Annotated in this window: 42 protein-coding genes and 2 tRNA genes; 28 read left to right on the top strand and 16 right to left on the bottom strand. The window is 63.8% G+C overall.

The window, feature by feature from the left end:
• Nucleotides 1–902: ATP-binding protein (locus CCR82_RS09405; protein WP_201245516.1), on the bottom strand; the 902-nt coding region annotated here is incomplete at its 3' end.
• A gap of 176 nt (nucleotides 903–1,078) precedes the next feature.
• Between CCR82_RS09405 and CCR82_RS09400 the strand changes: the two genes are divergently transcribed.
• Both CCR82_RS09400 and rlmKL read left to right on the top strand, forming a co-directional pair.
• On the top strand, nucleotides 1,079–2,320 hold the full coding sequence (locus tag CCR82_RS09400) for a LysR substrate-binding domain-containing protein (protein WP_420827320.1): 1,242 nt from the start codon (nucleotides 1,079–1,081) through the stop codon (nucleotides 2,318–2,320).
• Nucleotides 2,317–4,665, top strand: coding sequence for a bifunctional 23S rRNA (guanine(2069)-N(7))-methyltransferase RlmK/23S rRNA (guanine(2445)-N(2))-methyltransferase RlmL (gene rlmKL, locus CCR82_RS18660; RefSeq protein ID WP_242513376.1), 2,349 nt, complete (start codon nucleotides 2,317–2,319; stop codon nucleotides 4,663–4,665). The genes CCR82_RS09400 and rlmKL overlap by 4 nt, the downstream gene beginning before the upstream one ends.
• A 234-nt stretch (nucleotides 4,666–4,899) precedes the next feature.
• Here rlmKL and pufA read toward each other — a convergent pair whose 3' ends face one another.
• The 4 genes from pufA to pufB (CCR82_RS09370) all read right to left on the bottom strand — a co-directional run bounded on the left by pufA (nucleotide 4,900) and on the right by pufB (CCR82_RS09370) (nucleotide 5,764).
• Nucleotides 4,900–5,076 carry a light-harvesting antenna LH1, alpha subunit gene (pufA, locus tag CCR82_RS09385; RefSeq protein WP_201245389.1) on the bottom strand — a complete coding sequence of 59 codons (177 nt, stop codon included), beginning with the start codon at nucleotides 5,074–5,076 and terminating at the stop codon, nucleotides 4,900–4,902.
• Nucleotides 5,077–5,132: 56 nt separating this feature from the next.
• Nucleotides 5,133–5,258, bottom strand: coding sequence for a light-harvesting antenna LH1, beta subunit (gene pufB / locus CCR82_RS09380; protein ID WP_201245387.1), 126 nt, complete (start codon nucleotides 5,256–5,258; stop codon nucleotides 5,133–5,135).
• A gap of 93 nt (nucleotides 5,259–5,351) precedes the next feature.
• Nucleotides 5,352–5,600, bottom strand: coding sequence for a light-harvesting protein (locus CCR82_RS09375; RefSeq protein ID WP_201245385.1), 249 nt, complete (start codon nucleotides 5,598–5,600; stop codon nucleotides 5,352–5,354).
• Nucleotides 5,601–5,620: 20 nt separating this feature from the next.
• Complete coding sequence (gene pufB / locus CCR82_RS09370; protein ID WP_201245372.1) at nucleotides 5,621–5,764, bottom strand: light-harvesting antenna LH1, beta subunit; 144 nt, start codon at nucleotides 5,762–5,764, stop codon at nucleotides 5,621–5,623.
• A 398-nt stretch (nucleotides 5,765–6,162) separates the two neighbouring features.
• On the opposite strand from pufB (CCR82_RS09370), the gene CCR82_RS09365 reads away from it, so the two are divergent.
• The 3 genes from CCR82_RS09365 (at nucleotide 6,163) to CCR82_RS09355 (ending at nucleotide 9,725) form a co-directional block, all read left to right on the top strand.
• Nucleotides 6,163–6,564 carry a circadian clock KaiB family protein gene (locus CCR82_RS09365; RefSeq protein ID WP_242513375.1) on the top strand — a complete coding sequence of 134 codons (402 nt, stop codon included), beginning with the start codon at nucleotides 6,163–6,165 and terminating at the stop codon, nucleotides 6,562–6,564.
• Nucleotides 6,565–6,574: 10 nt separating this feature from the next.
• Nucleotides 6,575–8,809, top strand: a complete 2,235-nt coding sequence (locus CCR82_RS09360; RefSeq protein WP_201245369.1) for a hybrid sensor histidine kinase/response regulator — start codon at nucleotides 6,575–6,577, stop codon at nucleotides 8,807–8,809.
• Between the two features lie 217 nt (nucleotides 8,810–9,026).
• The gene (locus CCR82_RS09355; RefSeq protein ID WP_201245367.1) at nucleotides 9,027–9,725 is read left to right on the top strand and encodes a response regulator transcription factor; all 699 of its coding nucleotides are present in this window, start codon (nucleotides 9,027–9,029) and stop codon (nucleotides 9,723–9,725) included.
• Here the strand turns inward: CCR82_RS09355 and CCR82_RS09350 are convergent.
• A complete protein-coding gene (locus CCR82_RS09350) occupies nucleotides 9,706–11,349 on the bottom strand; it encodes a tetratricopeptide repeat protein (protein ID WP_201245364.1) in 1,644 nt (547 codons plus the stop codon). The two genes, CCR82_RS09355 and CCR82_RS09350, sit on opposite strands and share 20 nt — an antisense overlap.
• Before the next feature lie 104 nt (nucleotides 11,350–11,453).
• Here CCR82_RS09350 and CCR82_RS09345 point away from each other — a divergent pair, with 104 nt between their 5' ends.
• The 7 genes from CCR82_RS09345 to purU all read left to right on the top strand — a co-directional run bounded on the left by CCR82_RS09345 (nucleotide 11,454) and on the right by purU (nucleotide 21,402).
• Entirely contained in the window at nucleotides 11,454–12,878 is a 1,425-nt protein-coding gene (locus tag CCR82_RS09345; protein WP_201245361.1) for a GGDEF domain-containing protein, read from the top strand.
• 24 nt (nucleotides 12,879–12,902) lie between these two features.
• Nucleotides 12,903–13,568, top strand: a complete 666-nt coding sequence (locus CCR82_RS09340) for a hydrogenase subunit MbhD domain-containing protein (protein ID WP_201245359.1) — start codon at nucleotides 12,903–12,905, stop codon at nucleotides 13,566–13,568.
• Nucleotides 13,565–15,010 carry a complex I subunit 5 family protein gene (locus tag CCR82_RS09335; RefSeq protein WP_201245356.1) on the top strand — a complete coding sequence of 482 codons (1,446 nt, stop codon included), beginning with the start codon at nucleotides 13,565–13,567 and terminating at the stop codon, nucleotides 15,008–15,010. Before CCR82_RS09340 ends, CCR82_RS09335 begins: the two co-directional genes overlap by 4 nt.
• Complete coding sequence (locus CCR82_RS09330) at nucleotides 15,007–16,512, top strand: complex I subunit 5 family protein (protein WP_201245354.1); 1,506 nt, start codon at nucleotides 15,007–15,009, stop codon at nucleotides 16,510–16,512. Before CCR82_RS09335 ends, CCR82_RS09330 begins: the two co-directional genes overlap by 4 nt.
• Complete coding sequence (locus CCR82_RS09325) at nucleotides 16,509–18,602, top strand: complex I subunit 5 family protein (protein WP_201245349.1); 2,094 nt, start codon at nucleotides 16,509–16,511, stop codon at nucleotides 18,600–18,602. The genes CCR82_RS09330 and CCR82_RS09325 overlap by 4 nt, the downstream gene beginning before the upstream one ends.
• 1,161 nt (nucleotides 18,603–19,763) lie before the next feature.
• Nucleotides 19,764–20,480, top strand: a complete 717-nt coding sequence (locus CCR82_RS09320; protein WP_201245347.1) for a lipocalin family protein — start codon at nucleotides 19,764–19,766, stop codon at nucleotides 20,478–20,480.
• A 67-nt stretch (nucleotides 20,481–20,547) separates the two neighbouring features.
• Nucleotides 20,548–21,402, top strand: coding sequence for a formyltetrahydrofolate deformylase (gene purU, locus CCR82_RS09315; protein ID WP_201245344.1), 855 nt, complete (start codon nucleotides 20,548–20,550; stop codon nucleotides 21,400–21,402).
• Between the two features lie 23 nt (nucleotides 21,403–21,425).
• Here purU and CCR82_RS09310 read toward each other — a convergent pair whose 3' ends face one another.
• From CCR82_RS09310 to CCR82_RS09285, 6 genes are all read right to left on the bottom strand, one after another.
• Nucleotides 21,426–21,698 carry an oxidative damage protection protein gene (locus CCR82_RS09310; RefSeq protein WP_201245342.1) on the bottom strand — a complete coding sequence of 91 codons (273 nt, stop codon included), beginning with the start codon at nucleotides 21,696–21,698 and terminating at the stop codon, nucleotides 21,426–21,428.
• A complete protein-coding gene (mutY, locus tag CCR82_RS09305) occupies nucleotides 21,695–22,777 on the bottom strand; it encodes an A/G-specific adenine glycosylase (protein WP_201245340.1) in 1,083 nt (360 codons plus the stop codon). The genes CCR82_RS09310 and mutY overlap by 4 nt, the downstream gene beginning before the upstream one ends.
• 101 nt (nucleotides 22,778–22,878) lie before the next feature.
• A complete protein-coding gene (locus CCR82_RS09300) occupies nucleotides 22,879–24,915 on the bottom strand; it encodes an AsmA family protein (RefSeq protein WP_201245338.1) in 2,037 nt (678 codons plus the stop codon).
• 14 nt (nucleotides 24,916–24,929) lie between these two features.
• Nucleotides 24,930–25,241: a putative signal transducing protein gene (locus tag CCR82_RS09295; RefSeq protein WP_201245337.1), complete on the bottom strand. Its 312-nt coding sequence runs from the start codon at nucleotides 25,239–25,241 to the stop codon at nucleotides 24,930–24,932.
• A gap of 14 nt (nucleotides 25,242–25,255) precedes the next feature.
• Nucleotides 25,256–25,329 (bottom strand) — tRNA-Gly (locus CCR82_RS09290).
• A 56-nt stretch (nucleotides 25,330–25,385) separates the two neighbouring features.
• Nucleotides 25,386–27,206: an AMP-binding protein gene (locus CCR82_RS09285; protein WP_201245335.1), complete on the bottom strand. Its 1,821-nt coding sequence runs from the start codon at nucleotides 27,204–27,206 to the stop codon at nucleotides 25,386–25,388.
• A 53-nt stretch (nucleotides 27,207–27,259) separates the two neighbouring features.
• On the opposite strand from CCR82_RS09285, the gene thiS reads away from it, so the two are divergent.
• Both thiS and CCR82_RS09275 read left to right on the top strand, forming a co-directional pair.
• On the top strand, nucleotides 27,260–27,466 hold the full coding sequence (thiS, locus tag CCR82_RS09280) for a sulfur carrier protein ThiS (protein WP_420827319.1): 207 nt from the start codon (nucleotides 27,260–27,262) through the stop codon (nucleotides 27,464–27,466).
• A gap of 84 nt (nucleotides 27,467–27,550) precedes the next feature.
• Complete coding sequence (locus CCR82_RS09275) at nucleotides 27,551–28,348, top strand: thiazole synthase (RefSeq protein ID WP_201245333.1); 798 nt, start codon at nucleotides 27,551–27,553, stop codon at nucleotides 28,346–28,348.
• Nucleotides 28,349–28,350: 2 nt separating this feature from the next.
• On the opposite strand, the gene CCR82_RS09270 is transcribed toward CCR82_RS09275, so the two are convergent.
• Nucleotides 28,351–28,959, bottom strand: a complete 609-nt coding sequence (locus CCR82_RS09270) for a Uma2 family endonuclease (RefSeq protein WP_201245331.1) — start codon at nucleotides 28,957–28,959, stop codon at nucleotides 28,351–28,353.
• A gap of 78 nt (nucleotides 28,960–29,037) precedes the next feature.
• Between CCR82_RS09270 and trmB the strand changes: the two genes are divergently transcribed.
• From trmB to CCR82_RS09255, 3 genes are all read left to right on the top strand, one after another.
• Complete coding sequence (gene trmB / locus CCR82_RS09265; protein WP_201245329.1) at nucleotides 29,038–29,796, top strand: tRNA (guanosine(46)-N7)-methyltransferase TrmB; 759 nt, start codon at nucleotides 29,038–29,040, stop codon at nucleotides 29,794–29,796.
• Nucleotides 29,796–30,536 carry an ABC transporter ATP-binding protein gene (locus CCR82_RS09260; RefSeq protein WP_201245326.1) on the top strand — a complete coding sequence of 247 codons (741 nt, stop codon included), beginning with the start codon at nucleotides 29,796–29,798 and terminating at the stop codon, nucleotides 30,534–30,536. Before trmB ends, CCR82_RS09260 begins: the two co-directional genes overlap by 1 nt.
• Nucleotides 30,537–30,621: 85 nt before the next feature.
• Nucleotides 30,622–31,425, top strand: a complete 804-nt coding sequence (locus CCR82_RS09255; RefSeq protein ID WP_201245324.1) for an ABC transporter permease — start codon at nucleotides 30,622–30,624, stop codon at nucleotides 31,423–31,425.
• 17 nt (nucleotides 31,426–31,442) lie between these two features.
• Here CCR82_RS09255 and folK read toward each other — a convergent pair whose 3' ends face one another.
• Together folK and folB are read right to left on the bottom strand one after the other, a co-directional pair.
• Nucleotides 31,443–32,066 (bottom strand): 2-amino-4-hydroxy-6-hydroxymethyldihydropteridine diphosphokinase, encoded by a 624-nt coding sequence (gene folK / locus CCR82_RS09250; protein WP_201245321.1) that lies wholly within the window; start codon nucleotides 32,064–32,066, stop codon nucleotides 31,443–31,445.
• The gene (gene folB / locus CCR82_RS09245) at nucleotides 32,038–32,481 is read right to left on the bottom strand and encodes a dihydroneopterin aldolase (protein ID WP_201245318.1); all 444 of its coding nucleotides are present in this window, start codon (nucleotides 32,479–32,481) and stop codon (nucleotides 32,038–32,040) included. The genes folK and folB overlap by 29 nt, the downstream gene beginning before the upstream one ends.
• 147 nt (nucleotides 32,482–32,628) lie before the next feature.
• Between folB and plsY the strand changes: the two genes are divergently transcribed.
• Nucleotides 32,629–33,309, top strand: a complete 681-nt coding sequence (gene plsY / locus CCR82_RS09240; RefSeq protein WP_201245316.1) for a glycerol-3-phosphate 1-O-acyltransferase PlsY — start codon at nucleotides 32,629–32,631, stop codon at nucleotides 33,307–33,309.
• Between the two features lie 20 nt (nucleotides 33,310–33,329).
• On the opposite strand, the gene tsaD is transcribed toward plsY, so the two are convergent.
• Complete coding sequence (tsaD, locus tag CCR82_RS09235) at nucleotides 33,330–34,382, bottom strand: tRNA (adenosine(37)-N6)-threonylcarbamoyltransferase complex transferase subunit TsaD (RefSeq protein ID WP_201245495.1); 1,053 nt, start codon at nucleotides 34,380–34,382, stop codon at nucleotides 33,330–33,332.
• A 120-nt stretch (nucleotides 34,383–34,502) separates the two neighbouring features.
• Between tsaD and rpsU the strand changes: the two genes are divergently transcribed.
• The 10 genes from rpsU to CCR82_RS09185 all read left to right on the top strand — a co-directional run bounded on the left by rpsU (nucleotide 34,503) and on the right by CCR82_RS09185 (nucleotide 42,952).
• On the top strand, nucleotides 34,503–34,718 hold the full coding sequence (gene rpsU, locus CCR82_RS09230) for a 30S ribosomal protein S21 (RefSeq protein ID WP_201245314.1): 216 nt from the start codon (nucleotides 34,503–34,505) through the stop codon (nucleotides 34,716–34,718).
• Entirely contained in the window at nucleotides 34,718–35,161 is a 444-nt protein-coding gene (locus CCR82_RS09225) for a GatB/YqeY domain-containing protein (RefSeq protein ID WP_201245313.1), read from the top strand. The genes rpsU and CCR82_RS09225 overlap by 1 nt, the downstream gene beginning before the upstream one ends.
• A gap of 46 nt (nucleotides 35,162–35,207) precedes the next feature.
• Complete coding sequence (dnaG, locus tag CCR82_RS09220; protein ID WP_201245312.1) at nucleotides 35,208–36,986, top strand: DNA primase; 1,779 nt, start codon at nucleotides 35,208–35,210, stop codon at nucleotides 36,984–36,986.
• Nucleotides 36,987–37,098: 112 nt separating this feature from the next.
• Nucleotides 37,099–38,913 carry an RNA polymerase sigma factor RpoD gene (rpoD, locus tag CCR82_RS09215; protein ID WP_201245311.1) on the top strand — a complete coding sequence of 605 codons (1,815 nt, stop codon included), beginning with the start codon at nucleotides 37,099–37,101 and terminating at the stop codon, nucleotides 38,911–38,913.
• 78 nt (nucleotides 38,914–38,991) lie between these two features.
• Nucleotides 38,992–39,067 (top strand) — tRNA-Ile (locus tag CCR82_RS09210).
• A 586-nt stretch (nucleotides 39,068–39,653) separates the two neighbouring features.
• Nucleotides 39,654–40,196, top strand: coding sequence for a hypothetical protein (locus tag CCR82_RS09205; protein ID WP_201245309.1), 543 nt, complete (start codon nucleotides 39,654–39,656; stop codon nucleotides 40,194–40,196).
• Nucleotides 40,181–40,975, top strand: a complete 795-nt coding sequence (locus tag CCR82_RS09200) for a hypothetical protein (protein ID WP_201245307.1) — start codon at nucleotides 40,181–40,183, stop codon at nucleotides 40,973–40,975. Before CCR82_RS09205 ends, CCR82_RS09200 begins: the two co-directional genes overlap by 16 nt.
• Before the next feature lie 304 nt (nucleotides 40,976–41,279).
• Entirely contained in the window at nucleotides 41,280–41,645 is a 366-nt protein-coding gene (locus tag CCR82_RS09195; RefSeq protein WP_201245305.1) for a hypothetical protein, read from the top strand.
• Between the two features lie 198 nt (nucleotides 41,646–41,843).
• Nucleotides 41,844–42,236 (top strand): hypothetical protein, encoded by a 393-nt coding sequence (locus CCR82_RS09190; protein WP_201245303.1) that lies wholly within the window; start codon nucleotides 41,844–41,846, stop codon nucleotides 42,234–42,236.
• Between the two features lie 335 nt (nucleotides 42,237–42,571).
• On the top strand, nucleotides 42,572–42,952 hold the full coding sequence (locus CCR82_RS09185; RefSeq protein WP_201245301.1) for an antirestriction protein: 381 nt from the start codon (nucleotides 42,572–42,574) through the stop codon (nucleotides 42,950–42,952).
• Nucleotides 42,953–43,868 lie beyond the last annotated feature (916 nt).

Genomic DNA, 43,868 nt, shown 5'->3' with positions numbered 1-43,868 from the left:
AGGAAGTAGCGTCGCTGCTGGAACAGCTTGATCAGGAAGCTCGGGCTGCCGGTCTCGAACCAGTAGTTTCGGAAGCTGTGGCCATCGCTAATGAACAGCAGGATGTCATAGGGGTTATAGACCGGCTCACCGAGAAAACCGTAGCCGTTATACCAACGGCGTAGCTCGTCCCAATCGACCCCGGCAAGATGCTCGGCGAAGGTGGTCTCGAGATCCTGCTGGGTGTAGCCGCAGATGGTCGCAAAGGGGGCGCTGAGCGTGATGTCGCGCAGTTGATTGAGCCCCGAGAATAGGCTGACCCGACTGAATTTGCTGACGCCGGTCAGAAAGACGAAGCGCAGATGGGCATCTTCGGCCTTGAGCACGGAGTACAGATTCTTCAATCCCTCACGTAGCTCAGCGGCACGCTCCGGATGCTCGATGTTGTCGAGGATCGGCTTGTCGTATTCGTCGATCAGCACCACCGCGCGTTGGCCGCTCTGGCCATGGGCCTGGCGGATCAGGTCAGCGAAGCAGCCCGGGATGTCAGTATCCTGCCCGTCGCTATCGATCCCGAGTCGAAGGGCATTGTCCTTGAGCAGTTGCCGGATGCGCCGATCCAGCTCGGCACGGCTCTGGAGCACACCGGCGGCAAAGTCGAGCAGGATCACCGGATGGCGTTGGCTCCAATCCCATTGGTCATGGATGTGTAGGCCGCGAAACAGCGCCTCGTTGCCCTCGAACAGCTCCTTTAGCGTATCGACGAACAGGCTCTTGCCGAAGCGGCGCGGACGCGAGAGAAAATAGGCCTTGCCTTGCTGCGCTAGGGCCTGAGCATCGGCGGTTTTATCGACGTAGCAATAGTTACCCTCGCGGATCTCGCGGAAGGTCTGGATGCCGATGGGGAGCGGTTGGCGGGACATAAGGCTGAAGTCGCGAGTGATCAGTGGCCGAGTGCTGCGAATCTCGCCATTATCTTGCACTGCGATCAACGATCCTGCACGGCGATCACCTGTTTGCATCGCAGTCGGCGTTCCCGAGGCAGGCGAGCAAAATCATCGCATCAGGGATGCCGGGCTTCGGTCGCCACAGGGTATCCTTGTCGTCTGCAGTCCAAGGCCCCGCACTCTCCTCCAATATGAATCTGCGTGATATCAAGTACATCCTCGCCCTCGCCGAAACCCGGCATTTCGGCCGCGCCGCTGAGCGCTCGTTCGTCAGTCAGCCGACGCTGAGCGGCCAGATCCGCAAGCTCGAGCACGAGCTGGGCGTGACCATCTTCGAGCGCACCAATCGCTCGGTCGAGATCACCCCCACCGGTCAGTTGATCCTGCAACATGCGCGCCTGCTGATGGAGCAGGCCGACGCCATCGAGCAGGTCGCGCGCGCCCATCAGGACCCGCTCGCCGGGCCGCTGCGCATCGGCGCCATCCCCACGCTGAGCCCCTATCTGCTGCCGCTGATCCTGCTGCCGCTGCGCGAGCGCCTGCCGCAGATCAAGCTGGTACTGATCGAGGAGATCACCGAAACCTTGCTCAAGCGGCTCGAGCATCACGAGGTCGATGCGGCCCTGTTGGCGACCCCGGTCAGCGAGCCCGAGCTGGTCGCACGGCCGCTGTTCGAGGAGCCGTTCTGGCTCGCCCATCCGCGCCAGCACCCGCTCGGCGACAAACCCGAGATCACCGAGGCCGATCTGGAAGCGACCGAGCTGCTGCTGCTCAGCGACGGCCATTGCCTGACCCATCAGGTGATGGAGGTCTGTCGCCTGGCCGAGCGCCCGCGCAGCGGCGAGATGGCCGATCTGCGCGCCTCCAGCCTCGAGACCCTGCTGCAGCTAGTCGGTGCCGGTTTCGGCTGCACCCTGCTGCCGGCGCTGGCCTGCAGCGGCGAGACCCCGCCGGACAGCCCGATCGTGCGCCGGCCATTGCATCTGCCAGATGCCTATCGGCGCATCTCGCTGGTCTCGCGGCGGAGCTTCCCGCGTCAGCAGGCGCTGGATGCCTTCGCCGAGGTGCTGGTCTCGCAGTTGCCGGACTCGGTGCGGACGCTGCCGAGCGCGCCGGTTGCTACGGCCGCTCCGGCCGCTGATGACGCGTTGAATTCATCCGCGCTTGCCGCTGCATCCACCTCTGCAACTGAATCCGCGCCAGAGCAGACAGCGGCTCCCACTGCTGCACGCGCTTCCGGAGCGATGCCCGCCTCGGGATCGACAGCCGAACCTGGATCGATGCCCACTTCGGGGTCGACGCCCGCATCCGGATCGACGCACACCTCTGCGGATATAATGGCGGAAGCGCTTGCACCTCCATCTTCAGCGGCATCAACGGCATCAAACAAATGAGCGAGCAACGCTTCTTCGCCAGCGCCGCCCGCAATCTCGAGAGCCTGCTCGCCGATGAGTTGCGCGGGCTTGGCATCGACAGCGCGGTCGAGACCCGCGCCGGGGTCGAGTTCTCCGGCAGCCTCGCCGACGCCTACCGCGTCTGCCTCTGGTCGCGGGTCGCCAGTCGCGTGTTGCTGCCGCTCAGCGCCTTCGCCGCATCGGACCCGGACGCGCTTTACGCCGGCATCCGCGCGATCGACTGGTCCGAGCACCTCGGCCCGGAGCAGACCCTCGCGGTCTCGGTCGACAGTGCCCGTTCGCAGATCGAGCACACCCAGTTCGCAGCGCAGCGGATCAAGGATGCGATCGTCGATCAGATCCGCGAGCGCAGCGGCAGCCGTCCGAGCGTGCGTCCGATCCAGCCCGATCTGGCGCTGCGCTGCCGGCTGTTCCGCGACCAGGCCGTGCTCTTCATCGACCTCTCCGGCGAAGCCATGCATCGGCGCGGATGGCGCCTCCAGGGCGGCGCCGCGCCCTTGAAAGAAACGCTCGCGGCTGCGCTACTGCTGCGGGCCGGCTGGCCCGAGATCGCCGCCGGCGGCGGTGAGCTGCTCGACCCACTGTGCGGTATCGGCACCCTAGTGATCGAAGGCGCGCTGATCGCCGCCGACATCGCCCCAGGGCTGCGACGCGAGTATTGGGGCTTCAGCGGCTGGCGCGGCCATGACCAGGCGGCCTGGAGTGCGCTCCTCGCCGAGGCCAAGGAGCGTCGCGCAAACGGGCTGCATCGGCTCGCGCGCAGCAGCACCAGTCTGCGCGGCAGCGATCTCGACCCGGCCGCGATCAAGGCCGCACATGCCAATGCCACACATGCTGGCCTCGCAGGCCATGTGCGCTTCGAACGACAAGCGCTGGAGGAATGCCAGCCAAGCCGTTCGTCTCCGATGGCAAATTCAAGCCTCGATCAAAGCCTGAATCCACGCCTAAGTGCGGGCTCAAGCATGAGCCAAATAACCGACACAGGCAGCAGCGCAAGCCTGAACGCCAGCATTGGCACCGTCAGTGATGCCGGTACCGGCGGTAGCGCGGAAACAAGCCCTAGACCCGGCTTGCTGATTACCAACCCACCCTATGGCGAGCGCATCGGCGCCGAGGATCTCGCCGGCCTCTATCAGTCCCTCGGCGCGCTGCTGCGCACCCAGTTCGAGGGCTGGCGCGCCGCCGTGCTGACCGGCAACCCAGAACTCGGCAAGCGCATGGGGCTGCGCGCGCATCGCTTCCATACCCTCTACAACGGGCCGATCGAATGCCGCCTGTTGCACTTCGAGGTCGCTCCCGAGGCGCATGTCTCGGACCGACCGCGCCCGCTGCCGATCGCCGAGCGTGGGCCCGGCGCCGAGATGCTCGCCAACCGGCTGCGTAAGAATCAAAAGACGCTCAAGAAATGGCTAGAGCGCGAGGGCATCCATTGCTACCGGCTCTATGATGCCGATCTGCCCGAGTACGCGCTGGCGGTCGATGTGTACCAGAGCGCCGATCCGGCGACCCCGGAACGGCGCTTCGTGCAGGTGCAGGAATACGCGGCGCCAACCGGCATCGACCCCAAGGCGGCCCGGCGGCGGCTGCGCGAAGGCATCGGGGTCATCGCCGAGGGGCTCGCGGTGCCCGAGCAGGATCTGTTCTTTAAGGTCCGCCAACCGCAGCGCGGCAAGGCCCAGTACGAACGGCTCGCGCAGACCGGTCACTTCCACAGGGTCACCGAGGATGAGCTGACCCTGTTGGTCAACTTCGAGGATTATCTGGATACCGGTCTGTTCCTCGACCACCGCGAGACGCGCCGCCTGATCGCTCGTCTGGCCGCCGACCGGGCTGTTCTCAACCTGTTCGGCTACACCGGTGTCGCCAGTTGCCATGCCGCGCGCGGTGGTGCCCGCTCGACCACCACGGTCGATCTCTCCAAGACCTACCTCGACTGGGCGCGGCGCAACCTGGCACTGAACGGTTTCACCGGCCGTGATCACCAATTGATCCAGGCTAACTGTCTGGAATGGCTCGAGCAGGCACGCGCCTATCACGGTCACTTCGGGCTGATCTTTCTCGATCCGCCGACCTTCTCGACCTCCAAGCGGATGGACGGCACCTTCGAGGTCGAGCGCGATCAGGTCGGGTTGATCCGCGCCGCCGTGGCCCTGCTCGCGCCCGAGGGTGAGCTGATCTTCTCGACCAACAAGCGCCGCTTCAAGCTCGATGAGGAAGCGCTAAGCGATCTGGAAATCCAGGACATCAGCGCCCAGACCATCCCCAAGGACTTCGCCCGCAATCCGCATATCCACTGCTGCTGGCGGATTCGGCGCGAACCATGACTGCGAACCGGCGCCGCTTCTCAAAGCACAAACCGCTCGCCGATCGCACCAGCGATCTCGTAGCGGACCGACGATGCCGCGGGCAAGAACGCTCTCGCAACGAGCACGGCCACTATGCGATAACCATCAGCAAAAAAGCACCGCTCCGAATGCCCACATTAGACCTCGGAACGGTGCCATCAAACCGTTGCTTGACGCCCTCGGGAGGGGCGAGGGCGCTAGCCTGTGCAAGCCCTAGCCGGCTAGGAAATTGTACTTGCTGCCTTCAGCGAGTACGAACGAATGGACCGCGAGGGCGATCAACAGCACGACGAACAGGATCGGCATCAGCCAAGTGCCAGGATGGCATACGGTCCAGATCTTCCAATCGTCTTCGGGGTTGCGCGGACGCTGGATTTGTTGGTCAGCCATTGTGTAATCCTCTTAAAGTGAATGGATTCGGAACGTGATGATCGTGCCTTGGTGATTCAGAACCAGGGCTTCCAGGCCAGCACTAGCAGATGCGCAACCGCAGCGATGCCGACGAACGCCGTATAGGTGATCTTGAACTGTTCGTGGAATTCTTTCGCTTGGTCAGGAGGGAGACCCGTCATCGGATTGTCCTCGGTCGTGTTGTCAAGGAATGCCGCGCGATCATTCGGCGGCTGAAATGCACTGGTTTATTGAGCCAGCGCGCCAAGCTTGTATCACTCTGCCGCAGGTGCTGCGGGTGCCTGCTCTTCGGCGGCGGCTGCCGGCGCGACCTCGGCCGGAGCCTCTTCCGCTGCGACCAAGAAATTGTACTTGCTGCCGTCGGCGAGCACGTACGAATGCACCGCCAGTGCGGTTAACAATACGACGATCATGATCGGGAGCAGCCAGACCCCGGGATGCACGACGGTCCATAACAGGTAGTCGCGTTCTTTCGGTTTGTAGTCGAATACTTTTTGAAACATGACTTGGACCTCGCTCGCTATCAGAACCAGGGCTTCCAAGCCAGGACCAGGAGGTGGGCGACGGCGGCGATGCCGACGAACGCCGTATAGGTCACTTTGAACTGTTCGTGAAACTCTTTTGCTTGTTCCGGGCTCAGGCCGGAAAGGCTCTTCGAATCTGCCATTGTTTCGCCCTCCATTAAGGAGTCAGGGTGTCGTATACCGCCCGCAGGCGGGCGGAGGTGTAGCCGCTCTTCTCGGGCGGCGGGTCATCGCTGCGTGCACAGCCGCAGCACGTAAACAGTGCCTGATGGATACTTGGCCAATGACCAGGGCTAGTGCTGATCTGGTGCTGTTGCCAGCCGCAGGCTCGTTATGCGTAAGTCTAGCTAGACACGCAGGTATGTCAAGAAATAATTACAAGTAATTTTACTTATTTCTGACTCTTTTAGTCAAAAAAGCAAGTAATGCTACTTGTGCTTCGTTTGGCAAGGAGGCCTCGAGAGATTGAACGGGATATCGAACTGGCCAGAATGCGCTAGGCTTGTTTCTAGACCCTGACTGGATCATCGGAGGAATTCGCATGAACGCCACTCGAGCGCCAAGACCGAATATGCAACCGCTAGCACCGATGCCACCGTCGGACGCCCAGCAAGCACTGAACGCAGCGCCGGGTGCGGCGATCGACCCTGGTTATGTCTTAACGCTCTATGTCGCGAGTCTGACCCCGCGCTCGGCGATGGCGATCCAGTCAGTCAAGGAGGTCTGCGAGAAGTATCTCAGCGGTCAGTATTCACTGGAGGTCGTCGACATCTACGAGCGCCCCTCGCTGGCCAAGCACGATAAGATCCTCGCTGCCCCTACGCTCATCAAGCGACTCCCGCTGCCGCTGCGCCGGCTCATCGGTGACATGGCCGATGAGCACCGGGTGTTGATCGGACTCGACCTGAGGACCCGACTCGAGCCCCAGGAGACCCAGATTTGACTCGCCGCCGATGACGCTGCCTCGCACCGCTAGATCCACGCCTCCTCCAGAGCACACCTCGGCACCGGGCACACACGCGGCTTTGCGTGCCGAGAACCAAGAGCTGCGCGCACGCCTGGAGGAGGCTGAGGAGGCCTTGCGGGCAATTCGCGAGGGCGAGGTCGATGCGGTCATCGTCAGCGGCAGCAAGGGCGATCGTGTCTTCTCGCTGAGCGAAACCGAGAATCTACATCGGCTGATGGTCGAGACCATGAACGAGGCCGGACTCGCCACCTCGGCCGACGGGCTACTGCTCTACGTCAACAACCGAACCGCCGCACTGCTCGAATACCCTCGGAGCCAGCTGCTAGGGCGCCCGATCGAGGACTTGGTGGTCGCAGCTGACGTGCCCCGGCTGCGACGGTTCCTGGATGCCGCTCACGCGGGCGCCGCCGATGACCGCATCGTGTTTCGCTCAGCGAGCGGTGCGGAGGTGCCGATGCATCTCTGGGCAAGCTGGCTGCCAAGGCCAGGCGAGGCGATGATCTGCCTGGTAGGCACCGATCTGACGCGACTTGAGGCCGATCAAGCCATCCTTAACCAACTGCGCGAGCACCAGCAGGCGCTCAAGGACTCGCGCGCCGAGGCCCTGAAGCTCCTGGCTCAGGCCCTGGTCGCCCGCGAGCAAGCGGCCGAGCTAGCGCAAGAGCTACGCGAAAGCGATCGGCGTAAGGACGCCTTTCTTGCCACCCTGGCGCATGAACTGCGCAATCCGCTCGCGCCGATTCGCAACGCCCTCGAGATCCTACGGCTGTGCGAGGCCAGTCCAACCGCCAGTGGCGAGGCACGCGCGATGATGGGGCGTCATCTCGATCACTTGGTGCGCTTGGTCGACGACCTCATGGACATCTCGCGCATCACTCACGGCAAGATCGAGCTGCTCAAGGAGCGCCTGGAGCTAGCAAGCGTGATCACGAGCGCGGTGGAAACCGTGCAGTCCTTACTCACCCAGTCCGGGCAACACCTGCGCGTGGAACTGCCGCCGGAGCCGATTTGGCTCGAGGGCGATCCGACCCGACTCGCGCAGATCTTCGGCAATCTCCTCAATAACGCAATCAAGTACACCGCCGCCGGCCAGGTGATTCGCATCAGCGCCCGACTGCGGCTGCCGAACGAGGTCGAGGTATGGGTCGAGGATACGGGGGTCGGCATCCCGGCGGAGATCCTTCCGCATGTCTTTGATATGTTCGCCCAGGGCTCTGAGCCGCTACCCCAGACGCAGAGCGGACTCGGGATTGGTTTGACGCTGGTGCGTAAGTTCGTCGAGTTGCATGGTGGACGCGTCATGGCTTTCAGCGCAGGCCGCGACCAAGGTAGCCGCATCCAGGTGTGGCTCCCGCTCGCCGCCAGCGCATGCGGCGCTGCCGAGGCGCCTACCCGCGCGCCCGCTGCCGGCGATCTCATTGGTCGCCGCATCCTTGTCGTCGATGACAACCAGGACGCGGCGACCAGCCTGGCCCAGGCGCTCAGGCTCAAGGGCGCCGAGGTGCGCGTTGCCTTCGCCGGTGGCGTCGTCCTGAACAGCCTTGCCGAGGCCAGCGCCGAGGTGGTGCTCTTGGACATTGACATGCCCGATCTCGATGGTCACGAGGTGGCGCGGCGGATCCGTGCCAACCCGGTCTGGGATGACATCCGGCTGATCGCGATGACCGGCCTCGGCACCGCTAATGTGCGTTGGGATTCGCTCGCGGCCGGTTTCGATTACCACCTGATCAAGCCGGTTTCCTTCGAGGTTCTGGATGCGCTGTTGGTACCCACGCCCAACGGTGCCGCCAGCGATCCGCCCACCGGTACGCAAGCCCTCGCGCCCGTCGGCGACGAACCGCTCCCGGCCTCCCCGCTGCCGGTCTTGCCGTCCGCTGGCCTCGCTCGTTCAGTTGCTCCCGCTGGTCCGCAACCAGAACCAAGCGCGCCAGTGGCGGAGCGCACTGACTCGCTCGTCGCCTCGCTCCTGCACGACCTAGCGCAACCCTTGAGTTCGGCCCGCTGCTTTGCCATGGCGGCACGGACACTGACCGCACAATTGCATCCCGAGGGCCGCCCCCAAGGCTGTTCCCGGCATCAGCCGTTGCTCGAGGCGCTAGCGGGGGTCGACGCGCAAATCGAGCGCGCGAGCGAACTTCTGGAACACCTGCGCGACGCACTTCAACCGTCGCAAGCAAACGCGGAGGAGGCACGCGGCGACGCCGAGACTAGGCCCGATTGAGCCGGCGCGCACACCACCCCGGCCGGTGGATCGGTATCATTGGGGCCATGTTCACTACAAGCCGACCTTGTCCGCCAAGGCCGATCTTGCCGAGTGTCAGTCGCTCTCTCGTCATACCAGAACAAAGTTGCTGTCCATTTTCTGCTTCCCGCTTGGTGCCAGACAGAAGGCGCTCAAGTCGGGACGCGGTGAATGGACACTTTCTAAAGAGTTGATCATGAGTACCGAACCCGTCGTTTATATCGTGGATGATGATTCCACGCTGCGCGAAGCCCTCTGCATGCTCTTCGAGTCGGTGTGCATCCGCTCGGTAGCCTTCAACAGCGGCGCCGAGCTGCTCGATTCCGGCATGCTGCAACAAACGCGCGCGGGCTGCCTGCTCGCCGACGTGCGCCTACCTGGCATCAGTGGGATCACCCTGCTCGAACGTTTGCGCGAAGCCGGCATCGAGATCCCCACCATCGTGATCACGGCCTATGGCGACATCCCGATGGCGGTTCGGGCAATGAAGCTCGGCGCTGTCGATTTCATCACCAAGCCGTTCAATCCGCAGACGGTGCTGGAACTGGTGCAAAAAACCCTTGACGCTGCTCCAGCCTCACCTCGGGCTCCAGATCCAACCTCGACCACGCTCCCGGCCTCGACCCAAGACGCCGCAACAAAACCGCTCACCGAGGTCGATCAAGGCCTGCTGGAACGCTATCGCACGCTGACGCCACGCGAACAGCAGGTGTTCGAACAGATCACCGCTGGCAAGACCAACCGAATGGTGGCCGATGAACTCGGCATCAGCGTGCGGACCGCGGAATTTCATCGCGCTAGGGTGATGAAAAAACTGCGGACGCAAAACCTAGCCGATCTAACGCGCGCGCGACTCAGCCTCCAGGATCACCTGCTCAGCGAGACTGACCGATAAATAAGCAGGACGCGCGGCGCGCGACTACCGCCAAGGCTTCCACGGGCCGCTCGCCTTCATGGCGCAGCACCACCGTGTCGAGCCGTTCGACGATCAGTCCAGCCACCTCGAGCACTTCGCGCAGATAACGCCCGCTGTGTCGGTAACGTCCCGAGGGCTGTAGCTCCCAGGACTCCCCGCCGGCCTCCTCAGTGGTGGCGATGAACAGCCCCTCGGGCCGCAGCGCTGCGGCAACCGCGGTAACCAACGGCTCCAGGGCGCCCAGGTAGATCAGCACATCGGTGGCAATGATGATATCCCAGGCCTCATGCACGTTGGCCAAGAAGGCCTCGGCATCGGCCTCGTGCAAGGCGTCATAGAGGTTTTGCTCGGCGGCTCGGGCGAGCATCCGTGGCGATAGGTCCAAGCCATCCAGGCGCTGGGCCAATGGGCGCAGGACCGGCCCCACCAGTCCGGTGCCGCAGCCAAGGTCCAGCAAGGCATCCACGCCCTCGGGGCGCGCGGTGCGCAGCAAGTCCTCGACGAGGGTTGGCCCGGCGTAGTCGAGGGCGCCGAGCCGGTCATCGAAGCTCTCGGCGAAGGCGTCGAAGGTGACGCGCACGTAGTGGTCGCTGGCCCGCTCCGGCGGCGAGGCATTCATCAGTGCCGGCGCCAGATGCCGAGCCGTGGGGCTGTCGGGGTAGGCGCTCAGCCAAGCGGCGGCCTCTTGTCTGGCCTTCTCCGGGCTGCCGGCGGCGCGCAGCGCATAGAGGGTCTGGCCGTGGACCGTATGCAGGGACTCCGCAGCGGGCTGCAACGCTAGGGCACGGCGTCCTGCTTGTAAAGCCGCCTCGAGGGCGCCGGCATCCTGAGCGGCCTCAGCCAGGCCGACGCGCGGTGTTGGATCATCGGGCGCGACTTCAGTCGCGGCCTGGAACGCCTCCATGGCCTCTTGTGGCTGCTTCAGCCGGCGCAACGCGTTACCCAGCATCAGGTGCGCCTGCGCCAGCCGTGGAGCCAAGGCAATGGCCTCGCGCGCGGCCTGGGCGGCTTCGTCATCGCGCCCTTTGCGCCACAGCGCCGCCGAGAGCCCGGTCAGCGAAGGGGCATGGTCGGGGCGCTGGCTCAGAGCGCGGCGGTGCATGGCCTCCGCCTCATCCAGATGACCCGTCTCGCGCAGGGCATGGCCACGGGCGGTGAGGATCGCGGCGGAATCGGGCGCTAGACTGACAGCGCGCTCCAAGGCCTCTAACGCCTCGCCATGCCGATCTTGCGCCTTGAGCACCGTCGCCAGATTAGCCAGGATCTCCGGGCTGTTCGGCGCCACGGCTAGCGCATCGCGATAGGCACCCTCGGCCGCGGCCGTCTGGCCAGCATCCTTCAGTGCCAAGCCCAAATGGCGATACATCTCGGGGTTATTCGCATCACCCTTGAGCGCGGCGCGAAAATGGCGAACCGCCTCCTTCGGCCGGCGCCGTTGATGCACGGCGATGCCCAGGAAATAGAGTGCGCGGGCGTCGCTCGGGCGCCGCCGCAGGATGCGGCGATAGGCCTTTTCGGCCTGTTCCAGCTTGCCGGCACGATGCAGGTCCGCCGCCTGCGCGAGCGCCTTATCGCCGTTGCGCGAGGAATTGCGCTGCGTCATAGCGTCTCTCCGGTATCATCGGTGGCTGCGTCCGGATTGTGTTTCGCCCCCACACGAGACGTCAATTGAGCGCCGCTGAGCGGCCCAGCATTCCTAATGTGTCAATGAATACCACGCACCGTAGCCAGATCTATAACATCTATGTGGTCGTTGGCCTCAGCAGCCTGCTGCTGATCAGCAGCTTCTACCTCTTCGGCATGCGCCCCCTGACCGGCTACCTGCGTGCGACCCACACCGAGAGCATCGATCTGGCCCTGCAGAACAGCGTCGGGCGGCTGCAGGCGATCCTGCACAACCACAAGGATCTGGCCCGCCAGGCGGCCAGCCGCACCGCGATTCGCCACCAGCAGGTCGCCTTCCTGCGTGGCGAGATCACGCACGAGGCGCTGGTCGCCTTCAGCCAGCGCAAGCTCGCCGATGCCTTGCACGCCAACGACGCCCTGCGCGCGATTGCCCGTCACGGCCCCGATGGCGAACGCCTGTTCAGCGTTGGCGTCCCGGTGCCCATGAGCCTGACGGCCTATTGTGATGCCGAGACGCTCAAGCGCGTCCGGATGATCCCCACCGAACAAGCCGAGCGCACCGGTGAACTGGTCTACTGCTCGCCGATCGTCGATGACGACCAAGCCTTGATCGGCTTCGACGTCCTGATCATCAGTGACCAGGCCGTGCAACGGTTCATCGACGAACAGAGCCGACCGCCCAACACCCTGGCGCTGATCTTCGATGAGCGCGAGATCAAGTATTGGCCCAACCAGTCCGCCGACGACCAGGCGCATGCGGCGTTGCGAGACTTCCTGGCGTCTCGATCGACCGCCCCGCGCTTCGTCATCCGCCAGCAGCCCCTGGAGGTCCACGCCTGGAGCCTGGTGTCGATCGTCGATGCCGAACAATTCTTCGCGCCCATCGACAGGCAAACGCTGATCCTGCTGGCGACGGTCCTGGGCACGACGATGGTGATCTACCTGCTCACGGTCTTGGCACTGCGTCCGATCATCTCGACCCTGGCGCGCGAAGAGCAGTTGCTGGTGCTCTTGCGCAGTGACGGGCTGACCGGACTCTATAACCACGCGTACATGCAGGAGCTGATCGATGCCGAACTCGAGCGCGCCATCCGCTATCAGCACCCGCTGATGCTGGTGCTGTTCGACATCGACCACTTCAAGGCGCTGAACGACCAACACGGGCATCAGGCCGGTGATCAGGTGTTGATGCAGCTAGCGGACCTGTGTCAGCGCTTCACCCGCACCTCGGATGCGCTGGCCCGTTATGGTGGCGAGGAATTCCTCATCATCCTGCCGGAAACCCGTCGCACGCAGGGCCAGCAATTCGCCGAGCGCTTGCGCCATGAGATCGCCCAAGCGCCCTTCACCTACGCCGAGATCAGCCTGCGGATCACCGTCAGCATTGGCTTGGCGCATTGGGATGGATGCGGTGAGGCACCGACCAAGGCCGAGCTGATCCGCGTCGCCGATCGCGCGCTCTATCAGAGCAAGGAGCAGGGGCGCAATCGCGTCACCCTGGGCTGAGGCGCACGCATGAGTCTATCGCCGATGGCTCCAGCCGCAGCCTGGGTACTGGCGGGACTGTTGCTGCTGCTGGCCGGTGTCTGCCTGTTGCAGCGCCACCTGTGGCGGGCCTGCCAGGGCTTCGTCGCCTTTGCGCTGCTGATGTCGCTGGCCTGGCTGCTGCTCGGCGCGCCCTGGCTGGCGCTGGCCGAGGCGCTGCTCGGCGCGCTGCTGACCGGCGGCCTCTTGCTCTGGACACTGCGCGGTCGCGGCGCCTTGCCGCGCCTACCGACGTTGGATCGAACAGCCCGACGCGGGCGTCTCGCGGCGCCCCTGCGCTGGCTGCTGATCCTGACCTGGCTGGGCTTGATCGCCACCGCCCTGGTCGGGCTGCTCGGCCTCGAGGCGCTGGCGCCACCGGCGTCGGTCACCACGCTGTTGGCCGCGACCGGCGTGCTGATCATGGGCCTTGGGCTCTGGGCCTTCAGCACGCAGCGCCACCTGCTGCGCCGGCTGCTGGCCTTCAACCTGCTCGGCTCCGGGGTCTTCCTCGTCCTGGCCGGGCTCGCCGGGCCGGGCGCCGAAATTCGCGGCTTGATCCTGATCGGCTTGGTGGTCGCGCTGCTCGGCTCGGTGCTCGGTGCCGCGCTGTTGCTGCGCCTGCATGCACGGGCGGGTCAGGTCACCCTAAATCCCGTCTTCGGCACATGAGCCCGACGCCGCTCCATCTCCTCTGGCTGCTGTTCGCGCCGCTGGCCCTTGGTCTGCTGGCCTGGGTGCGCCCGCCGCGCCACAGCGGATGGGTGTTGCTGGCCGCGCTGCCGCTGCCGCTGGTGGCGCTCTGGCTACTGCTCGGCGTTGAGACCGGGCCGATGGCCGGACGCCTGGCGCTCGGGCCGCTGACACTGCACTGGCGCCTGGATGGGCTGGCGGCCTCGTTATGGCTGTTGACGCAGCTATTGCTGCTGGCCAGCGCCCTGTATGCCGCCAGCTATGCCCACGCCACACCACTGAGGACGCGCGGCTACGCCTGGCTCTGGCCGCTGCTCGGCGGCCTGGCGTTGGGGCTGGGGCTGATCTGGATCGCGGCCGATCTGCTGCTGCTCTACGCCGGCCTGGAGCTGATGGGGCTCTGCGCCGTTGGCATGATGCTGCTTCCCGGCAGTGTCGAGGCGCTCACCGCCGGCCTGCGCTATCTGCTCTTCGCCCTGGTCGGCTCGCTGACCTGGCTGCTCGGCATCGCTCTGCTGCTCGGCGCTTGGGGCCGACTCGATCTGGCCGGGCTGGCAGCGGTTGCTCAACCCGACCCGGTCACTCAGATCGCCGTCGCGCTGCTGGCCAGCGGGCTGTTGCTGAAGGGGGCGATCTTTCCGCTGCATAGCTGGCTTGCGCCGGTCCATGACAGCGCCTGGACCCCGATCAGTGCGATCCACGGCGCGCTGGTGGTCAAGGCCTCGTTCTTCATCCTGCTGCTGCTGTGGCGCGCGCTGCTGCCGGAGGCCATCGCTGGCGCCTGGGCGCTTGGCCTGCTCGGCAGCCTGGCCGTGCTCTGGGGTGGGGTGCAGGCCTGGCGCGCCGTCGGTCTCAAGCAGCTGGTGGCCTGGTCCACGGTTGGCCAATTGGGCTATCTGATGCTGGCCTTCCCGCTGCTGGCCGGGACCAGCGCCGCCGTCGCACTGATGGCCTGGCAGGCGACCTGGCTGCAGCTCGCCGGGCATGCGTTGGCGAAGGCCGCGATGTTCATGGCCGCCGGTAATCTGTTGCTCTCCACCGGCGCGCATCGGCTCGAGGGCCTGACCGGAACCAGCCGCCGACTGCCGCTCTCGCTGATGACCTTTGGGTTCGCCGCCGTGACCCTGATGGGGCTGCCGCCGAGCGCCGGCTTCACTGCCAAGTGGCTGTGGCTGCAGGCCTCGCTGGCATCGGGCCAATGGCTTTGGGTGCTGGTGCTCGCGCTGGGCAGCCTGCTCAGCGCCATCTATGTGTTCCGGGTGCTGCGCTGCTCGTTTGTCGAGGACGCTCCCGAACCGGCGTTCCGCCCTCTGCCGTTGGGGATGGAGCTGATCGCCTTGGTGCTGGCGCTGGCCGCCATCGGGCTGGGTCTGGCAGCCGCCTGGCCGCTGTCGTTCCTGGCGCCAGCGGGGGTGCCATGACCGCCGTGCTGCCGCTGGCGACCCTGGCCAGCTCGTTGCTCACCGCGGCGGTGATCTTCATGCTGCCGGAGCAGGCCCTGCGCACCCGCACCGCGCTGAACCTCGCCGCCGCGCTGGTCAAGCTGGTGCTGGTGATCTGGATGGCGTGGGGATTGATCGCGGGCGAGGTCTATGCGGTCGAATTTGCGGTGGTCGAGGGCCTGAGCTTCGTCTTGCGGGTGGATGCGCTCGGGCTCACTTTCGCCGGCCTGTCTTCGCTGCTCTGGCTGTTTACCACCATCTATGCCATCGGCTACCTCGAGGACTCGCCCAACCGCCGGCGCTTCTTCGGCTTCTTCAGCCTCTGCGTCGCCAGCACCCTGGGCATCAGCCTGGCCGGCAACCTGTTCACCCTGCTGATCTTCTACGAGCTGCTGACGCTCTCGACCTATCCGCTGGTCGCGCATCGCGGTACGCCTCAGGCATTGGCCGCCGCCACCGTCTACCTTCGCTATACGCTCAGCGCCGGGCTGCTGTTGATGATCGGCATGGTGGCCTTGCAGGTCTTGGCTGGGGATCTGCGCTTCGGTCAGCAGGAGATCCTGGCCGAACTCGGCCCTGCGGCTCACCCCTGGCTGATCGGGCTGTTCTGGTTGCTGATCCTTGGCTTCGGCGTCAAGGCGGCGCTGGTGCCGCTGCATGGCTGGCTGCCGCGCGCGATGGTGGCACCGGCGCCGGTCAGCGCCTTGCTGCATGCGGTGGCCGTGGTCAAGGCCGGCGCCTTCGGCATCGTGCGGCTGGTCTACGATGTCTATGGCATCGGTTTCAGCGCGGCCTTAGGCGTGCTCGAGGGGCTGGTGGTGATCGCCTGCATCACCATCCTCTATGGCTCGCTGCGCGCGCTGGCTCAGCAGGAGCTGAAACCCCGCCTGGCCTACTCCACGGTCAGCCAGGTCGCCTACATCGTGCTCGGGATCGGGCTGTTCGGCCCGCTCGGGACCATCGCCGCGCTCGCACATCTGCTGCATCAGGGGCTGATGAAGGTCACGCTGTTCTTCTGCGCCGGCAATTACGCCGAAGAATTAGGGATTCACCGCATCGATGAACTCGACGGCGTCGGTCGGCGCATGCCGCTGAGCAGCCTGGCCTTCACCATCGGCGCGCTCGGCATGATCGGTCTGCCGCCGGTGGTCGGCTTCATCAGTAAATGGATGCTGGGGATGGGCGCGGTGCAGGCCGGGAAGCCCTGGGTGATCGCCGTGTTGGTGGCCAGCACCCTGCTCAACGCGGCCTATTTCCTGCCCATCCTCAACCGCCTCTGGTTCCGTCGTGGACCGGCTCATGGGGTCGGCGCCTGGCCGGCTGAGCGTGCGCCGAGCCGGCTCGAGACCAGTGCATGGCTGCTGCTGCCGGCCCTGGCCACGGCGCTGCTGAGTCTGCTGGCCGGGATGCTGGCGGGGCTGCCGTTCAGCCCCTTGCAGTGGGCAACGCGGGTGGTACAACAGACCTACCTGATGCCATGACCGAGCTGAGCCTTGCACCTTTCCCCCTCCTGCGCCTGCCGCTCGCGCCTTTGCTCTTCGCAGCACTGCTGTGGCCGCTGCTGCTGGGCCTGCGCGCTGCACTCGGGGCGACAATCAGCCTTGGCCAGCCGCGCCCTCACCTGAGCCGCCCCCTAAACCAGCCCCTCAGCCAATCCCTGCATCAGCCACTGGACTGGCTCTGGATCAGCGCGCCCTGGCCCGCGCTCGCGCTCGTCGTGCTCGGACCTGACGGCAGCCTCTGGCTGGAGGCCTGGCTGCTGGGAGGATGCTGGGAACTTGATGACCAACGCCGCCTGCTGTTGGCCTTCAGCGCCCTGCTGTGGGGGCTGGCGGGCTGGTACGCGCGGGGCTACTTCGCCGCTGAGCAGGCCCAAGCTGCAGCCGGCGATCCGGACAGCCGCGCGCGCCTGCTACGCTTCGCGCTGTTCTGGCCGCTCGCCCTCTGCGGTAATCTGCTGCTGCTCGTCGCCGAGGACATCGCCAGCTTCTACCTCGGCTTTGCGCTGATGACCTTCTCGGCCTATCCGCTGGTGATCCACAATGGCACTCGCGAGGCGCGCACTGGCGGCCTGGCCTACCTGGTCATGGCGGTGCTTGGGGAGGGGATGATCCTGGCCGGCCTGCTGTGGGGCGCCGGCACCGGCTCGGCGCTGACCCTGTCGGAGCTGCGCGCGACCCTGGCGACAGCGGACATGGGCCTCTGGATGGGGCTGTTGCTCTGGCTCGGCTTCGGGGTCAAGGCCGGGGTGATCGGTCTGCACCTGTGGCTGCCGTTGGCACATCCGGTGGCACCAACGCCAGCCAGCGCCGTGCTCAGTGGCGTGATGATCAAGGCCGGACTGGTCGGCTGGCTGAGCACGCTGCCGCTGGGCATGGCCGGTATCGATGACGCCTTCCAGGGGCTCGGGCGGGCGATGCTGACCGCCGGCCTGATCGGCGCCTTCGCCGCAGCGCTCTTGGGCGCCGCGCAACGCCACCCAAAGGCGGTGCTGGCCTATTCCAGCGTCAGCCAGATGGGCATGATCGCGGCCCTGGTCGCGCTCGGGCTGCTGCAGCCTGACAGCTGGCCCGCGCTCAGCGTGCTGGTGCTGTTCTTCGCCGCTCACCACGGCTTGAGCAAGGGCGCGCTGTTCCTCGGGGTCGGCATCAGCGAGCAGCCACCGCGCTTACCTGCCTGGCTGCTCTGGACCCTGCTGATCCTGCCAGCACTATCGCTCGCCGGCGCGCTGGGCTCGGGACTGATCGCCAAGTGGAGCACCAAGAAGGCGCTCGAAGCCGCTGGAGAGGAGACCCTGGCCGTCTGGCTGAGCCTGGCGGCCGTCGGCACCACGCTGCTGATGGCGCGGACGCTGTGGCGACAATGGAGGCCATGGCGTGAAACGATCGAGACGAATCAAAGACCAGGCCATAGCCTAAGCACGAGCCATAGACCAAGCCAAACGCTAAGGGCGAGTCATAGCCCCAGTCCCAACCCGAGTTCCAACCCAGATCAAAATGATCAGCACTTGCTCGCACCGATGCCGTTGGCCTGGCTGCTGGGCATCGTTGCCGCGCTCAGTCTTCCGTTTTGGGCCGGCTGGCTTGCGGGTGGACTCACGGCTGAGCTTGCTGATCAGCTCGCAGACGGGATCGACGGCGAGCTTGAGGGTGCATTTTCGAGGCAATTGGCGGGCGGATTGGCCTCGCCTCCGCTCAGCGCGCTCCCCGCCCTCCTCTGGCCGCTGGGGCTAGGGCTGCTGTTCTCGATAGTCCTCGGCTGGAGCCTGCGCCGAGTAGCGACGCGGCTGAGCCACTGGCTGCCCGCTGGCGATCTCTGGTGGCCATTGGCCTTCTGCGGCCGTTGGCTGTGGTGTCTCGCCCGTGGACTGCTGCAAGGGCTGGTGATCCTGCAAGCGGCCTGGATCGCTTGGTGGGTCGCGCGCGAGCGCGATGGCTTGACCGGCCTCGAGATGCTCACGCGCGCCGAGGGCTGGCTGCGCCGTCAGTTGGCGCTGTTACTGCTGGCCGTGGCGCTGGGCTTGGCGGTGGTGCTCTTGCTCAACGCCAAAAGCACGTTGCTTTGGCCCTGAATGGCAGGAAAGCCCGCACAATCTTTCAAGGCCAGCAGCAATCAATCGGCTGGCGTGGTCTCGACCACGACATCCAACGTTGGAGACAAATCCATGGAGACACTCATCATTGAAGCCGCGACCGATGAAGACATCAACGCGCGGATTCTGCAGGCAGCTGATCGTGGCGAGCCGCAGCCTCCAGGATACTTTTTCGACTCCGAGGAGACGCGCTTAGATACCCTCAACGGCAATCGCTTGCTCGTTGAAGCCAGCGCCGAGGGTCAGGCTGTCGGTGGTGGTTGCGTCGGTCGCAGTCGTATTCAGGGTCATGGCAGGTCTCCAAGTTTCAGTCGATAAGTCAGCGCGAGCGCGCTTGGGCCGTCTTGCTGTGCCGAGGAGGCATGCAGCGAGGAGGGGCTTCGACGGTCGGGAACGGCTTCATTAAGGCTGCGCACGCGAGGCACGGCCCTGAACCTGAAAGGCATCTCGGGAAAGCAATGTCGGGAAGGAGCGTCAGCCGAGCCTGCATTTCGGTATTGGAGGGAGAAATGCTGCATCGGGCTGGGGAGCGCATCAGCCCGAGATAGAGAGGCTAAGGGCGCTCGCAGCACTCAAGCTGCGCCGGCCGCCTCGGCGGCCATGCCGTTTTGCTGGGGCGGGCGCCGGTATCAGCACGACTGGGCAGCCCACCGTCGATCTCGATCGTAGCGGACCTGAATGTGCTTACGTGAGCGCTTGGGGCTTTGGGAAGGCAGGCATCCATGGGCTTCTCACCCCGCATCAAGGGCCGCGTACTATGTGACTCGTCCCTAAGCGGCACTGAAATGAGATCTTTGGGCCATGATAATCGATTGACGAGCGATTGCAACCTGGTGGACGACCTCGGCGATGAGGCAAGAGCGTGCATGCTCATTCGGCGGTAGAATCCCGCGCCTTTCGTCCACCGCCGGTTGGCTAAGGTGCCTTGGGACCAAACCTTGACTAAGGCTGAAGCCGCAACGGATCGACACCTTGAACGACCTGGAGCTGGAAGACCTCCCAACGTCTCAATCCAGCGGCGCTTCAATGCTCGCTCCAAGCTACGATTTGCCACTCCGCCATCGGCACCGCCGCTATGATTCGCATGACCTCATCCCGAACGCCACCGAACCGAAGCCGCCACGCTCCCAGGATTCCATCATGACGGATCGTCCACCACCGAAGGTGCGTAACGGCTTGACCGGCGGGCGCCGCAGCGCCCGTCGATCGACCAAGCCAGAGACCGCTCAGTCGGGCGATAACCGCAGCGCTCAAGAGCTTTCCGACTGGGCCGAGGAGATCTACACCGCCCCACCCGGCAACCGCCACCGCGAGGATGTCGATGCCCAGGTCACGGTCAGCACCCGCTTGCGCAAGCCCAGGGTCCATCTCACGGCCCCGAACACGGTGGCCTATCTCGATCTCAAGCGCTACATGGGCCGCTGGTACGAGATCGCCAGACTGCCCTACTTCACCCAGCGCCGCTGCACCCAGGATGTGCAGGCCGATTATCGGCTCGGTGACGACGGCGTCGTCTACGTCACCAATCGCTGCACCCATACCGATGGTGGCATCGGCACCGCCAAGGGCATCGCGCGGGTGGTCGATCGCGGCAGCAACGCGCGCTTCGAAATCAGCTTCCGCATGCTCTACGGCGTGCACGTGCTCTGGGACCATTATTGGGTGATCGGGCTCGGCGATGAGTACGAGTATGCCCTGGTCGGGCAGCCGTCGCGCCGCCGCGGCTGGGTGCTCTCACGCGCGCCCGAGCCGTCCGAGGCCGAGGTCCAGCAGTGGCTGGCCGAGTTCGCCGACAAAGGCTTCCCGGCCGATGCTTTTGAGCGCACGCGCCAGACCAGCGCCTCGAGACAGGCCTGAGCCGCAGCGCGCCTTGGCCATATCGATCAACGACTGTTTAACGACCTTAACGAGGTGAGCCCAAACGATGGAGCGTTCCTTCCGACTGATCGTGTCCTGCCCCGACCAAGTGGGCATCGTCGCCGCCGTCAGCGATTTCATCGCCCAGCATGGTGGCTGGATCACCGAGGCGCATCATTACTCGGACCCGGAGAGCCAGTGGTTCTTCATGCGCTACGTGGTCCGCGCCGCCTCGCTGCCGTTCGGCGAGGAGCGCTTGCGCGCGTTGTTCGAGCCCATCGCCACCCGGTTCGCGATGCAGTGGTATCTCACCGATACCGGCATCAACCGCCGCGTGGTGCTCTTGGCCAGCAAGCAGGCGCACTGCCTCTCCGACCTGCTCTATCGCTGGCGCAGCGGTGAACTCGACTTCGACATCCCCTGCGTGATCTCCAACCACGCCGACCTGCGTGACTATGTCAGTTGGCACGGGATCGCCTATCGACATCTGCCGGTCGATCCGACCGACAAGGCCGCCCATTTTGCCGCCGTCAATGCCGCGATCCAGGAGGCCGAGGCCGATCTGGTGGTGCTGGCGCGCTACATGCAAATCCTACCGCCCGATCTCTGTGCGCGGTATCCGGGGCGGATCATCAACATCCATCACAGCTTCCTGCCCTCGTTCGTCGGCGCCCGGCCCTATCATCAGGCCTCGGCGCGCGGGGTGAAGCTGATCGGCGCGACCTGCCACTACGTGACCAGCGAGCTGGATGCCGGGCCGATCATCGACCAAGACGTGGTGCGGGTTGGCCATCACAACACGGTCGAGGACATGGTCCGCCTCGGCAAGGATGTCGAGAAGACGGTGCTCGCGCGCGGCCTGCGTTACCATCTCGAAGACCGCGTGCTGTTGTATGGCAACAAGACGATCGTCTTCGCCTAAGAGCGCGCGCGCCCGCTCGCTGCCTATTGCTTGGGCGGCACGTAGCCCTCCGGCATCGCCGCGCCTTCGCCGAAGAAATACTTCTCCATCTGTTCCTCGAGGAAGGCGCGCGCCTTCGGGTCCATCGGGCTCAGACGATTCTCGTTGATGAGCATGGTCTGATGCTTGAGCCAGTCGGCCCAGGCCTGTTTGGAGACGTTCTCGAAGATGCGCTGGCCCAGCGCGCCGGGATACGGCGGCCGATCCAGCCCTTCGGCCTCGCGGCCGAGCTTCACACAATTGACCATACGGCTCATCCGGGCTCCTCCTGTCGTGCAATGGCGGTTTCGGCTCCCAGCTCGGTGAGCAGACGGGCGATCGGCGCCGGCAACCCAAGATCGCCCGGCGCGGCCGGCTCGATCCAGGTCATCGCGGCCTCGTCGGCGACCCGCGTCGGCTGCGTTGCGAGCCGTACCTGGACCGGGCGCATCTCGAGCTGGAAGTGGCTGAAGGTATGTCGGCGCGATGGGCGCTTTTCAAGGTGCAGCACCGAGGCATCCAGGCGCGCGCGACACCACGCCTCGGCGCTCTCCTCGAGGCCGATCTCGGGCGGCGTCCAGAGTCCCCCCCAGATCCCGACCGGCGGCCGACGTTGCAGCAGCAGCCGATCGTCGGGATCGCGAATCAGCAGCAGCTGCACCGCGCGCGGCGGTGTCTGCTTGCGCGGCTTGGGGGCCGGATAGGTGCTCACCGCATCCCGTGCCAGCGCCTGACAACGTTCGGCCAAGGGACAGGCCTGGCAGGCCGGTTTGGCGCGCGTGCAGAGGGTCGCGCCAAGGTCCATCATCGCCTGATTGAAGGCCGCCACGCGCGCCACCGGCGTCAACGCCTCGGCGAGTGCCCAGAGCCTCGCGAGCACCGCGCTGTGCCCCGGCCAGCCCGAGATCGCGAAGCAACGCGCCAGCACGCGCTTGCAGTTGCCATCGAGGATCGGATGATGCTGCCCGAGCGCCAGCGACAGGATGGCACCGGCGGTGGAGCGGCCAATCCCGGGCAGGGCCTCGAGCGCCTCGATCCGCTGCGGGAAGCGGCCCTGATGGTCGGCGACGATGAGCCGCGCGGTGCGATGCAGATGACGCGCGCGGGCGTAATAGCCGAGCCCGGACCAGCGATGCAGCACCTCGTCGAGGTCGGCCGCGGCCAGTGAGGCCAAGTCCGGGAAGCGCGCCATGAAGCGCTCGAAATAGGGCACCACCACCGCCACCTGGGTCTGCTGAAGCATGATCTCCGAGATCCAGACCCGATAGGGCGTCGCCTCGCGTTGCCAGGGCAGATCGTGGCGACCGTGGTGATCGAACCAGGCGAGCAGGCGACGCGCGAAGTCGTCGGCGAACACCGCAGTGGGCGTCCGCGGCGAGGCCGGAACAGGGTCCGGAACAGAATCCGGAAGGGACGCCGGTGAGCGAGCCGACCTCGGCGGCGCGGAACGAGCGCGCGTCACTGCCCGAGCAGCCCTGGCAGGATTTGGCGCAGTCCGTCGCCGAGGCCCTTGATTCCAGTGCGCTCCTCGAGTTCATCGAGCAGATCGCTATCCTCGCGCAAGGCGCGCCGCGCGGCCTGACCGAGCGCGGTGTTGATATCCACCTCCCAGCGCGGATCGGACCAGGGACCCTTGGCGCTGATTGGGATCGGGATGCCTTCCAGCTCCTTGATGCCGCGCCCCTTGGGCGGCTTGGTCATCACCGCCCGCAGGTCCAAGGCGATCTGCTGCGTGGGCAGCTCGAGCCAGCCGCCGCCATCAATCGCGAGCAGATGCGAGCGCAATTGGATGTCCTCGCTGCGGAAGCGGCCATCCGCGCCCCTGGCCGTCAGACTGAGGACGCTGAATCGGGTCAGGTCCTCGGTCTCCTCGCGCGAGACACCCATGGCCCCCACGGTGCCGATGATCAACTGCCCGAGATCGACCATGGTCACGGCGCCATCGCGCACCACGACAGCGACCTCGCCGCCGAGGGTGTCGAGCATCGCCTGCGGATCGGTGTCGCGCCCGACCAGATCCAGTTCGATCTCGGCGCGGCCGGTCAGCGGCGCTTGTGCGCGTCCATCCCGCTGCAGATCCGCCAGTAGAGCCGCCACATCGATCGCGCCCGCGCTCATGGTCAGGTGAACGACAGGAACTGTTGCCATCGCTGATGTGGCCGCTCCCATCTCCTCTGTCGGTGCTAGGGCGCTGCTCGAGGGCTGGGATGCAATCAAGCGAGCTTCGAGCTGACCGCCATAGACATCCGCGTTCGCCTCCAGCTCGAGTGCGTCCGCAAGCGCCCGCCCGCTGAGCGTCACCGGGGTCTGATCCAGCATGAACACCGCACGATCGATGACCAGCTCCGCTCCTCGCAGGCTCAGCTCGAACTGCCCGCCGACCTGGCTCAGGCTGTCAGCGGCGCCCGGTAATGCGATCGCCGCCTGCGTGCGTAGCCAGCGGCGTAGATCGAAGGGCGGCATGTGCATCTGTGCATCCATGGCCAACCCGGCAGGCATCGAATAGAGTTCGGCGGCACCGTCGACGCGCAGCCCATCGGCGCGCAGCTCGAACGGATCGAGCAAGACGCGAGCGTTCAGCAGATCGATCAGGATCTCGGTCTCGACCTGAACCGGCAGGCCCGGCCCGCCAGCGGCGGCGCCCAGGCGCAGTTGCAGCGGCTGCAGTCTGACTTCGGTCAGCGGGTCGGCGAGCACGATCTCGGCCTCGGCCTGGCCCGGCAGCGAGAACGCCGGTTGCTCGCCAGTCAGTGTGAAGGTCGCGTCCAGTCGACCGCTTTGTCCAGGCGCCAGCGGGCCGGCGGTCAGATTGAGATCATCGATCCGGGGCATCGCGGGCCCTGGCGGCGCGGACGTCCCCGGACTTTCAACAGGCCCGCGCAACTGACCATCGCGGATGATCAGACGGCGAATCGGCGGCAGCGCTGGGGTGCTTGCTACCACTGTGCTGCTCGCCCCTGGTGCGCGCGTCTCGGATGCACTCGACTCGGAGACGCCAAGCGCATGCCATATCGCTGACACGGGTTGCACAACAGGCGCTGGCAGCGCCGCCCCTTGGCGCGTCGTCGTTCGGCTCACCGGCGGTTCGCTCGCCATGGCTTCGCTCACGGTGGCGAGCTGCTGACCAGACGCCACTGGCAGGCGCATCCGTGGCCGATCGATCAAGACCTCGGCGAGAACCAGCCGGCCACTGAGTAAGGGCCAGAGCGCGGCATCCAAACGCAGGGAATCGAGCGCAATCCACACCGGGGCGCCGGCGTCGGCAGTCTCCAAGAGCCGCACCCCCGCGAGCCGGATGCTCGGGGTCGGCAACAGGCGCAGCCGATCGATGGCCTTGATCCGAGTCGGGCGTCCCAGCGACTGCGCGATCTCGGTCTCGAGAGCGCGCCGCAGTTGCTGCTGATCGATCAGGCGTGGCGCTAGGAGTGCGGCGCCAAGCGCCAGCAACAGCAGCGCGAGGACAAGACCGGTGAGTCGCTTGATCCAAGTGGGCATCGGCAGGCGTCCCTTTAGTGTTCGGTGCCGCAACGCCAGCAGAGATCGAAGCTGCCGTCGACCAGCTCGCCGCAGCCGCGGCAGACCCAAGCGCTGGCCTCGGCGCGACGTCGATGCTCGCGCAGCCAATCGTCGAGCAGCCCCTTGGCGCGCGGCAACTCGCGATCCTCCAGCACCCAGACGCTGGGATAGATGTCGACCGGCAGCTCGCCGGCGGCACCGCTGAGATAATCGCCGAAGACACGAGCCTCGATCCGATGTCGAGCGAGGAGATCCTGGAGCAGCTGGGCCTCGATCCGGTCAGCGGCTTGATAGAGTGGCTGCATGATCGCTAGGGAAGTGGAGCGGGCGATGGGAATCGAACCCACATTGGAGGCTTGGGAAGCCCCTGTTCTACCATTGAACTACGCCCGCTTGGGCAGTCGATTCTAGAGCCAGTGCTCGACCAGGGCAAGCGGCCAGAGCCGATTCTAAAGATGCTCGGCATACATCCGCTCGACCGCGTCGCGATAATGCGCGAGCACCTGGTTGCGCTTGACCTTCATGGTCGGCGTCAGCAGGCCGTTCTCGACCGACCAGGGCTCGCGCGTCAGCGCCACCCGGCGCACCTTCGCGTAGCCCGGGAAGTCGGCCAGGGCGTCGCGGATGCGCTTCACCAGGTCGCGCAGCAGCGGCGGATGCGACAGGCTCTCCGCGTGCTCCGGGTCCAGGCCATAGTCGCGCGCCAAGCTCGGCCAGAGATCAGGGTTCATCACCAGCAGCGCGGTCAGATAGGAGCGCCCCTCGCCGACGATCAACACCTGATCGAACAACGGGTCCAGCCCGAGGGTCATCTCCATATCCGCTGGCGGCACCTTCTCGCCGTTGGAGAGCACCAGGATGTCCTTGATGCGACCGGTGATGTAGACATGACGGCCGTCGATGCGCGCCTGATCGCCAGTGCGCAGCCAGCCATCGGCGGTGAACAGATGCGCGGTCGCGGCATGGTTGTTCCAGTAACCGAGCATGTTGCAGGGGCCTTTCACCTGCAGCTCGTCATCGGCGCCGATGCGCACCTGGATGCCGCGCAGCGGGATGCCGACGCTGTCGGGCCGATTGTCCTCGAGCGGATTCACCGCCACCACCGGGCTGGTTTCGGTGAGCCCATAGCCCTGCACCAAGGGGAGTTCCAAGCCGATGAACAGCCGCGCGACCCCGAACGGCATGGGCGCGCCGCCGCTCACCGCCGCGCGCAGCCGCCCGCCGAGTCGCTCCAACACCGGCCGCGCGACCTTGCGCCGCAGCCAGGGCCAGAGCAGCAGCAGCGGATGCCAACCCCGGCGCCCCTGGCGGTGCTCGAAGGCCATCCAGCCGACGTCGACCGCGAGCTTGAACAGCGCGCGCAGCGGCTTGGGGCGTCCTTCGAGCTGATCCTGGATGCGCTGATAGACGCGCTCGAACACGCGCGGCACGGCGATGATCACGCTGGGACGAATGGTCTGCAGATCCTCGCCGAGCTGCGTGATCGAGCGCGCGTAGGCGACGGTGGAGCCGGTCATCATCGGCAGGTAATAGCTGCCCATGCGCTCGAGCATGTGCGAGAGCGGCAGGAACGACAGGAAGAGGTCTTCCTGGTAGACATCGAGCATGGTCACGCTCGCGTGGGCATTCGCGAGGATATTGACATGGCTCAGCATCACACCCTTCGGCCGGCCGGTGGTGCCGGAGGTGTAGACGATGGTCGCGAGCGAATGCGGATCGGCGACGCGTTGCGCCCAGGGCTCGCCGCGCTCCGGCAGCCAGCGCGCGGCGATCACCGCGCGTTCGTCATAGGTGGCGACCCGGCGCGACTGTTCGCTGTCCTCGAGGATTACCACCCGCTGCGGGTAGCGTGCCTCGCCGAGGGCCGGCGCCAAACGCTTCCAGCGGCTGGCATCCTGGATCAGCAGCACCTTACAATCGGCGTCCTGGAGGATATGCGCCGCGTTCTCGGCGCGATCATCGGTATACAGCGGCACGCTGACCAGCCCCAGCGAGAGCGCGGCCTGATCGAAGATCACCCAGTCCGGGCCATTACGCAGCAACACCGCGACGCGATCCCCGGGATGCAAGGACTCGCCACTGAGTGCGGCGCGCCAGCGCGCGACCTGCTCGGCGGTCTCGCGCCAGGTCAACTGCCGCCAGGTCTCGGCACCGCGATCGAACCATTGGTACGCGGGGCGGTCTGGTGAGCGATGCAGGCGTTGATGAAAGAGCCCATCGAGCGTGCCTGCGCGCTCGACCGAGATCAAATCCTCCGACCATTGATTCACGGGCGGTGCCTCCCCATTGGTTTTGGTTCGTAGAGATCAGGAGATATTAGCCGATGTCGATGCAGATCCACGTCAACGGCGAGCCCAAGACGATTCCCGATGCCATGCGCATGTCCGGCCTGCTCGAGCAGCTCGGCCTTGCCGAGCGCCGCCTCGCCGTCGAGGTCAACCGCGAGCTGGTGCCGCGCGGGCGCTTCCCCGAGCATGAACTTCAGGCCGGTGATCAGGTCGAGATCATCCATGCCGTCGGCGGTGGCTGAGTGGGGCAAGACAATCCGCAGCGCGGAAGCGCCGCCCAATCCGCTATCGTCGACCTCAATCCTTCACTGACTGTTCAGCTCGCTATGACCGCATCGCCCAATCACTCAGACAGCTTCTCCATCGCCGGCCGCGAGTACCACTCGCGCCTGTTGGTCGGCACCGGCAAGTACAAGGACATGGACGAGACCGCGCGCGCCATCGAGGCCAGCGGCGCCGAGATCGTCACTATCGCGGTGCGCCGCGCCAACATCGGCCAGTCGGCCGATGAGCCCAATCTGCTCGAGGTGCTGCCCCCCTCGCGCTACACCATCCTGCCCAACACCGCCGGCTGTTACGATGTCGAGAGCGCCGTGCGCACCTGCCGGCTCGCGCGCGAGTTGCTCGACGGCCACAATCTGGTCAAGCTCGAGGTGCTCGGCGACGAGAAAACGCTGTTCCCGGATGTGCTCCAGACCATCGAGGCGGCCAAGGTCTTGGTCGCCGATGGCTTCGAGGTGATGGTCTACACCAACGATGACCCGATCATCGCCAAGCAGCTCGAGGAGATCGGCTGTGTGGCGGTGATGCCGCTGGCCGCGCCCATCGGCTCCGGGCTCGGCATCCGCAACCGGCTCAACATCCTCACCATCGTCGAGAACGCCAGTGTGCCGATCCTCGTCGATGCCGGTGTTGGCACCGCCTCCGATGCGGCGGTGGCGATGGAACTCGGCTGCGATGGTGTGCTGATGAACACCGCCATCGCCGCCGCCAAGGATCCGGTACTGATGGCCAGCGCCATGCGCAAGGGCATCGAGGCCGGCCGCGAAGCCTATCGGGCCGGGCGCATGCCGGCGAAGCGCTTCGCCTCGGCCTCCTCGCCGATCGAAGGGACGTTCTTCTGATATCAGACCACCTTGGTCAAGGGCTCGCCGTCTGGCTCGTCGCCCACCGGCTCCAGGGTTACATCCTCGTAGATCGCGTCCATCGTGCAGTCGAAATCCAGGGCCTGCAGCTGCAGCCGACCGTCTTCGGCCACCGGCTGCAGCAGCCAACCGTCGGCATGACGACGAAACACCTCGATCACATGCCGACGCGAATCGATCAGGACATACTCCTGTAGGCTATCGAGCAGGCGGTAGCGCGTGAACTTGTCGCCACGGTCATAGCCCTCGGTCGACTTCGACAAGACCTCGATGATGACCGTCGGCGAGCGCTTGATCAATGGCTCCGCCGCGTCGGCTGCTGCGCAGGTGACGAAGACATCGGGATAGAAGAAGGCGTTGGCCTGCTCCACCTGGAGCTTCATGTCGGTGATGTAGACTCGGCACGGGCCGCCGCGCAGGTGGGCGCGTAGCAGGCTGAAGACGTTGCCCGCGATGGTGACATGCGCATCCGAGGCGCCGCCCATCGCAAAGACCTCACCATCCACATATTCGTGCTTGATCGGCGACTCGGCCTCGCCAGCCAGGTAATCGTCGACGGTGATGAATGACGACACAGCGAGATTGGACATGTGGGGCTCCCGGTTGGTCCATGAAGACCAATACCTTAGCACCAGCGGCACAGCGACTCGAGACAGTAGACCAGAGCGATGACCAAGACCCTGATCCTGAGTCACCCAGATGCGAGCACTCATGCCGCTGAGCCAGCCCGTGTGTCGTCGCACGAGCAGGGGAGGCGACCGATTCGCAGCTTCGTGCTGCGCGAGGGCCGGCTGACAGCCGGCCAGGAGCGCGCCTTTCGTGAACTCTGGCCGCGCTTTGGCATCGACTGGCAGCCCGGTGAGGTGCTCGATCCGCAGGCGCTGTTTGCCACCGCGCGGCGGATCACGCTCGAGATCGGCTTCGGCGACGGCGACTCACTGGCGGCGATGGCCGCCGCCGCCCCGGAGCGCGACTTCATCGGCCTCGAGGTCCACCGCCCTGGTGTCGGTCATCTGCTGCTCGCGCTCGAGCAGCAGGGACTGACCAATGTGCGTGTGCTGCGCGCCGATGCTGCGGCCCTGCTCGAGACTGGCCTGCCCAGCGCCAGCCTGGATCGCGTGCAGCTGTTCTTCCCCGACCCTTGGCCGAAGAAGCGCCATCACAAGCGGCGCATCGTCCAACCTGGGTTTGTCGCCGCCGTGGCGCGGGTGCTGCGACCCGGCGGCACCTTCCATCTGGCCACCGACTGGACGCCCTACGCCGACTGGATGCTGGCGATGCTCGACGGCGCCCCCGAGCTGTTCGAGAACAGCGCCGGGCCGGGCCGGTTCAGCGCGCGACCGGCGCAACGGCCGATCACCAAGTTCGAGCGCCGGGGTCAGCGCCTCGGCCATCAGGTCCATGACCTGATCTACCGGCGCCGCTGATGGCCGCGCTGACGCTCGCACGCCTGCAGCCAAAGCTCCTCGCGCCGATCGAGCTTGAGATCGGCGCTGGCGAGCTGGTCTTCATCTCCGGCCCCTCGGGCGCTGGCAAGAGCCTGCTGCTGCGCGCCATCGCCGACCTGGACCCGAGTCAGGGCGAGGTGCTGATCGACGCGCAGCCGCGCTCGCTGATCCCCGCCCCCGAGTGGCGCCGGCGCGTCGGCCTGCTGCCCGCCGAGACCGGCTGGTGGGCCGATCAGGTTGGCGCGCATTTCGCCATCTCGCCCGCTGAACCAGCCCAAGCGTCGGCGATGGCAACGCCTGCCGGCGCTGTCGACGCGACACCGACGCAGGGTGGCTTTCCTGATGAAGTCGCTCAGGTCAAGGGCGACCAACTCGGAATCACAGGGCTGGCGCGCTTACTCGCGCGGCTCGGCTTCCAGTCCGATGTGCTCGACTGGGACGTGCAGCGGCTCTCGACCGGCGAGCGCCAACGTCTCGCCTTGGCACGGCTGCTGGTCAACGGCCCAGAGGTGCTGCTGCTCGACGAGGCCACCGCCAACCTGGACCCGAGCAATCGCGCGCAGGCCGAGCAGCTGATCGATGACTATCGCCGCCAGCGGCGCGCGGCCGTGCTCTGGGCCAGTCATGATCCGGATCAACGCCAGCGCCTGGCACAGGCCGCTGGCGGGCGCTGTTTCGTCATCGAGGCCGGTCGCTTACAAGCGGAATCCCCTGCCTGATGCGAATGCTAAAGCCACCGATCATGCCCCTGATGCGCCAGTCACTCCGGCACGCCCTCAACCACGTCATCGAGGTGGCTGGACCATGGACCTGATCTCGCTGAGCCTCTTCGATCTGGCGCTGGCCTCCGGCCTAGTGCTGCTGTTGGCCGCGCTCTCCTGGCGCCTGCATCTCGGCATCGAGCGACGTATCCTGATCGCCGCCGCGCGCAGCACGGTGCAGTTGGTGCTGCTTGGCCTCGTGCTGAAGGTCTTGTTCGCGACCACTAACCCGCTGCTGATTGGACTGCTGGCGCTGATGATGCTCTCGGTGGCGGGCTGGGAGGTGATGGCGCGACAGCGGCGGCGTTTTCGCGGGGCCTGGGGCTATGGGATCGGCGCGCTGTCGATGTTTTTGTCCTCGTTCAGCATCACGGTGGTGGCGCTGACGGTGCTCATCGGCGTCACGCCCTGGTATCAGCCGCAATATCTGATTCCGCTGCTCGGCATGCTGCTTGGCAACACCATGAACGGCATCGCCGTCGCCCTCGATGGCCTGACCCGACAGACCTGGGAAGGTCGCAACCGTATCGAGGCCCAACTGCTGCTCGGCGCGACCTGGAGCGAGGCGATCGCCGATATCCGCCGCGACGCCTTGCGCGCCGGCCTGATCCCGATCACCAATGCCATGGCCACCGCTGGCCTGGTCAGCCTGCCAGGGATGATGACCGGTCAGATCCTCGCCGGCAGCCCGCCGATGGAGGCGGCCAAGTATCAGCTGCTGATCATGTTCCTGATCGCTAGCGGCACCGGGCTCGGCAGCGTCGCCGCGGTCTGGATCGGCGCTCGGCGGCTGTTCGATGGGCGGCATCGGTTGCGCCTGGAGCGGCTGCGGGCGGCCCGAGGATGAGGCGGCTTGTGCATGGATCACGGACCAACGAGAGTCAGCGTGAAGCGGTGTAGTGGCGACCAATGCTCGGCCGGCTCGTTTGCTGGATCTCGAGAGGCGGCGGTTTGACGATCGCCCAACCGCTCGGCTCGCAGCCGCGCCAGAAGTTGTTCCCAGAGCACCGCATAGCACTGCCCAGCGATCGGATGCCGTTCCTCGGGTGCCACATCGGCGAGCGGGCCGAGCACGAAGGCATAACACAGGATCTCATCGCGCGGGATGCGATAGCCGTCGAACTCACCGCTGCGGTCGCCGAAGGTCAGCAGATCCAGATCGAGCGTGCGCGGGGCGAATGGTTCACCACTGCGCTCGCGGCCATGGTCGGCCTCGATGCGGCGCAGGATGGCCCGAATCTCGCCCACCGTCAGCGTCGTCTCGATGCCGGCGACCAGATTCAGGAAGGGATCACCCACGAAGCCCTCCGCCTCGGTTTCGTAGACCGGCGACAAGATGAGCGCCCCGAAGGCGTGCCGCAGCCCCTGCACGCCGCCCCGGATCGAGGCCTCGCGCGCGCGGTTGCTGCCGAGGCTGATCCAGCAGCGCCGTGCTGGACCGGCGGCCTGTATCGATCGCTCAGGCCGAGGCTGATCCGTGCTCGGCATCCGCCTGCCCTGAGCTGTCGTTCGCGGCGTCGCTCCGCGAGCCGGTCGCTTCCGATGGCTGCCCGCGCGGCTCGCGCTCGATGATGACGCCGACGCCTTCGGCGTCACTCAGCGCGCCGATCTTGTTCAAGGTCAGCCGTACCCAAGGCACCGCGAACTCGTCCAGGATGATCGCCGCGCAGCGCTCGGCCAGGGTCTCGACCAGCTCGAAGCGGGATTCACCGATGAACGTCTTGAGCCGCTTGGAGACGGCCTTGTAGTCGAGCGCGTCCTGGATGCGATCGCTGGCGGCGCCACGCCGCACGTCGGTGCCCATCTCGACATCGAGCACCACGGGCTGGCGAATCGCCTTCTCCCAGTCGTAGATGCCGATGATGGTCTCGACCCGTAGCCCCTTGATGAATACGATATCCATGCCTGTCGTGTCTCCGCTGTTGCGCGCATTCTTCAGCGCCGAGTCCTCGTTGGCAGGCATCATGGCGCTCTGAGCCATATTTGCAACCATCCCGTCACAGACGATGGCGCTTGACCAATGCCCTCTCAGCCCGTCCAATAGCCGCCCATGGACCTACTGCTCTTCGCCAACACCGCGCTGATCGCCTGCGCCTACCTGCTCGGCTCGATTTCGAGCGCGATCCTCGTCTGTCGCGCCCTGGGCCTTGCCGACCCCCGTACCCAAGGTTCGGGCAACCCAGGCGCGACCAATGTGCTGCGTATCGGTGGTCCCAAGGCGCGCAAGGCGGCGGCGATCACCCTGTTCGGCGACAGCCTCAAAGGTTTCCTGCCGATGTTCGCCGCGCATCTGCTCGGCGCCATGGGCCTGGTGGATGCCAGCGCCTGGTTGCTCGCCGCCGTGGGGCTGGCGGCCTTCCTCGGCCACCTCTATCCGGTCTTCTTCGGCTTCCAGGGCGGCAAGGGCGTGGCCACGGCGCTTGGCGTGCAATTCGGACTCTTGCTCTCACTCGGCGCTGCGGTTGCCGCGATCTGGCTCTTCGTCGCCAAGGTGCTCAAGGTGTCCTCGGCCTCGGCGCTCGTCTCGATGGCCGCCGCGCCGCTGCTGATCTGGCTGCTCTGGCCACTGCACGCCGACAGCGGCACCGGGGTGCTGGTCGGCATGCAGACCCTGATGACGCTGCTGCTGTTCTGGCGCCATCGCAGCAATATCCGCAATCTGCTCAGTGGCACTGAAGACCGTATCGGTGGCGCGAACGACAGCGGCGCGCACGAGCGCGACAGGCCTTGAGCAGGGGATGAGTTCAGGTATCAGGACGCAGGATCGCCGTCGAGCGTGGACAGCGCCTCGAGCGCCCAGCGTGGGCGCGCACCAAAGCTCAACGCCTCATGCTGACCGGCCACCAGGCGTTCATGCCCCGCCAAGGCGATCATCGCGCCGTTATCGGTACACAGCGCCGCGCGTGGATAGAAGACCGCGACCCCGCGCGCATCCATCTGCTCATCCATGCGCGCGCGCAGGCGCCGATTGGCACTCACCCCGCCGGCCATGATCAGGCGCTCCGCGCCGGCGGCCTCGACCGCGCGCCGGCACTTGATCAGCAATGTGTCGACCACCGCTTCTTCGAACGCGCGCGCGATGTCGGCGCGCGCCTGTTCGAGATCCTCGCGCTCGGCTTGCACCTGCCGCCAGGCATTGAGCGCAAAGGTCTTCAGCCCACTGAAGCTGAAATCCAGCCCGGGCCGATCGGTCATCGGCCGTGGGAACCGATACCGAGTCGGATCGCCCTGCTCGGCGAGCCGGGCGAGCGCGGGACCACCCGGATACGGCAGGCCGAGGATCTTCGCGGTCTTGTCGAAGGCCTCGCCGGCGGCATCATCGACCGATTCGCCAAGGATGCGATAGCGGCCGATGGCCTGCACGTCGACGAGCTGCGTATGCCCACCCGAGACCAACAACGCCACGAACGGGAAGGCTGGCGCCGGGTCTTCCAGCAGTGGCGCGAGCAAATGCCCTTCCATGTGATGCACCGCCAGCGCCGGCACGCCCCAGGCCCAGGCCAGGCTGCGCCCGAGCGCGGCGCCGACCAGCAGCGCCCCGACCAACCCCGGCCCCGCCGTGTAGGCGATGCCCTCGATCTCGGCCGCGCTCAGCCCAGCCTCGTCCAGCACCTGCTCGATCAGCGGTAGCAGCTTGCGGATGTGATCCCGCGAGGCCAGCTCTGGCACCACGCCGCCATATTCGGCATGCAGCTCGACCTGGCTGTAGACCGCGTGCGCCAGCAGCCCGGCGCCATCGGGTCCGCCGTCGTAGAGGGCGACCCCAGTCTCGTCGCAGGAGGTCTCGATACCAAGCACACGCATCCGGGTCAGCTCCTGAAAGATTGCTGGTTGCATCAGTCGGCATTCACCGGCTATGCTGGTAGATTATCCGTAGTGTAACCGATTGATCCCACCCACTGGACATCGCCAACGGGAGTCTACATGCCCAGCGTCCGCGTCAAAGACAATGAACCCTTCGAGGTGGCCCTGCGTCGCTTCAAACGCTCGTGTGAAAAGGCCGGCGTCCTCGCCGAGGTGCGTCGTCGCGAGTTCTATGAAAAGCCGACCAGCGAGCGCAAGCGCAAGAAAGCCGCGGCCGTGAAACGCCACCACAAGAAGCTCTCGCGCGAGGCGCGGCGCTGGGAACGCACGTTCTGATGTTGAAAGCGCGCTTACAGGCCGACATGAAGGCGGCGATGAAGTCCGGCGACAAGGCTCGTCTCGGGGTGATTCGGCTCATTCATGCCGCCATCAAGCAGCGCGAGGTCGATGAGCGCAGCGAACTCGACGAGACCCAGGTGCTCGCGGTGCTCGACAAGATGCTCAAGCAGCGGCGCGACTCGGTCGCGCAGTACAGCGAGGCCGGGCGCGAGGATCTCGCCGAGAAGGAACGCTTCGAGATCGAGATCTGTCAGGACTACATGCCCGCCGCGTTGAGCGACGAGGAGATCGATGCGCTGATCAACAGCGCCATCGCCGACACCGGCGCCGCCGGCATGCAGGACATGGGCAAGGTCATGGGCCTGCTCAAGCCCAAGCTCCAGGGGCGCGCCGATATGGCTGCGGTCAGCGGCGCGGTGAAGGCAAGGCTCGCAGGCTGAGGCGCCGTGTAGACGGCCGCCACGCCTGCCTCAGGCGTGGGAGACAATGGCCGGCCAGTTTCCGCCAGATTTCAGAGCACGTCTCCTCGAGCGCATCGAGATCGCCGAGGTCGTCGGCGCGCGCGTGCAGCTAAAGAAGGCTGGCGGGCTGCTGAAAGGGCTTTGCCCCTTCCACACCGAGAAGACGCCCTCCTTCGTCGTCACCCCCAGTCGCCAGACCTACCACTGCTTCGGCTGCGGCGCGCATGGCAACGCCATCGACTTCCTCATCGAGCATGATCGGCTCGGGTTCCGTGAGGCGGTCGAGGAATTAGCGCAGCAGGCCGGCCTGGAGCTGCCAAGCGAGGCCGATGCGGCACCGGCCGGCCCCGACCCCAGACCCCTCTACCTGCTTCTCGAGCAGGCCGCCGCCCTGTTTCAACAGCAGTTGCGCGAGCATCCACAGGCGCGGCGCGCGGTGGACTATCTGCGCGGCCGTGGCCTCAGCGGCGAGGTCGCGGCCCGTTTCGGGCTTGGCTTCGCGCCCCCGGGTTGGGACTTCCTCCTCAAGCAGCTTGGTCAACACCCCGACGCCCAGACCCTGCTCGAGCGCGCCGGCTTGGTCATCGAGCGCGACGGGCGGCGCTACGATCGCTTTCGCAACCGCGTCATGTTTCCGATCCGCGATCGGCGCGGCCGGGTCATCGGCTTCGGCGGCCGCCTGCTCGATGACGGCGAGCCGAAGTACCTGAACTCTCCCGAGAACTTGGTCTTCCACAAAGGGCGCGAACTCTACGGCCTGTTCGAGGCCCAGCAGGCCAACCGGCAGCCGCCACGCCTGCTCGTCGTCGAGGGCTACATGGATGTGATCGCGCTCGCGCAGTTCGGCGTCCCCTATGCGGTGGCAACCCTCGGCACGGCCACCACGCCCGAGCACCTGACTCGACTCCTGCGCAGCGCCGCACCTGAGCTGGTGTTCTGTTTCGATGGTGACCGGGCCGGGCGCGATGCCGCCTGGAAGGCACTCAAGATCGCATTGCCGCAGGCGACCGGCCAGACGCCGATTCGCTTCCTGCTCCTGCCCGAGGGCGAGGACCCGGATAGCCTGATTCGCCAGGAAGGCGCAGGCCCCTTTGAGCAGCGCATGGAGCAGGCGATGTTGCTCTCCGACTTCCTGTTCGAGCATTTGACCGCCGAGCGCGACCTCGGCAGCGACGAAGGCCGAGCGAGTCTGGATGCCGCCGCCCGCCCCTTGTTGAACAAGGTTCCCGTCGGCACCTTCCGTGATCTGCTCGAGCAGCGCCTCGCCAAGCTCACCGGCGTGGCAAGCAGCGCGCGCCAGCGCCAAGGCCCTTCACGGACACAAGGACGAATTCAGAGGCAAGCTCAGGGTCGAACCCAATTAACCCAGCTCAATCCGATGCGACGCGCCATCGCGCTGCTGCTAGACGATCCAACCCTCGCACCGCATGCACTCGCCGAACCAGGCGACTGGCGCGAAATCGATAGCCCCGGTGTGCGGCTGCTCGAGGAGCTGCTCGAGGTGATCGGCGAGCGGCCGGGGATCTCCTCCGCCGCGCTGCGCGAGCATTGGCGCGAGCGCGACCAAGCCACCATCGTCGATCGGCTCTCGAATTCCGCCCTGCTCGCCCATATTCCGCCAGAGGGCAAGGGCGAAGAACTCGCCGGCGCCATCCGGCGCCTAAACCGCGATGGACTGTTGATCTTGCGCCAACGTCTTTTGTCTAAAGCAAGTAGCGAAGGCCTCACGGCCGAGGAGCGGACACAGTTGCAACGCAGCCTGAACCGCGCGGCTCATACCGCACCGCAGCAAACAAAAAAATAGACGTTTCAGTCCACTACTGTTATACTGGTGTGTTGCTTATTAGGGGTTTTTTAGTCTCATTGCCCTTGAGCAGCGCCCCCTGACATCTCGACTTCGCCGTACGGGTACCTGCATGGATCAAGAACAGCAGCAGTCGTCCCAGCTCAAGCAGCTGATCGCTAAAGGTAAAGAACAGGGGTTTTTGACCTACACCGAGGTCAACGACCACCTGCCGCCCGGCATCGTCGAGGCGGATCAGATCGAAGATATCGTGCGCATGATCAACGATATGGGCATCACCGTCCATGAAAGTGCGCCCGCCGAGATTGATCAGCTCAGCAACGACTCCGCCGTCGCCGATGACGAGGCCGCCGAGGCCGCCGCCGCCGCGCTGGCCTCGGTCGACAGCGAATTCGGCCGCACCACCGATCCTGTGCGCATGTACATGCGCGAGATGGGCACCGTCGAACTCCTGACGCGTGAAGGCGAGCTGCGCATCGCCAAACGCATCGAGGAAGGCCTCAACCAGGTACTGATCGCACTCTCGGTCTATCCGCGTACCGTGCAAGAACTGCTCGACCTTTTCGCTAAGGCCGAGCAAGGCGAGATGCGCCTAGCTGAAGTCATCAGTGGCTTTCGCGATGATGATGACGCAGTGCCCGAGCCCGTGATCAAGAATGGCTCCGCCACTGATGAGGACGATGAGGAAGACGAAGAGACCGTCGATACCGGACCGGACCCGGAAGAGGTCGCGCGTCGCGTCGGCGAGCTGCGCACCCATTATCAGGCCTTCGCCGACTTGCTCGAACAGCACGGGCGCGAGCATCCCGAGACCCAGGCCGCCCTTGCCCAGGTCTCGGAGGATTTCCTGCAGTTCAAGCTCGTCGCCGGCATCTTCAATCGCCTCGTCGAGATGCTGCGCGAGACCATCGAGCGCATCCGCTCGCAAGAGCGCCAGATCATGGGCCTGTGCGTCGATGGCGCCGGCATGCCGCGCAAGGCGTTCATCGACTCCTTCCCGGAGAACGAGACCAACAGCGATTGGATCGAGACGCAGATGCAGGGCAGCAGTGCCGCCTGGACCAAGCGCCTCGCCAACTATGCCGACGAGGTGCGCCGCGCCCAGCGTCGGCTGCAGGAGATCGAGCGCACCAATCTGCTGACCATCGGCGAGATCAAGGAGACCAACCGCAAGATGTCGATCGGCGAGGCCAAGGCCCGCCGCGCCAAGAAAGAGATGGTCGAGGCCAATCTGCGCCTGGTGATCTCGATCGCCAAGAAGTACACCAACCGCGGCCTGCAATTCCTTGACCTGATCCAAGAGGGCAACATCGGCCTGATGAAGGCGGTGGACAAGTTTGAATACCGTCGCGGCTACAAGTTCTCGACCTATGCGACCTGGTGGATTCGCCAGGCCATCACCCGCTCGATCGCCGATCAGGCGCGCACCATCCGCATCCCGGTGCACATGATCGAGACCATCAACAAGCTCAACCGCATCAGCCGTCAGATGGTGCAGGAGATGGGCCGCGAGGCCACGCCCGAGGAACTCGCCGAGCGCATGGAGATGCCCGAGGACAAGGTGCGCAAGGTGCTCAAGATCGCCAAGGAGCCGATCTCGATGGAGACGCCGATCGGCGACGACGAGGACAGCCACCTCGGCGACTTCATCGAGGACGCGGCGGTGATCTCGCCGGTCGACTCGGCCACTTCCGAAGGGCTGCGCGAGGCCACCCAGAACATGCTCGCCAGCCTCACCTCGCGCGAGGCCAAGGTGCTGCGTATGCGCTTTGGCATCGACATGAACACCGACCACACCTTGGAAGAGGTCGGCAAGCAATTCGACGTCACCCGCGAGCGCATCCGCCAGATCGAGGCCAAGGCACTGCGCAAGCTGCGCCATCCCACCCGCTCCGAGAAGCTACGCAGCTTCCTCGACACCGACTGATAGTGATTATTGGCTTACCTCGCCAACCGCGCAGGGATGCGTCCTGCGGCAGCCCCCAAGCTGCCGCGCCCCTCCCCGGGGCCGTTAGCTCAGCGGTTAGAGCAGGGGACTCATAATCCCTTGGTCGTAGGTTCGAATCCTACACGGCCCACCATAAATACATCTGCTTAGGCGCCTCTGTCGCCTTCCCTGCCACTCTGGCGCACCGCCTTAGCCTGCTTCATAGTCCATACTCCTAGAAACATTTGCGCTGTCGTAACACTCTGACTCTGTTTCGAAAAACTGAGGTGTCAAATTTCTTTTACCCCAAACTTACAACGAAGAAACAACAGCTTACGTTATTTCCGAGCTGGCTTTCGGGTAAGATTGAACATTTTCACCCCACTTTAAAATCAATGACTTATGCTGAAGTTAAAAAGTTAGCTTGAGTATTTTCAGTAAGTTAAAGACAGCGCAAATGTCTCATACTCCTACCGCTAGACAAGATCCCGATTCGGGTCTATCTTGAGTACCCATTTCGCCTGGGCTGCGCTCCTGAGCACGGAAGTCCGGGTTTCCACAGCTTGGGCTGGAGCCGCTAGAGGTGAGGCGATGGCAAGTTTCAGCCCCCGCGTGAACGGTCGCTACATTGATAAGTATGGCGACTATTTTAGCATCTTACTTGGCACCCACCTCGTCGACTGTCTCATCCGAAAACATTTTCATCAGTGGGGTTTTTGAAAAGCAGAAGAATAATTTTTATGAATAGAGCATACATGCTAACATTCGTCTTTATCCTTTTTTTTCTCCCTATAGATCATGTGGTGGGCAGAATTTTAAATAATAAAAATATCTACTCATGGGGTCATCATTTAGAGACCAAAGAGACAGGAGTAATAATCCAAAATAATAATGCATCCCAAAATATACTAAAACGTGCTAGCGCTATACACACAAGGTATTTCTTAAGTGCTAACCAAGATGACGATATCTTTGCTGAAACTTGGAGACAAGAGAAAACAAAAGCAGAAAAACAAATCTATTATAATAAGATAGAAGCCGAAAAGCGCATAGATTCCATTAGACAGTGGAGGACTAAAATTAGAGATATGTGTCCAAATGTATCACGAGAGGATTTTCCTGAAGATTATTTAATTTATCTGTCCAATCGCTGGGGTGTCTCTCTTAAATCATTAAAGTTTCTTAAATCTGAAATTGTGGATGGCAATTGCATTGCTTACTTTGACACTTCAAGGGGAGTCCAGCTAACTGTGAAAGGTGAAGAAAAATGGTTTTTAAATTAATCAAGCTTGGCTTTTTTATGGGCATGTTTATCTCTGGCTCCGTGTTAGCTAACACGCTTGAAGAAGAGTTACTTAAGACACAAGAAAACGAAGAAAAAAAATTGCATTTAACTCAAGAAGAAGCAAAAAAATATCTAACCCTGCTGAAAAAATCTTTTAAGCTTTTTGATGCAATCGTAAAAAACAAGGATAGTAAACAAGTATCTATACATGATTCAGTTTTGACAAGAGAGATAGATTCCATATTAAAATCAGATGGAGTCTCCAAAAATTTGGGCACTGAAGAGCTTATTTTTTCTCCTCCTTATATTTTACGAATGTCAAAACCCTACAAGCAGGTAAAGAAAATCTTGAATGAAGACAGGCAACAATATTATTTTCCGGTTCACTATCCTTATGTTTTTACACCTATTGGCAAAATAGACAAAAAAGGAAATTTAGACTTTTTAGACGAAAACATCCAAGTACAGTTTGTAAACTGGGGACAGGATGGGAAAAGTGAAAAGTTATTAGTTAAAAAAAACATAAATGCAAGAATCGACGAAGGCTCTTATTTAAGAACACCGTCACTGGCCCAACTATATTTAATCTTTTTTAAAGATTTGCATAGTTTGGTAACTTTACCCTCACTAAAGGGAAAAAACTGGACGCTTATTGTCGACTACACTAAGAAATTTCAAGAAAAACACAGAAAGACCTGCATAAATGCTTTAGACAAAGAGTGGCCAAACCTGCATAAACTAAACAGGGAAGAATCAATCAGAAGTTCTTGCTACTAAATACATACCGATCTCATCCAGGAATTCGTCTCGGCACACTAGCAGTAGCCCATAATTCCGTTTAGATCTTTATTATTTGGCACGACTACCTCAAAGAGCATGAATTCGCGGAACTTTGATTTGGTTAATTAAGTCATTGTATGAGGGGCTGAAGTGATCCGTAAAATTTAACAAGCCTGGGTACATTTGGATCTCAGGACAATGTTTAGCAACAAAATATCGCCAAACCGATTGCACCAGAAATTTGGAGGCCAATCACCATCAACCCGCTTCGGCGGGTTTTTTTATGCCCGGAGAAAATGCAATGCTGGCGTTTCAAGGCGTCGAAGACATCCATCAACTACCAACGACCCACCCAGCGTATCCGAAGGTCAGAGAACTCGTCCGACTCTGTATCGAGGCCATCGAAGACTACGACCCCGACATCCACGGCAAAGTCTACCTGATCGAGCCCGGCGATGTCTCCAAGCACCTTCCCGACATCTGCGAGCCATGTAAGCTTTATGAAGTCCAGTGGGAAGGCGTCACCCTGGAAGACGGGCACTTCGTCTGTGTCTATCTCGGCAGCGGTGACTACGGATTAGTCTTCGTCGTGCCTGACGCACCTTGGCTACCGCCAAAGCTCCGTGAGCGCCTGCTCTACTTCCTTGACCCACCGATTGCGCCCTAGCGCCCATCTTATCTGAAGACGCAAAGTCTTCATCCTTCCCCAACAAACCAGGAGTTAAAGATGTATCGAGTCACTCTCGAGGCTTTGCTGTGCGTGCTTGATTTTGATCTGCCCGATGAAATGATTCCTGACCTATTGGCTGAGCAGTACCGACTACTAAGTGGAAACGACTGCGACTAAGCATTGAGGGCTACTGCAATGGCTACACGAAAGAAACAGCAAGAGAAAGTACTGAAAACCGCTGACTGCCCCTCTCTCAGTGGAGCATCGACCCTGACCTATCACGTCGGACTGACCACCAACGGTGAGCTGGCGCTGAGAATATGGCAAAACACCGGCGGCGGTTTATTCGCAAGGGAGTGGGTGCCTTTGAAAACCTTGGAGGGTGTTTTGGATACCGACAAACCGATCACTGCGGGGTACCTCAAACGCGCAAAAATAACTGTATCCCGGTCAGCCAATCTCGCCGGATTTCTATTAGCCGCACTGAAGGCTGAAGGTCTGGTGGAGCCCCTAGAGAGTGGAGGGCATAAGAAGACGGATAGCAGTGCTTGGCTGGAGGAAATGAAACAACTGACAGAAGGTAAATAGATGCTACCGATGTTCGCTATTGCATCAGCATTGGTCTTGAGTAAGGGCTCACACCGTGGCTGGGGATTGATTCTCTTCGCTTTGATCGCTGCCGCTCACCCTGCGACGTTTACGGTCGCTTTACTTGCTGTTGGAATCGTTATTGCCATGAGGTAAATGTGCTGGATTGGGACTATCCAGACGAGTTGCTGCCCTATCTGCTGGCAGACCAACTCAGGCTTCAGGACCGAGCCGATCCTTCCTACTAACACCCCATAGAGCCCCGTTCTTCCTCGTGTAGCAGCTTCACCGCTGAGGGTTGCGTGCGCCTGGAAGACGGTGCAGGAGAATCATCGATGACCATTACGAAGACCGAAGTCCCTGAGTCGAGCCGCATCAAGGAGACTGCGCGGCTGTTTGGTTATGCATTCCCATTGAAGATCGAGCCAACGATCTACCACCTGGCTGATGATCTGAGCCAAGACTATCACGGTGGGTATTGGCAGTTCTGGCGGCTCAGCAATCTCGGGTTTTACATGGCTCCGACCTATCCGGCGACGTTTGAGGTGCAGGCTGAGAACGGCTACCAGGGTACGCTGAGCACCGATGCGTTCGGCATCACCTGCTGTCTCTACGCCTATAGCCACCTGAGCGGTCTGGCTGAGCACTACCACGCGCTGAGGGCGTACGTCTGGGAGCACGCCGAGGCCGGGGGCATCGTGAGGGCCATCGACTAGGGGCCAAGGAGCCCCTGGAAAGGATGCCGGGGGCGGCCATAGCCTTAGTCGGCCCAAGAAACGGACCTCTGGCCCAGAAATTTCGGGGGGCGATAGCCCCAGTGGCTACGACTTCGCCTCGAAGCCAGTCCGCTACTGCAGCAAGGCCCTTTCGCTTAGTGTCACCGGCTAAAGTATGCGTTTGGCCGTTGCGATCATTTTCGCCCCCGCTCCTCAAGTTTGAGGCGCACACCCGCCCGGGACAGCTCGATCCTCGTCTATGCGCCAGCGCGACGTTTGCTATGTGGCCGGGGCGGGGCCACCCAGAAAACCCACTTTACCCACCCATGGGTCGAGCCAGGTGCCGAAGGTGGGGTTTTTTGCGAGGGGGCTAGCGCTGCTGTGCAGAAAAGAAACGCCCCTTCAACCCGATTCACAACTGGGTGTTGACTCCGCTCATCCATGTGCGGTAGCTTTCTCCATGGCTGGCACTCCCAGTCATTGTACGAGGGCCGATCCTTCACCTGCTTTGTGTGAAGGCCGATCATAAAGTCCGTCGCATAAGCGGATTCCCTTAATTCGTCACTGCATCCTGCCGGATGCATGAATTAAGAGCAATCCATCATGTCTACCACGGACTTGGCCCCGAGCCAGCCCCCCATCGAAGCCAGTGATGCGACTGGCGACGCTTGCCCATCACACGACATCATTACCGTCGTGCGCGACCCCGAGCACAGCCTCGGACAGGGCGAAACCGTTCTGACTCTGACTGACCAGCAGTTGAGGGATTTACCCTCGATTCTGGACAATTCCCTTCGTCTGGTCCAAACTGCCCGCCACTGTTGGTTGGCGAGGTAGCGGCGTGAACGTGCACGACATCACCCTGCGCCCGGTCGCGCACGAGGAAGAGCCGCGCTTCAAAGCGCTGCTTGATGCG

This window comes from Halochromatium salexigens (assembly GCF_016653295.1).
In the GTDB taxonomy this organism is placed as follows: Bacteria; Pseudomonadota; Gammaproteobacteria; order Chromatiales; family Chromatiaceae; genus Lamprobacter; species Lamprobacter salexigens.
Note: the sequence above shows the minus strand (reverse complement) of the source record. Positions and strands in the feature narration are given on the sequence as shown.

What these genes read in the sequence shown, in the direction of transcription:
- rlmKL (WP_242513376.1), top strand. Translation starts at nt 2,317, where the DNA reads ATGAGCGAGCAACGCTTCTTCGCCAGCGCCGCCCGCAATCTCGAGAGC.
- pufA (WP_201245389.1), bottom strand. Translation starts at nt 5,076, where the DNA reads ATGGCTGACCAACAAATCCAGCGTCCGCGCAACCCCGAAGACGATTGG.
- pufB (WP_201245387.1), bottom strand. Translation starts at nt 5,258, where the DNA reads ATGACGGGTCTCCCTCCTGACCAAGCGAAAGAATTCCACGAACAGTTC.
- CCR82_RS09375 (WP_201245385.1), bottom strand. Translation starts at nt 5,600, where the DNA reads ATGTTTCAAAAAGTATTCGACTACAAACCGAAAGAACGCGACTACCTG.
- pufB (WP_201245372.1), bottom strand. Translation starts at nt 5,764, where the DNA reads ATGGCAGATTCGAAGAGCCTTTCCGGCCTGAGCCCGGAACAAGCAAAA.
- CCR82_RS09365 (WP_242513375.1), top strand. Translation starts at nt 6,163, where the DNA reads ATGAACGCCACTCGAGCGCCAAGACCGAATATGCAACCGCTAGCACCG.
- CCR82_RS09360 (WP_201245369.1), top strand. Translation starts at nt 6,575, where the DNA reads ATGACGCTGCCTCGCACCGCTAGATCCACGCCTCCTCCAGAGCACACC.
- CCR82_RS09355 (WP_201245367.1), top strand. Translation starts at nt 9,027, where the DNA reads ATGAGTACCGAACCCGTCGTTTATATCGTGGATGATGATTCCACGCTG.
- CCR82_RS09350 (WP_201245364.1), bottom strand. Translation starts at nt 11,349, where the DNA reads ATGACGCAGCGCAATTCCTCGCGCAACGGCGATAAGGCGCTCGCGCAG.
- CCR82_RS09345 (WP_201245361.1), top strand. Translation starts at nt 11,454, where the DNA reads ATGAATACCACGCACCGTAGCCAGATCTATAACATCTATGTGGTCGTT.
- CCR82_RS09340 (WP_201245359.1), top strand. Translation starts at nt 12,903, where the DNA reads ATGGCTCCAGCCGCAGCCTGGGTACTGGCGGGACTGTTGCTGCTGCTG.
- CCR82_RS09335 (WP_201245356.1), top strand. Translation starts at nt 13,565, where the DNA reads ATGAGCCCGACGCCGCTCCATCTCCTCTGGCTGCTGTTCGCGCCGCTG.
- CCR82_RS09330 (WP_201245354.1), top strand. Translation starts at nt 15,007, where the DNA reads ATGACCGCCGTGCTGCCGCTGGCGACCCTGGCCAGCTCGTTGCTCACC.
- CCR82_RS09325 (WP_201245349.1), top strand. Translation starts at nt 16,509, where the DNA reads ATGACCGAGCTGAGCCTTGCACCTTTCCCCCTCCTGCGCCTGCCGCTC.
- CCR82_RS09320 (WP_201245347.1), top strand. Translation starts at nt 19,764, where the DNA reads ATGACGGATCGTCCACCACCGAAGGTGCGTAACGGCTTGACCGGCGGG.
- purU (WP_201245344.1), top strand. Translation starts at nt 20,548, where the DNA reads ATGGAGCGTTCCTTCCGACTGATCGTGTCCTGCCCCGACCAAGTGGGC.
- CCR82_RS09310 (WP_201245342.1), bottom strand. Translation starts at nt 21,698, where the DNA reads ATGAGCCGTATGGTCAATTGTGTGAAGCTCGGCCGCGAGGCCGAAGGG.
- CCR82_RS09300 (WP_201245338.1), bottom strand. Translation starts at nt 24,915, where the DNA reads ATGCCCACTTGGATCAAGCGACTCACCGGTCTTGTCCTCGCGCTGCTG.
- CCR82_RS09295 (WP_201245337.1), bottom strand. Translation starts at nt 25,241, where the DNA reads ATGCAGCCACTCTATCAAGCCGCTGACCGGATCGAGGCCCAGCTGCTC.
- thiS (WP_420827319.1), top strand. Translation starts at nt 27,260, where the DNA reads ATGTCGATGCAGATCCACGTCAACGGCGAGCCCAAGACGATTCCCGAT.
- CCR82_RS09275 (WP_201245333.1), top strand. Translation starts at nt 27,551, where the DNA reads ATGACCGCATCGCCCAATCACTCAGACAGCTTCTCCATCGCCGGCCGC.
- CCR82_RS09270 (WP_201245331.1), bottom strand. Translation starts at nt 28,959, where the DNA reads ATGTCCAATCTCGCTGTGTCGTCATTCATCACCGTCGACGATTACCTG.
- trmB (WP_201245329.1), top strand. Translation starts at nt 29,038, where the DNA reads ATGACCAAGACCCTGATCCTGAGTCACCCAGATGCGAGCACTCATGCC.
- CCR82_RS09260 (WP_201245326.1), top strand. Translation starts at nt 29,796, where the DNA reads ATGGCCGCGCTGACGCTCGCACGCCTGCAGCCAAAGCTCCTCGCGCCG.
- CCR82_RS09255 (WP_201245324.1), top strand. Translation starts at nt 30,622, where the DNA reads ATGGACCTGATCTCGCTGAGCCTCTTCGATCTGGCGCTGGCCTCCGGC.
- folK (WP_201245321.1), bottom strand. Translation starts at nt 32,066, where the DNA reads ATGCCGAGCACGGATCAGCCTCGGCCTGAGCGATCGATACAGGCCGCC.
- folB (WP_201245318.1), bottom strand. Translation starts at nt 32,481, where the DNA reads ATGGATATCGTATTCATCAAGGGGCTACGGGTCGAGACCATCATCGGC.
- plsY (WP_201245316.1), top strand. Translation starts at nt 32,629, where the DNA reads ATGGACCTACTGCTCTTCGCCAACACCGCGCTGATCGCCTGCGCCTAC.
- tsaD (WP_201245495.1), bottom strand. Translation starts at nt 34,382, where the DNA reads ATGCGTGTGCTTGGTATCGAGACCTCCTGCGACGAGACTGGGGTCGCC.
- rpsU (WP_201245314.1), top strand. Translation starts at nt 34,503, where the DNA reads ATGCCCAGCGTCCGCGTCAAAGACAATGAACCCTTCGAGGTGGCCCTG.
- CCR82_RS09225 (WP_201245313.1), top strand. Translation starts at nt 34,718, where the DNA reads ATGTTGAAAGCGCGCTTACAGGCCGACATGAAGGCGGCGATGAAGTCC.
- dnaG (WP_201245312.1), top strand. Translation starts at nt 35,208, where the DNA reads ATGGCCGGCCAGTTTCCGCCAGATTTCAGAGCACGTCTCCTCGAGCGC.
- rpoD (WP_201245311.1), top strand. Translation starts at nt 37,099, where the DNA reads ATGGATCAAGAACAGCAGCAGTCGTCCCAGCTCAAGCAGCTGATCGCT.
- CCR82_RS09205 (WP_201245309.1), top strand. Translation starts at nt 39,654, where the DNA reads ATGAATAGAGCATACATGCTAACATTCGTCTTTATCCTTTTTTTTCTC.
- CCR82_RS09200 (WP_201245307.1), top strand. Translation starts at nt 40,181, where the DNA reads ATGGTTTTTAAATTAATCAAGCTTGGCTTTTTTATGGGCATGTTTATC.
- CCR82_RS09195 (WP_201245305.1), top strand. Translation starts at nt 41,280, where the DNA reads ATGCTGGCGTTTCAAGGCGTCGAAGACATCCATCAACTACCAACGACC.
- CCR82_RS09190 (WP_201245303.1), top strand. Translation starts at nt 41,844, where the DNA reads ATGGCTACACGAAAGAAACAGCAAGAGAAAGTACTGAAAACCGCTGAC.
- CCR82_RS09185 (WP_201245301.1), top strand. Translation starts at nt 42,572, where the DNA reads ATGACCATTACGAAGACCGAAGTCCCTGAGTCGAGCCGCATCAAGGAG.